A 54,793-nucleotide genomic window follows, 5' to 3' on the forward strand; every position below is an offset into this window, starting at 1 on the left:
CAGGCGCGCTCGACGCTCGCTCAAGCCGAGGCGACGCTGGTGAGCGCGCAGGACGACTCCAGCTCCACCACCGCGCAGCTCGACGCAGACGCCGCGACCGTCACCAGCGACAAGGCCGCAGTCGCCTCGGCGAAGACCGCGCTGGCCGAGGCGACGTTGCGCTCGCCGATCACCGGCGTGGTCGCCGAGGTCAACGTGACCAAGGGCGACCAGTCCGCCGGATCCGGCGCCAGCTCGTCCGCGAGCACCGGCGCCGGATCGTCGTCAGGCTCGGGCAGCACGTCACGATCCTCGACCGGCGGCACCGGCACCGGCAGCGGCACGGGCACGGGCACGACGTCCACCACGAGCACCTCCTCCGCCAGCGGCGACTTCGTCGTGATCGGGACGAACAGCTGGCGAGCCACCGTCGACGTCGACGACACCGAGGTCGGCTTGGTGAAGAAGGGCCAGCAGGCGCAGCTCATCACCGACAACGTCACCGGCACCGCCTTCGGCGTCGTGTCGTCGGTCTCCGTCCTGTCGTCGAGCTCGTCCGGCGCGGCGTCGTACCCGGTGACGATCGACATCACCGGATCGCCAGCCGGGCTGCACGACGGCGCCGCGGCGACGGTGTCGATCATCTACCAGCAGGTCGCAAACGCCTTGACCGTGCCGTCGCTGGCGATCCACACCAAGAACGGCGCGTTCTACGTGACGGTCTCGAAGGGCGGCCAGAAGGTCGAGCAGGCGGTGAAGACTGGGATCACCTCGGGCGTCACCACGCAGATCACGTCCGGCCTGTCATCCGGTGACGAGGTTTACGTAGACGTGCCGGCCGCGGTCGGGACGCGCACGGGCACGGGCACCGGACGCGGGACCGGCGGGTACCCGGGAGGCTTCGGCGGTGGCTTCGGCGGCGGGACCGGCGGCGGCGGTGGGTTCGGCGGCACCGGCGGCACGGGGACCGGCGGCACGGGGACCGGCCGATGACGACCAGCGCCACCGAGGCGACCGCGGAGGCGGAGCCGTCCAATGAGCCGGCGCCGATCATCGCGCTGCGCGAGGTCCGGAAGGTCTACCGCAGCGGCAGCCTCGAGGTCGAGGCGCTGCGGGGCGTCACCCTGGACATCGCGATGGGGGAGTATGTCGCGATCACCGGGCCGTCGGGCTCCGGCAAGTCGACGCTGATGCACATTCTCGGCTGTCTCGATGTCGCGTCGAGCGGGTCCTACCACCTCGCCGGCGAGGACGTCAGCGACATGGACGAGATCGACCTGGCCGAGGTCCGCAACCAGCGCATCGGCTTCGTCTTCCAGCAGTTCCACCTATTGCCCTCGCTGACCGCTTTACGGAACGTGGAGTTGCCGCTGGTGTACGCGGGGGTGCCCCGTGAGGAGCGGCGCGCCCGGGCCGCCGAGGCGTTGGCGCGCGTCGGCCTGGACGACCGGCTAGACCACCGGCCGGGCGAGCTGTCCGGCGGCCAGCAGCAGCGCGTCGCAGTCGCCCGGGCGCTGGTCACGGAACCCGCGATGATCCTGGCCGACGAGCCGACGGGCAACCTGGACTCCCGGGCGAGCGCCGAGGCGCTCGGCTTGCTCGACGAGTTGTGCGCCGCCGGCCGGACGATCGTGCTGATCACCCACGATCGCGACGTCGCGGTCCGCGCGCAACGGATGGTCCGGGTGCTGGACGGGCTCATCCAGGTCGAGTTCGAGGGCGCCGCGTGAACTGGGCGGAGACCGTGCGCACCGCGCTGCAGGCGGTCCGCTCGCACCGGATGCGCTCCGGCCTCACTGTGCTCGGCATCCTGATCGGCATCGCGACGGTCGTGCTGTCGGTGGGCCTCGGCGAGGGCACGAAATCCTCGGTCAGCAACCAGATCAGCGCGCTGGGCAGCAACCTGCTCATCGTGTCGCCGGGCAGCACCACGAGCTCCTCAGGCGTGCGCGGCGGGTTCGGCTCGGCGTCGACGCTGACGGTCTCGGACAGCACAGCGCTGTCGAACGCGTCCGCGGCGCCGGACGTCCGGGCCGTGGCGCCGACGCAGAGCACGTCGCTGGAGATCGACAATGGCGGCACCAACTGGACGACCTCGGTTGTCGGCACGACCTCGAGCTGGCTGTCGGTGCGCGCCCGCACGCTGTCGAGCGGCCGCTTCCTGACCGCGAAGGATCAGGCCGACAGTGCGACGAACATCGTGCTCGGCCCGGACACTGCTGACGAGCTGTTCGGCGCGCGGCTCGACCCGGTGGGCCAGTCGGTCACGATCAACGGCATCTCGTTCACCGTGGTCGGCGTGCTGAAGTCGGCCGGGTCCGACTCGTCGAGCAACCTCGACGACACCGCGCTCGTGCCCCTGTCGACCGAGACGCAGCGGCTGTCGTCGAGCTCGTCGCGCAGCGCGCTGTCGGACATCTTCGTGGCGGCGAAGTCGGGCGGCACGATCTCGGCCGCGTACCAGGAGATCGACGCGATCCTGCTGGCCCGGCACTCGATCACGATCGCGTCAAGCGCGGACTTCACGATCACCAGCCAGCAGTCGCTGCTGTCGACGGCGACCTCGGTGAGCAGCACGCTCACGATCCTCCTCGGCGGGATCGCGGCGCTGTCGCTGCTCGTGGGCGGCATCGGCGTCATGAACATCATGCTGGTGTCGGTGTCCGAGCGGACCCGCGAGATCGGGTTGCGCAAGGCGCTCGGCGCCACGCCCGCGCTCATCCGGCGGCAATTCCTCGTCGAGGCCTCGACGCTCGGACTCGTCGGGGGCGCCGCGGGTGCTGCGTTGGGCATCGCCGGCGCGGTGATCCTGCCGCACTTCATCGCCAACGACATCACGGTGTCCGGGGCGGCTGTCGGCGGGGCGCTCGTGGTCGCCGTCGCCATCGGCCTCATCTTCGGCGTGTATCCCGCCGGCCGCGCCGCCCGGCTCGCGCCCATCGACGCCTTGCGCAGCGAATGACCGACCGTCCCCTTCTCGAACTCCAGTCCCAGCAACGAAGGATCGCCATGCGCCAGCATCTTCCGTCCCGCCACGTCGTCCTCCTCGGCGTCGCCTGCGCCGCCGCCGTGGCGACCCTCGCGGCCTGCAGCGGCTCGTCCGGCGGCAGCGGGTCGTCAGCCGCGACATCCCCGGCGGCCGGCGCGGCCACCTCGCCGGTGGCCGGATCCGGCGGCGGGACGGGGAATGGGTCGGGCAGCGGGTTCGGCGGCGCACGCTCTGCCGCGGCCGGCGTGATCGCGGCGAAGAACGGCTCGACGTTGCAGGTGCAGAACACCTCGGCGCAGACCGCGGTCACGTACTCGGCCAAGACGGCGTTCACGGCCCAGCAGACCAGTTCGCTGTCCGCGGTCAAGCCCGGCGTCTGCGTCGTGGCAACCAGCGCGTCGACGACCCCGGCTGGCTCGACCCCGTCGGCGGCGACCCGGGGCGCGGCCCGTTCGATCACCGCGACCACGGTGCGGGTGCTGGCCGCTGCCAACGGGACGTGTGCGGGCTTCGGCGGCGGTGGCTTCGGCGGCGCTGGTGACGCCCGCTCCGGCGGTGGTGGATTCCCGAGCGGCGCCCGACCCTCCGGCTTCCCGTCCGGCGCCCGGCCCTCAGGGGGTCGTGCGGCCTTCGGCGGCTTCGGCGATATCGTCACTGGCAAGGTTGCCTCGGTGTCCGGCGACACGATCACGGTGACAGCGACCGATCGCCGCGGCGCGAGTTCGTCCAGCGCCACGACGACCACCGACACGGTGACCGTCACGGCGAAGACCGCGTACACCGCGACGGTCAAGGCCACGAGCGCCGCCGCGACAGTCGGCAAGTGCGCAGTCGTCCAAGGGTCGGCCGACTCGAGCGGCGCGGTGACGGCGACCGCCATCGCGCTCAGCGACAAGACGAACGGCACCTGCAACGCCTTCGGCCGGGCAGGTCGCTGATGGCGGACGTGGTCGCGGCGCGCGCCGCTCGCCGACGCGCCCGCCGCAAGCGGTTGATCATCATCGTCGTGGCCGCGGCCGTCGTGCTCGGCGGCGCCGGCACGGCCTGGGCGATGAGCGGCTCGAGCGGGCCGGCGTACCGCCTGGCCACGGTGAGCCGGGCGAGCGTCCAGCAGACTGTCGACGCCGACGGCTCGCTCGCTGCGCGTGACACGGCCGCGCTGAGCTTCGGGGCGTCGGGGACCGTCAACTCCGTCCGGGTCGCGGTCGGCGATCATGTGACGGCCGGCCAGACGCTCGCCACGATCAGCACGTCCGACCTCACCGCAGCAAAGACGTCGGCGCAAACCACCCTCGAGCGCGCCCGGCAAACGCTCGCCGACGACGAGGCGGCGCAGGCGGCCGGCACGAGTTCGTCATCCGCAGATTCGTCATCTGCAAATTCGTCATCGTCGGGCGCGAGTGGTTTCACGGCCACGACCACCGCCGTCCGCCTGACGAGCGCGCTGACGCCCGCCTCGCCGCGCCCGACGCCCACCAGCGGCGGCACCGCCTCGCCGCGCCCGACGCCCACCAGCGGCGGCACCGGCTCGAGCGGCGGCACCGGCTCGAGCGGCGGCACCGGCTCGAGCGGCGGCACCGGCTCGAGCGGCGGCACGTCAGTCGCGAAGGCGCAACGCCAGGTGGTCACCGCTCAGTCGGCGCTGGACAAGGCCATCGACGCCGAGAAGGGCGACGTCGCGACCCTGGTCGCCAACTGCGCCACCGGGTCGGACACCGTGACGACGACCGCAGTGGCCGGTGCCACTCACACCATCGCCGGATCCGTCGGCTCGCAGGACTCGGTCGTCACGCTTGCCGGCCCGGACGCCAGCGGCGCGCAGCACGTCGACGCCGGCGGCCAGTACTCCTTCGCCGGCCTGACCGAGGGCGCGACGTACCACGTGCAGATTGCGCGCACCGACATCGGCGACGGCGCCGCCTGCGCCCGGTCGGCAACGGCCGTCGCGAGCGATCAGCAGGCGGTCGACAGCGCTCGGTCGGCGCTCGACAACGCTTTGTCGGCTCTGACCAAGGCGATCGGATCGCTGAGCAGCGGCAGCACGAGCACCGGCACCGGCAGCAAGAGCGGCACGGGGACCGGCACTGGCAGCAAGAGCGGCACGGGGACCGGCACCGGCAGCGGCAGCTCCAGCACGCGGTCCAGCAGCTCGGGGTCGAGCACCGGCTCGGGGTCGTCTGCCGGCTCGTCCGGCGTGACCGTCACCGCCGAGCAGATCGCCGCCGACCAGAAGTCGATCGACGCGGCAAAGGCCGCCCTCGCCGTCGCCCAGCACAACATGCGGCTGGCGACCCTGACGTCGCCCATCTCGGGCACGGTGGCCGCACTCGACGTCGCCAAGGGCGACTCCGTCAACGGCTCGACCGCGGTCACCGTCACCGGGTCGGGCACGCTGTCGGTGACGGTCGACGTCGGCATCGCCGACATCGACGCGGTGAAGGTCGGCCAGAGCGCGCAGATCATGGTCGACGGCCGCTCTGCCGCCGTGCCGGGCAAGGTCAGCCTGATCGGCTTGACGAACGCCTCGAGCAGCACGGGATCCTCGGCGGCCTACGCGGTGACCGTCGGTCTCGACCACGCCGATCCCCGCCTCTACGACGGGATGGGCGCCAGCGTCGCCATCGACGTCGGCGCGGTGAGCGGCGCGGTGACGGTGCCCATCTCGGCCGTCCACTCGCTCGGCGCCCGGCACTTCGTCGACCTCGTCCAGGGCGGCAAGGCCGAGACGACGCTGGTCACGACCGGCGTGCAGGGCGCCGACCGGGTGCAGGTCACGGCCGGCCTCAAGGTCGGCCAGCAGGTCGTGATCGCGGACCTCAACGCGGCGTTGCCGTCGTCCGGCTCGACGACGAGCGGCCGGACGACCCTGGGTGGTCTCAACGGCGGCTTCGGCGGTGGAAGCCGGACGGGCGGCTTCGGCGGCGGCGGGTTCGGCCGGACCGGCGGTCGCTGAGCGGCGGAGGCCTGGGCCGGACTCGTGACCCGGCGGGCGGCTCGGTCAGTGGCGGCTCGCGGCCAGCTCGCGCAGGCGCGGCCACGTCGCCTCGAAGCCCGAGTGCAGGCGCAGCCCGGCAACGTCTTCCAGCGGCCACCACGACACAGCGATGCTCTCGCCGTTGACCGGCCGCACAGCGAGTTCCGGCGCGCCCCGCGCGATGATCGTGGTGTAGCGCCAGCCGCCGTGCTCGTCGACGAGCTCGCTGATCGGCGTCACGGCCGCCGGGTCCAGCGAGGTCTCCTCGGTGGCCTCGCGCAGCGCCGCGGCGATGGGATCCTCGTGGCTGTCGCGGGCCCCGCCCGGCACCGCCCAGCTGTCGCCTTCGTGCGTCCAGGCAGCGCGGTGCTGCAACAGCACCCGCATGCCGTCAGTGACCAGCAGGCCAGCCGCGCCGAACAGGCCCCAGTGGCGATGGCCGAGGGAGCAGACCACCCAGCCGTTGCCGTCGCCGACCATCACGTCCCACCGATCGGATAACCGCCGCCGCCCCGCGTGCGGGACGAGTACGAGTATGGACGTCGGCCCGCCAGGTCGCCTCTCGGCGGAAGGCCGCTCGTGGCGGCGAATGTGGGACCGGGGGCCATGGATCGGGCCGACGTCGATTTCCACGTTACCCGCTGTGCGCGTGAGATTGCCGACGGCGACCGATCATCTGCACGCGGTTTGTCCGCCGTACGCTGCACGTATGGCGCAGCGGACATCGGCGGAGCGGGCGGCATGACGTCCGACGACCAGCCGCGGCCGCACCGACCCGCCCGGTACGCCGACCTCACCGAACTGATCGACGCCGCCGGCGGGGAGTCCATCGGCTCTCGCGCGGAGATGGCCGCGGCGACCGCGGAGGTCGTCGTGCGCGCTGGCCGGACCCCGGGCGACGGCGCCCGGTTCGTCGGCCTCGCCGACCGAGTCGGCCTGGACACCCTCGCCGCGCTGTGGCGCGACGCCGACCCGGTGAGCCTGCCCGGCGCGCTATGGGCGCTGTACCTGCTGCGGCAGTGGTGCCACACCTCCGGCGACGAAGTGGCCCGCCTGTGGCGCCTAGGCGAACCGCTCGCACCCGCCGAAGCTGCCGTGGCCGGCGTCGCCGACTATGCCGACGTCGCGGCGATCCGCGACGCCGCCGACGCCGTGCTTGCCGGCGTGTACCAGGGCGACCTCGCCGTCGCGCTCGAGCGGGCGGCGGCGTTCTTCCGGGTCGTCGCCACTGGCCGGCGGGCCCTGTCGCCCGCCGAGTCGACGACGGTCGGCGACACGCTGACAGCGGACGATTCGGCACTGGCCGACGAGGCGGCGCTGGCGGCACTGGACGCCAGCGGCCGCGCGGACGCTGCCGACGCGCTCTGGGCCGAGCGCAACGAGCGCGTCGCCGCCGCGCTGTCTGCCGCGGCCGCGAAGTGGCGGCAGGGCACGCTGCGTTGACCACCCTGCGATAACACCCTGCATTGACCACTCGGCGGACTGCGCCTCGCCGCGGCGCCGGATAGCACACAGCTCCGACACCGGACCCCGCGTCGTGCACAGCGCGGCCGACCGTCCACATCTTCGATCCAGAACCGCCGCGCCCGCTGGTTCTCGGCGACCGTCGTCGGCATGACCATCCCGACGACACAACGCATCTCCGGCCCGGCCGAGCTCGTGCAGGCCATTCCTTATCTGCTCGGCTTCCATCCCACACGAAGCCTTGTGCTCGTCGGCCTGGACGCCGGCGTGCTCGTCGTGACCGCGCGACTCGACCTGCCGGACGTGCTGGGCTCCGACGCGGTGCGAGACACCGTCGGCGCGATGGCGGCCGGCGGCGCCTCGACGCTGGTTGCCGCGGTGTATGACGACGCGCCGGGGCTGCCCGCGTCGCTCGACTCGGTGACCGCGGCCGCCCGGATACTCGCCCTGCTGGACGTCATCGCCGCCGCAGCGGAGCGGCACGGCTGCGATCTGCTCGACGCGCTCTGCGTCGCGCACGGCCGCTGGCGGTCGGCGATGTGCGCCGGTGCCGATTGCTGCCCGGCCGACGGCGAGCCGCTGCCTGACGCTCCTTCCGCCTTCGCCGCCGCCGCGACAGTCGCCGGGGTTGTCGCGCTGCCTGACCGGCAGTCGCTCGCGCGCTCGCTCGAGCCGGCGCCGTTGCTGGAGCGCAGCGCGCTGTTGCCGGCGATCGCCGAGGCCGAACGGGCGGCGCTCGCGGCTGGCCTCGGCGGCCAGGGCGCGCAGCACGGCCGGTCGGCGAAGCGGGCGATCTTCGCCGCCGCCCGAGCGGCGGACACGCCCGGCTGGGCCGGGCTGGCGGCGGCACAAGTGGCGCGTTTCGCAGTCAGCCTCGCCGACAACTCGATGCGCGACGCGGTGTGGGCGGCCGTGGACCACGGCCGGCTCGACGGCCGGCCCCTGTGGCGGGAGCTTGCCCGCCGGGCGCCCGCGCCATACGACGCTCCGCCGCTGCTGCTGTTCGGCTGGGCCTCCTGGCGCGCGGGGGACGGGGCCCTCGCGGGCATCGCGGCCGAGCGGGCGGTCGCCAGCGACCCGAGCTACTCCGCGGCCGACCTGCTGCTCGGCGCATTGTCGTGCGGGGTCAACCCGAACAGGCTTCCCCGGCTGCGCTCGCACGGCCGTGGCCGAGCGTCAGCCGACGGCCCTGGTCGAGCCTCAGCCGACGGCCGTGGTTGAGCTGCGGTGGCGCCGCGATCGGTCTGCCGGGGCTTCGAGCTATAGCGGCGCGGCGCTCGGCGTCACTGGACGGGGCAGCTCGGAAAGCCCGGTCAACGCGTCATCGACCGCGGCGGCGCACGCGCGTCCCTCGGCGATGGCCCAGACCACCAGCGAGGCGCCGCGGGTCGCGTCGCCGCAGGCGAAGACGTTGTCGGCGGTGCTGCGCCAGCCGTCGTCGATGCGCACCGTGCCGCGGCCGGGCACCTGGTCCGCGCCGAGCGCGTCGAGCAGCTGCGGAACATCGGTGCCGACGAAGCCCGCAGCGATGAGCACGAGGTCGGCGGGCAGCTGCTCCCGCGAACCCGGCATCGAACGGAATTCGCGCCGGCCACCTACGCGGACAATCTCCACCTGCTCGACGACCACACCGCGCACCTGCCCGTCGTCGTCGCCAACGAAAGAGACGACTTCGCGGGCCCACGCTTCGTGGACGCCCTCGTCGTGCGCCGGCGAGGATCCTCGCGTGCTCGGCGCCGACGGCCACACCGGGTTGATCAGCCCGATCCGCGCGGCCGGGCGCGGATTGTGATCCAGCACGGTCACCGACCGCGCTCCTTGCCGGTTAGCGGTGCCGAGGCAGTCGGCGGCGGTGTCGCCGCCGCCGATGATCACGACATGCTTGTCCGAGGCGTCGATCGCGGGCGAAGCGATGTCGCCGGCCTGCACGCGGTTGCCGAGCGGCAGATAGTCCATCGCCTGGTGCACGCCGGCGAGATCGCCGCCCGGATTGGTCAGCTGCCGCGGCGCCAGCGCGCCGACCGCGAGCACGACGGCGTCGAAGTCCTCGCGCAGCCGGCCGACGTCCGCCGGGCCGATGTCAGTGCTGACGCGGAAGACGGTGCCCTCGGCGGTCATCTGCTCGACGCGTCGGTCGATGATGTCCTTGGGCATCTTGAAGTCCGGGATGCCGTAACGAAGCAGGCCGCCGATCCGGTCGTCGCGCTCGAACACCGTGACAGCGTGGCCGGCGCGGCTCAGCTGCTGGGCGGCCGCGAGCCCGGCGGGCCCCGATCCGACGACGGCCACCCGGGCACCGCTGCGCTCGGCCGGCGGCTGCGGGGTGACCGAGCCGGTCTCGAAGGCCTTTTCGACGATCGAGATCTCGACCTGTTTGATGGTCACCGGGTCGGTGTTGAGGGCCAGCACGCAGGCGGCCTCGCAGGGCGCCGGGCAGATCCAGCCGGTGAATTCCGGGAAGTTGTTGGTCGCGTGCAGCCGCTCGCTCGCGCTCGCCCAGTCGCCGCGCGCGACGAACTCGTTCCATTCCGGGATGAGATTGCCGAGCGGACAGCCGCTGTGGCAGAACGCGACGCCGCAGTCCATGCAGCGGGCGGCCTGCTCGCTGACCGTCTCGTCCTTCGCGCGCAGGTAGATCGGCTGCCAGTCGCGCACCCGCTCGCCGGCGGGACGTTTCGGCGTGTCCACACGCGCGTGCTTCAGAAAGCCCTGCGGGTCGTAAGCCACCGGCGTCCTCTCGGCTCGAGCCCGGCGGCAGCCGGACGGTCGTGCGCGTGCGACGCGCGGTCGTGGTCACGAACTGCGGCGGAAGGGGGTGTCGACGCGGACGGCGAGGCGGCGGTGACTCGCGACGGCGACAGTTTACGTCGGAGCGCGGAGCGCATTGTCCGCCCGGGTGTTCGGGCCACTCGGACGCCGCTGGGCGACGATGATGGCGCCGGCGCGGCTTCAGGCGACGAGCACGAACACGTGATCTGCGATGTGCTGGTCGAACGCCACGCGGGAGTCGTCGTCGAGGGTGACCTCGACGCCCAGCGGCGCGGCGGCGACCCGCACCTCGCGACCTGGGCGCAGTCCGGCCACATCCAGCCGGTGCATGAGCGCGGCGTCGTTCTGCAGCTGTTCGCTGATGCGGTCGACCACGACGCTGCCGACCGCGTCGACGGCAGCGGTGCTCAGGCTCACCAGCGCCCCGCCGGGAGTGGTGCCGAACGGCAGGCCGAGCTGGTCGAGGCCGGGAATCGGATTGCCGTGCGGGCAAACGAGCGGCTTGTCCAGCAGCGCGAGAATCCGGCGCTCGACCTTCTCGCTCATCACGTGCTCCCACCGGCACGCCTCGATGTGCAGGTCTTCCCACTCCAGGCCGATCACGTCGGCCAGCAGCCGCTCGGCCAACCGGTGCTTGCGCATCACGCCGATCGCCTCGCGCCGGCCGGCGTCGGTGAGCTCGAGATGACGGTCGTCGGCGACGTGCAGCAGCCCGTCGCGTTCCATCCGGGCGACGGTCTGGCTCACGGTGGGCCCGCTCTGGCCGAGCCGCTCGGCGATTCGGGCGCGCAGCGCGACCACGCCCTCTTCCTCCAACTCGAACACCGTGCGCAAGTACATCTCAGTGGTGTCGATCAGATCGCTGTGGTGGCTCATCGACACCTCCCTGGCTCGCGGCGCGACCCTGCGGGGCACGTTCGCGCCACCATCCTATTCCGCGCGGAGCCCGAGCCATGCCGGGCCGACGCCCGAGCCGGACCGGACCGACCGAACAAATTCGGAGGCTCAGGCCTCGAGGTAGTCGCGCAGCACTTGCGAGCGGGACGGGTGCCGAAGCTTGGCCATCGTCTCTCGCTCGATCTGCCGGATCCGCTCGCGAGACAGCTTGAACGCGCGACCGATCTCGTCGAGCGTCTTCGGCTGGCCGCCGTCCAGGCCGTACCGCATGCGCACGACCTCCGCCTCGCGGGCGTCCAGCGTGTTCAACACGTCCTGCAACTGGGCGCGCATGAGGCCGCCCTCGACGACGGTCTCGGCCGCCGAGGTGGCGCGCTCGTCGGCGATGAAATCGCCGAGCGAGGCGTCGTCGTCCGCACCCACGGTCTGGTCCAGGCTGACCAGGTCGCGGGAGAGGTCGATGAGCTCGCGGACGCGCTCTTCGGTGATGTCCAGCTCGTGCGCCAGCTCGGCGTGGTTGGCCTCCCGGCCCAACGCCTGGTTCATCTCGCGGCGGATGCGCTGCAGCTTGTTGACCTGCTCGACGAGGTGCACGGGGAGCCGGATCGTGCGCGATTGGTCGGCCATCGCGCGGCTGATCGCCTGCCGGATCCACCACGTGGCGTAGGTGGAGAACTTGAAGCCCTTGGTGTAATCGAACTTCTCGACCGCCCGGATCAGACCCAGGTTGCCCTCCTGGATCAGGTCCAGAAACGGCATGCCGTGGCCGGTGTAGCGCTTGGCCAGCGAGACGACCAGCCGGAGGTTCGCGCGCAGCAGATGGTCCTTGGCCCGCTCGCCGTCGAGCACGACAGCGCGCATGTCCCGCTTGCGGGCGGCGGTGAAGGTGTTCGGCGCGGTCAGCAGGTGGCCGGCGTAGAGCCCGGCCTCGATGCGCTTGGCGAGCTCGACCTCGTCGGCGGCGGTCAGCAGCGCAACCTTGCCGATCTCGTTGAGGTAGACGCGCACCAGATCGGCCGACGCCGCGACCTCGTCGAGGTCACGCAGTTCGGGCGTGGGCGGCGACGCGACGATCTCCTGGTGCTGGCTGTCGTCGACATCCGCCGGCGGCGACGCGGTGGTAGCAGTAGCGGCCGGCCGGGCGGACTTGGCACGGGCCGTTTTCGCGCGGGCGCGTGGGGCGGGCGCCGTGCCGGCCTGCTCGTCGACCTCGACCGCACCGGCGGTCGCCGACGTGCGGGCGCTGCGGTGGCCGCGGGCGACCCGCGACTCAGACGACGCGCGCGACGCGGTCGCACCACGGCGGGCAGCCGACGGAGCCGGTGCGTTGCGAGACATTGTCACTGGTTACAAACCACCTTGGGAGCAACTGAGTTGCGATCTATCGGACCTGTCCAGATACGTATTCGTGCCGAACGGGCTCGCGGTTTCGTGATTCCGGTTTCGTAGTAGACAACGTGTCGAACGGCCCAAAATGTTCCCGGACTCGGAGTAGCCGGACGGGTCGCAGATGGCGCTCACAGCTCGAGCGAGACGGTGAATGGCCCGTCGTTGATCAGCCCCACCTGCATGTCGGCACCGAATATGCCGGTGTGCACTGGCGTGTTCAGTGTACGCAGCTCGTCGACAAATGCCGCGACGACCGGCTCGGCGAGCCGCCCGGGCGCGGCGGCCGACCAGCTCGGCCGACGCCCTTTGCGGGTGTCGCCGTAGAGCGTGAACTGGCTCACCACGAGGATCGACGCGCCCGGCACGTCGGCCACGCTGCGCTCGTCGCGAAGCGCCCGCAGCGCATGCGTCTTGCGCGCCAACGCCGCCGCCTGCGCCGGGCCGTCGCCGTGGGTGACGCCGATGAGCGCGAGCAGGCCCGGGCCTATCCGCGCAACCTCTTCACCGCCCACCTTGACCCATGCTTCGGCGACGCGCTGCACCAGCACCCTCATCGGTCCGGCCCCCTCCGTCTGTCTTCCTCGTCGGTCTGGCATTCCGGCAAACCGTGCACCGCGTCGACGGGCGGCCGGCGAGCGCGGACCGCGGGCGACGCCCGCTGCGCGGGTGGCAACGGGGAGCCGAACACGTGTCGATCTTGACAGTCCGCGGACGAGCTTTTGCCGACATTCGGTGCCACGATGGGACACATGCGCCGCCCACCTGAATCGGAGCCGGTGCTCATCACCTCGGCCCCGGAGAGCGGCGACGACGAGTTCGACCGTCGCAAGCGCAAGTACGCGATCATGATGTCCTTGCGCGCGGTGTGCGTGATCGCCGCCGCCGCCACCTATCGCGTCTCGATCTTGTTGGCGCTGGCTTTTGTCGTGGGCGGGATGGTGCTGCCGTGGTGCGCGGTCATCATCGCGAACGACCGGCCGGCCAAGCGGCGGCCCGCGCAAGTGCCTTTTCATCCCGAGCTGCTGCGCGAGCGGGCGCTGCCGGCCGGCGACGACGACCGCACTGTGGACGGCTGACCGCTCGACGTTCGTTTCGGGCACAATCGACGACGTGTCAGACACTCAGGTCCTGGAGTCGCCGAGCACGTCGGAGACCGACACCGGTCCCGACATGTTCCATTACGTCCGCAAGAACAAGATCGCCGAGAGCGCGGTGATGGGCACCTTCGTCGAGGCCCTGTGCGGCGAGGTGTTCCCGGTGACCAAGACGCCCAAGCCCGGCTCGCCGGTGTGCCCGGCCTGCAAGGAGATCTACGAGAGCCTGCGGTCCTGAATCGCGGCCGTCCGGTCGGCGCCGGGATTTTGCGCTGAGGGGGTGAACACCTGCCAGTTGCGCGGGTCCAGCACCCGCGGCGGCCGGGCCTTCGCCGGTTTGCGCTGCTCGACGGCGGCGTTGAATTCGGCCCCCAGCAACACGCCGAAGGCGAGGACGAAGAAGAACAACAGCGCGGCGATCGGCGCGGCCAGCGCGCTGTAGGCGTGGTTGTGGTCCAGGACGAAGCTGATGTAGCCCCGCAGACCCGCCGACCCCGCCAAGAAGACGAGCAATGCGAGCAGCGCGCCCGGCAGGCCCCGATGCCAGGGCAGCCGCCGCGGCGGCGCCAGTTTGTAGAACGTCGTCAGGCCGAGCAGCAGGAACAGCACCAGGACGGGGTAGTAGCCGGCTTCGATCACCGCGCTCACCGTCGCGCGTTGGGATCGCGGCGCGGCACGGCGCAGCAGGTCCGGCCCGAGCACCAGCATCGGCAGCAGGAACACGCCCAGCACGACGGCCCCGAGGAACAGCCAGAGCGCCAGCAGCCGGCTGCGCACCGGACCCCGCAGGTCGCGCTGGTCGTACGCGATCGCGATGGTGTTGACGAAGGTCGCGGTCGCCGACGAGCCGGCCCACAGCGCGAGCACGAAGCCGATGCTGACGATGTCGGCGCGGTCGCCATTGAGCACTTCGCGCAGGGTCGGGCGGATGACGTTCTGCATAACCTGGTTGCTGAAGGCGTGGCGCAGCGCGTCTTCGATCTTCGTCTCGGTGCGGTTGACAGTGCCCGCGCCGAACAGCCGCGACATGTAGCCGAGGCTCGCGATCAGCGCGAGGAACAGCGACGGCAGGCTGAGCAGCTGCCAGAACGCGGCCTCCGCGGACAGCCCCAGCACCCGGTGCTTCCAGGCCATGATCAGCGCGCGCTTGAGCAGCCCCGGCGTCACGCGCGCCGCGCCCAGCACGCGCCGGAATAGGGGCATGGGCTCCAGTGTCCCAGCGGGCGGTCCCGGCGGCGTCCTGCGCGCTGCGCCCGGCGTGCCGAGGAGCGAGCCGTCGGCCGCCCCGACTAGGTTCGACCCCGGTGCCTGTGCTTCGTTGCGCGGGCGCCGCAGCGCGTCCGGGCGGACGCATCCGCCGGCACGCGAGAAGGGTCCGACCTCTGTGGCAGCGCCTCGCGAGATCGTCGCGCCGCGCCTGCGCGGGTGGCAGGCGGACGCCCTCGCCCGCTACCGCGCCGCCCGCAGCCGCGACTTCCTGGTCACCGCGACGCCCGGGTCGGGCAAAACCACGTTCGCGCTGACGCTGGCCGGCATGCTCGTCGCCGAGCGCGTGGTCGACCGGGTCATCGTCGTCTGCCCGACCGACCACCTCCGCACGCAGTGGGCGAACGCGGCCGCCGCAGCGGGCCTGCCGCTGGACCCGACGCTGAGCAACGCGGTCGGCCCGGTGCGCCCGGACCTGCGCGGCTACGTGACGACGTACGCCCAGGTCGCCGCCAAACCCGCGCTGCACGCGGCGCGGGCGAGCGCCAAACGCACGCTGGTGGTCCTGGACGAGGTCCATCACGCCGGCGACGGGCTGTCCTGGGGCGACGCGGTCGCCTCGGCGTTCGAGCTGGCCGCCCGCCGGGTGTGCCTCACCGGCACGCCGTTTCGCACCCGCGCAGAGGAGCGGATCCCGTTCGTCCGCTACGAGGCCGAGCCGGACGGCGGGTTGCGCAGCGTCGCCGACTTCGGCTACGGCTACCGCGAGGCGCTGCGCGACGGGGTGGTCCGGCCGGTGGTGTTCGCGGCGTACACGGGCACGTCGCGCTGGCGCAACAGCGCCGGCGAGGTGATCGCCGCATCGCTGACCGAGACCAGCACCCGCAGCATCGAGGCGACCGCGTGGCGCACCGCGCTCAGCCCGCGCGGGAAGTGGGTGCCGCACGTCATCGCGGCGATGGACGGCCGGATCACGCATCTGCGCGCGCACGGCATGCCCGACGCCGCCGGGCTCGTGCTCGCCAGCGACCAGGACGACGCCCGGGCCTACGCCGCGATCACCGAGCAGGTGACGGGGGAGGCGCCGGTCGTGATCGTCTCCGACGACCCGAAGGCGAGCGCGAAGATCGACGCGTTTGCGAGCGGCGACCAGCGGATAGCGGTGTGCGTGCGGATGGTGTCCGAAGGCGTCGACATCCCGCGCGCGGCGTGCCTCGCCTGGATGACGTCCTACCGGACGCCGCTGTTCTTCGCCCAAGGCGTCGGCCGGGTCGTACGCGCCCGCCGGCCGGGCGAGTCGGCCACCGTCTTCCTGCCGGCTGTGCGCCCGCTGCTGACGCTCGCGGCGGAGTTGGAGCAGGAGCGCGACCACGTCATCCCGCCGCCGTCGCAGGAGTCCGAGACGCTGCTCGACGCCGAGCCCGTGGAGCCGGCCGAGCGAGCGGCGGACCGGACGGAGCTCGTCGACGCCGACGCCGCCTTCGCCCACGTGCTGCACGGCGGCCGAGCGGTCGTCGCGACGCCGTTGAGCGCGGACGACGAGGACTACCTCGGCCTGCCCGGCATCCTGTCGCCGGAGCAGACGGCCGCCGTGCTTGCCCGCCGGGATTCCGACGCCCGGCGACGCGCGGTCGACGCCGGCGCACAGCCGGCGCCCGAGCCGTCCGCCGAGGCTGTGGCGTGGCGTGCCGGGGCGGAGCTGCGTCGCGAGGTCAATCGGCTCGTCGCCGTGCTCGCCGCACGCACCGGAGCGCCGCACGGACGATTGCACGCGGAATTGCGCCGCGCGGTCCCGGGACCGGTGTCCGCCGCCGCCGGGGCGGATGTGCTCGAGCGGCGGCGTGACCACCTGATGGCGCTGCTCGGCGGCTAGTGTCGGATGTGGCCTGCGCGCCCGTTCGCCCCGTTCGCCGTCCGCGACGGCGTGCTCGGGCGTGGGCTATTTCACGCGACGGGGTTTCGGGAATCCGGGTCGGGGTAGTACTGGTTACACCAGCTGTCGGGTAAATCCCGTCACAGGTGTTGCAAGAAGGTTTCGTCTGGCGAGTGTCGTCACCGCGACCGTCGATTAGATGGTTACCTGGGGAAGCAACAAAGAACGGGTAGCGACAAGTTGCCCCGCCAGCTGAGAGAGGTGCTGACGTGTCCACGACGATGTCACTGACACCGCTGACCGCTACCGACCGCTGCGACCGGTGTGGCGCGCAGGCGTACGTCCGCGCGACCATGGAATCCGGGTTCGATCTCCTGCTCTGCGCCCACCACTTTCACGACAACGAGATCCGGCTGCGCGAGATCGCGGTGTCGATCCAGGACGAGTCCGAGCGGCTCGCGGTCGTGCCGGCCACGGCGGCGCTCGAGGAGCGCTGAACGCATACCGCAACGCGTATGGCCCCTGCCCTTCTGGGCGGGGGCCGTTTCGTCTGCGGGCTCTCGGGTGCTCGGGTGCTCGCTGTCGGCTGGTCGCCGCGCCCGACACAGCCCCCGTCGCCGAGACGACGAGGGCGGTGCCGAAACACAGGAAGTCTGGCTGCTCAACCCTCCCGCGCCAACGAAGTACCCCGGACGGACGTGCGCTAATTGCCCGGGGCAACGCGGACGCTCGCATCGGTCAGCTGACGACCACGACGAGCCGGCCGGTGACATGGCCGGCCTGACTGGCGCTGTGCGCCGCAGCCTAGGCCAACGAGGCACCTGGGAGACGGCGGTCAGATGCGCCGGCTGATCGCCGAAATCTGCTGCCGACTGATTGCGACCGCTCGCGGCGCCAGCAGGTCGAGCTGCTCAGCGGCAATCGCCAGCTGCACAAAGATGTCCGCGGTCCCACTGTTCTTGCCCGGCACCCCGCGCAGCGCCGCGGTGAGGTCGATCGAGATGTGGATGCCGTCGATTCCGAAACTCACCTGACAGGGCGCCGCCGGATCCTCGCGCAGAGCTCCGTCGATCGCGATGAACTGGCGATACGCCACGGTCAGGTGATCTGCGCTCACCACTGCCGAGCCGCGGAGCAGGCGCACCGCGCGCGAGACCTGGTTGCGTCCGGGGATCCGCAGGTCCGTAGCCGACGCGCGAATCCGCACGCGTTGGGCATACACGATCGTTCCAGCGGCTGCGCCGAGCTCGGCGAGCGGATCTGGCCGACGACGGAACACGGCCGCGAGACTATCGCCGGCTCGGCCGTCCGGCCTTCACCCCGTTCGATCGGCTGGTGGATCTTGGTAGGCGGCCAAACGGGGTGACAAGACGGGCCGAGGACGTGCCGATGCTCAGTCCAGGTAGTCGCGCAGGACTTGCGAGCGGGACGGGTGGCGCAACTTCGACATCGTCTTCGACTCGATCTGCCGGATCCGCTCGCGCGTGACGCCATAGACCTGGCCGATTTCGTCGAGCGTGCGCGGCTGGCCGTCGGTGAGGCCGAAGCGCAGCTTCACCACGCCCGCCTCTCGCTCGGACAGCGTCTGCAACACCGACTGCAGCTGGTCCTGCAGCAGGGTGAACGACACGGCGTCCACGGCGACGATCGCCTCGGAGTCCTCGATGAAGTCGCCGAGCTGGCTGTCGCCTTCGTCGCCGATCGTCTGGTCGAGGCTGATCGGCTCGCGCGCGTACTGCTGGATCTCCAGCACCTTGTCCGGCGTGATGTCCATTTCTTTCGCGAGCTCTTCGGGAGTTGGCTCGCGGCCGAGGTCCTGCAACAGCTCGCGCTGGATGCGGCCGAGCTTGTTGATCACCTCGACCATGTGCACCGGGATGCGGATCGTGCGCGCCTGGTCGGCCATCGCCCGGGTGATCGCCTGCCGGATCCACCAGGTGGCGTAGGTGGAGAACTTGTAGCCCTTGGTGTAGTCGAACTTCTCGACCGCGCGGATCAGACCCAGGTTGCCTTCCTGGATGAGATCCAGGAACGCCATGCCCCGGCCGGTGTAACGCTTCGCCAGCGACACGACCAGCCGCAGGTTCGCCTCGAGCAGGTGGTTCTTGGCGCGCTCGCCGTCGCGGACGATCCAGCGCAGGTCGCGGCGCATCTGCAGGACGAGCTTCTCGCCGGACTCTTCGGCCTGCCGGATGCGCTCGGCGGCGTAGAGACCGGCCTCGATCCGTTTGGCGAGGTCGACCTCTTCTTCGGCGTTGAGCAGCGCGACCTTGCCGATCTGCTTGAGGTAGGCGCGCACCGAGTCCGCGGACGCCGTCATCTCGGCGTCCTTGCGGGCCTGCCGCAGCGCCTCGGACTCCTCTTCGTCGTCCCAGGTGAACTCGGTGCTCTCGCCGGCGGCGTCGGCTGCGGCGCCCTCGACGGCGTTCTCGTCGACCTCGTCGACAACGGCGTCCGCAGCGGCGTCGGCGGGCAGTTGCGCGGTGTCGATCGGGTCGACCGGCGCGTCTCCGGCGGTCTTCGGCGCCGCGGTCTTCGGCGCCGCGGTCTTTTCGGGGGCGGCGCTCTTGGCGCTCTTCGCGGCCGGCTTGGCCTTCGTCACGGTCGCGGTCGCGCGCTTGGTGGCGCTGGCCGCCGGGACGGAACGGGAGGTGACGGACGCGCTGTCGGCGCTGAGCACGGACTCAGAAGACCGCTTCGTTGAAGCCACGGGTTGCCTTTCACCACGAGAGAGCGCGGACGAATGCCCAAGACGCTGTTGTCGACGCCCCGGGGGAGACGCGACTGGTGCGGGGCATCCGGCAGTCTGTTGGTTGGCTCATCGGTCGAGTCCAGATCGTGCGCAGGCCCTCGGACCATATTGTACTGCGACCGAGGCGGCGACCCGATCGATGCGCGGGGCAGCCGGACTGTCCGTGCGACACGATCGCCTGCCGCAGCAATCGCCCGACGCCGCGTACGACACGGCTATTCGCCCAGCCGCTCGACCGCTGCGATCGCCGCGCCGACGATGCCTGCCTCGTTCAGCAGCTGCGCCGGCACGACCCGGGTCTTCAGCTCAAGCAGCGGCACCCACTTCTCGGCGTTCTTGCTGACCCCGCCGCCGACCACGAACAGATCTGGGCTGAACAGCCGTTCGACGTGCTGCATGTAGCGGTTCACCCGCTGCGACCACTTGCGATAGGACATGCCGTGCTCGTCGCGCACGGATGCCGCGGCGCGCCGCTCGGCGTCGTAGCCGTCGAGCTCCAGATGGCCCAGTTCGGTGTTTGGCACGAGCACGCCGTTCATCAGCAGCGCGCTGCCGATCCCGGTGCCGAACGTCAGCAGAATGACGACGCCGTCAACGCCCTTGGCGGCGCCGAACCGGGCCTCGGCGATCCCGGCGGCGTCCGCGTCGTTCAGCACGATGACCTCGCTGCCCTCGCCGACAGCGTCGGTGAAGGTCTTGTCCGCGTCCGTGCCGACCCACGTCGGGTCGACGTTCGCGGCCGACTGCGCGACCCCGTGCTTGATCACCGCCGGGAAGGTCGCGCCGATCAGGCCGCGCCAGTCGGCCCCGCGGACGAGCTGCACCACGACCTCGCCGACCGCCTCGGGCGTTGCCGGCCTCGGCGTTACGATCCGCGCGCGTTCGGTGAGCAGGGTGCCGGTGGCCGTGTCGACCAGCGCGCCCTTGATGCCGGTGCCGCCGATGTCGACACCGAACGCCTGACCCGCGCTGCTGCCCGACGTCATGCTGTCTCCTCGTCCAACACCGGCGGCGCAGGGGTGTCTGCTCGCACGCGGACCCTATCCCGTCGAGATCAGCGCCGGTCATGCTGCGATGGGCACATGATGGAATCACCGGCGGCATCGGCGGCCGAACTGGGCGACCTGTGCCGCGAGCTGGCGCTCGGCGCCGCCGCACTCGTCCGCGCCGCCCGCCGCGACGGCATAGCGGTCGACGCCAAGAGCACGGCGACCGACCTCGTCACCGACGTCGACAGGGCGAGCGAGCGCTGGCTGTCCGAGGAGCTCGCGCGGCGCCGGCCGGGCGACGCGATCCTGGCCGAGGAGGGCGGCGCCCTTGGCGCCCCTGGCGTGCGCGGCGGCACGCGCTGGCTGCTCGATCCGATCGACGGGACGGTCAACTTCGTGCTCGGCATCCCGCACTACGCGGTGTCGGTCGCCGTCGAGGTGGACGGGGCGGTGGTCGCCGGCGCGGTCGCGAACCCAGCCTCCGGCGAGACGTTCACGGCCGTCTCCGGTTCCGGCGCGTACCTGGACGGCGTCCGGCTGGGGGCGCGCCGAGACGTGTCGCTGGCACGGGCGGTGCTCGGCACCGGGTTCGGCTACGACGCGGCGCTGCGCCGCCGTCAGGTCGCCGTCGTCGCGCCGCTGCTGCCGCAAGTGGGCGACATCCGCCGGCTGGGCTCGGCGGCGCTCGACCTGTGCTTCCTCGCCGCGGGCCGTTTGGACGGCTATTTCGAGGCCGGTCTGCACGAGTGGGACCACGCGGCCGGCGGGCTCATCGCGGTGGAAGCCGGCTGCGCGATCAGCGGGTTGCGCGGCCGCCCGCCGTCCGGCCGGCTTTACGCTGCGGCCGCCCCGGCGCTGGCCGGCGAGCTGTTCGCCGTTTTGGCGGCGCTGGGCGCGGACGACGTCGGCGCCTGACTCAGCAGGTTTGGCGAGCACGTCTGAGCGAGCACGTCTGAGCGAGCACGTCTGAGTGGGCAGGTCTTGATCAGCAGGTCTTCGCGGGCGTCGGCGGGCCGGAAACCAGATGCGCCTTCTTCAGCGCGGCCGCCACGGACGCTGCCGACGCCACCCCGCGATAGGCCTGGCCCAGTGACACGACCACGGTCGCCGACGACGTGGTCTGCGGCACAAGCGTCGCGCCGGGGAAGTAATACTCCAGCAGCGTCGCCGCCGGTTTCTGCGCCGCGGAATAGCGGATCTGTCCGACCGTCTTGATCTTGTTGAACAACTTCTTCTTGTCGTTGACGGCTGGCTTGGGCACGAGGAACCCCGCGGTTTCCAGCGCGGTGCGCGCCTTGCCCGCGATGCCGGTGCGATTGGTTGAGTTCAAGACCTCGACGGTGACGGACTTCGCCGCCGGCAGCTGCGCGGCCGGTGCAACCGACGGCGTCGGGCACGACGAATGCGTCGGCTTGGCCTCGGTCGCGCCGCTGCTTCGGTTGAGCACGCGCCACCACACCAGGGCGGTGAGCAGCAGCAGCGCGACCAACGCGATGACCGCCGGCAGCGGGCGTCGCGTCACGGTGCTCGCCACGGGCTGCGACCTCCTGACGTCGGGGTGGGCGAATCGTAGCCGCCGAGACGCCGGGGATGGCGTTGCCGACCCCGTCGCCGGGCCGAAACATCGCCGAGGTAGGTTTCCGCGGCCCGGTGGTTCGGCCGCACGACGTGTCGACCCTCCGGAACGCCCGCAAACAGGTGAGAGTCCCGAGCGCGGGCGGGCACAAAAGAGCACCCTCGAACGTTGCAGCGCGAGACGACCCGGAAATCGCGCCGAGATCGATCACGAGAACACCGTGGGATGAGCCCACAGAGGAGTTGACCACCGCATGGCGACTGACTACGACGCCCCCCGCCGCGGAGACGTCGATGAGCTGAACGAGGATTCGATCGAGGAGCTGAAGGCGCGCCGCGCCGAGGCGCAGTCGGGCTCGATCGACGTGGACGAGACCGAGCTGGCCGAATCGCTCGAACTTCCCGGCGCCGACCTGTCCAGCATGTCGGGCGAGGAATTGACCGTCCGCGTGCTGCCCAAGCAGAGCGACGAGTTCACCTGTTCGTCGTGCTTCCTGGTGCACCACCGCAGCCGACTGGCCCGCGAGCGCAACGGCCAGCCGATCTGCCGCGACTGCGCCTGATCTCGGGCGACTGACCTACAGTCCGGACGTGAGGCTGACGCCGCCGTCGACCACCAACGTCTGGCCGGTGATCCACGCGGCGTCGGCGGAGGCGAGGAATGCCGCTGCCGCGCTGATGTCCTCTGGCACCCCGAGCCGGCCGAGGGGGTAGCCGGCCGCCGCGCCGGCCTCGTCTGCCTCGTACAGCGCGGCGGCGAACTTCGTCTTCACCACCGCCGGCGCTATCGCGTTCACCCGGACCTTCGGCGCCAGCTCGCCGGCGAGCTGCACCGTCAAGCCGATCAGCGCCGCCTTGCTCACGCCGTAGTACGCGATGCCCGGCGCCGGCGCGATGCCGGCGACCGAGGCCATGTTGACCACCGCGCCCGGCCGTCGATCACCCAGGCCGGCGGCGAGCGCACGGCGTGTCCAGGCCAGCGCCGACAGGACGTTCACATCCATGATCTTGCGGGCAATCGCTTCGTCCAGCTCGGTGAGCAGACCATAGGCGGGATTGATGCCGGTGTTGTTGATCAGCACGTCCAGCCCGCCGAGCTCGCGCACCGCGGTGTCGACAGCGTCCTGCTGGTGCTCTGGGTCGTCGGCCCGGCCGGCGACGGTGAGCACGCCGTGCTCGCCGATCTCGGCCACGGCCGCGGCGAGGCCGGCTGGCTTGCGTGCGGTGATGAGCACCTGCGCGCCCTCGTCGCGCAAGCGGCGCGCGATCGCCAGGCCGATGCCGCGGCTGGCGCCGGTGACCAGCGCGACCTGGCCGGCGAACCGGCGGCCGTGCTCAGGAGAGCTCATGGCCCGGCAACCGCGTGACTCGACACCGCATGACTCGACAACCTAGCGGGCGGCGCGCAGCGCCCCGACGAGCCGGTCCGGGTGGCGGGTGCTGACCACCCAGTACGGCGTCGGGTCGTCCTCGTCGTCGATCCAGACCTGGACGCCCGGCCCGATCCACGGCCGGATCGAGACGTGCGCGGCCGGGTCGCCCTCTCGGCCGACCACGCGCCGCAGGGTCGGCCCGTCCAGGCCGATCGAGCCGGTGACGTAGCGCAGCGGAAGGTGCGCCCCGCGCACGCGCAGCTCGCCTTCGACGACCTCGACCCTGGCCCGGCCCAGCCACCACACGATGAGGACCGAGGCGGGCAGCAGGGTGCTGTACGGGATCCAGTCGGTGAGCGGAAGGCCGCCGATGTGGAATTCCGCCGCCAACACGGTCGCCACGCCGAGCGCGACCAGGTACCACCACCACGGTGTGCGCAGCGTCTCCCGGTAGACGTCCACGGCGCCGTCAATCTGACGGCCGTCGCTGCCCGCGTCCATGCGGCCGAGGGTAGCCTCAGCGCACGTGACCACAGCCCCCAGCGCGCCTGACGCTCAGCCGATCCGGGTGCTTGTGCGCCGCGCCGATCCGGACGTGCCGTTGCCGGCCTACGCGCTGCCTGGCGACGCGGGCGCCGACATCCACGCCGCGGCAGACCTCACGCTCGAGCCGGGCGAGCGGGCGGTGCTGCCGACCGGCATCGAGATCGCCCTGCCCGACGGCTACGCCGCCTTCGTCCACCCCCGGTCCGGACTCGCCGCGCGCGCCGGCCTCGGCCTGGTGAACGCTCCCGGCACGATCGACGCCGGGTACCGCGGGGAGATCAAGGTCGTCGTCATCAACCACGACGTCCGCGCGCCGCTGCGGCTGGCCCGGGGCGAGCGGATCGCCCAACTGGTCGTCCAACGCGTGGAGCAGGCGCAGTTTGTGGAGGTGGACGAGCTGCCCGCCTCCGTCCGCGGCCGCGGCGGGCACGGCTCGACCGGCGGCGCCGCCGCGCTCAGCGGCCAATCGAGTGCCGCGGCGCTTGCCGGACAGCTGCCGGACGGGCCGCGCTGATGCCGGGCCGACGCAGGCAGAAGCGGACCGACCGCTCCAAGCTCGACGCCACGCCGCCCTGGGAGACCCGGGCGCGGGAGGAGATCGCGGCGACTACCGGTCCGTTCGACGAGCGCGACGCCCCCGATGACGACGTGGAACGGGTGGACCTCGGCGCGCTGCGGGTGCCGGTCGTCGAAGGTTGCGACGTGCGCCTCGACCTGGACGAGAACCAGCAGGTGATGTCCGCGACGCTCGCGACGGCGGAGGGCACCATGCAGCTCGGCGTGTTCGCGGCGCCGCGCAACGAGGGCATCTGGGACGACGTGCGCGCCGAGATCGCCGAGTCGATGGCCGGCCCGCGCCGCACCAATGCCACGGAGCGCGACGGCCCGTTCGGCGTCGAGCTGCACGGCACGCTGCCTGCCGACGGCGGCGGCACGGTGCCGGTGCGGTTCCTCGGCGTCGACGGGCCGCGCTGGTTCCTGCGGGCGCTGCTCGCCGGACCCGTCGCGACCGACGCGGGCAAGGCCGCGCTGCTGGAGGACGCGCTGCGCCAGGTCGTCGTGGTCCGCGGCGGCGAGCCGCTGCCGGTGCGCGAGCCGGTCCCGCTGCGCCTGCCCGAGGGCATCGAACTGCCCGAGACCTCGTAATCGCCTTATCCTTGGTCTCGTGGGACATCGCCTCTCGCTCCTCTCCCGGCTGACGGCCAGCGCGCAGCGTCTGGACGCCGTCGAGCTGCAGGACGATGTCGTCACCCGTCGATGCACGCCGACCAGCGAGGTCTGCCGCGGCACGGCCACCCAGGTCGTCGGCCGGCTGCGCGAGATCGTCTACACGCCGAGCGAGACGGTCCCGACCCTCGTCGCCGAGTTGTTCGACGGCTCGGCTGCGATCGACCTCGTCTGGCTGGGCCGCCGCCGGATCCCCGGCGTCGAGCCGGGCCGGCGGCTGGTGGCCCGTGGCCGGATCGGCGAGCACAACGGCCGGCACGCGATCTACAACCCGTACTACGAGCTGTTGCCACCGATTGCATGACTGCCTCCGAACAGGATCGACGCGAACAGGATCGGCGCGACCAGGATCGACGCGCGCAGCTCAAGGAGAGCTACCGCAAACAACTCGTCGCCGGCATCGGCGGGTGGTCCGGCGCGCTGATCGCCGCGATCCCGACGGCGGTGTTCGTCGTGGTGAACGTGACCACGTCGCTGCGTCCGGCGATCGCCGCCGCGGTCGGTTCGGCGCTGCTGCTCACCGCCTATCGCTTCGTGCGCAAGCAGCCGGTCCAGCAGGCGCTGTCCGGGCTGTTCGGGGTGGTGATCGCCGCGGTCATCGCCGCCCGCACCGGGCAGGCGCGCGGCTACTTCCTCGTCGGCATCTGGACGAGCTTCGCCTACGCCGTGCCGTTCGCGGTGTCGGTGGTGCTGCGGCGTCCGCTCGTCGGCGTCCTGTGGGAGTTCCTCGACCCGACGCCCGCGCCGGGCGCCGCTGAGGCGGCTGACCGGCGCGCCGACGACGCGGCGGGAGAGCCGGTCCCGACCGCGACGGACCAGCAGTTGGACGCTCCGGAGGCGCCGCCGTGGCACAAGCGCCGGCCGCTGCTGCTCGCCTACACCTGGGCGACGCTGGCCGGCGTCGTCGTCTTCCTCGCCCGCGGCTTCGTGCAGCTGGCGCTCTACGGCGCGAACGCGACCGGCTGGCTCGCCTTCGCCCGGATCGCGATGGGCTATCCGCTGTTCATCGCCGCCGTCGGCTTCGCGTTCCTGGTGGTCACCCGAGCCCGCCGAGCAGGCAACCCCGGCGTTGGTGCCTGAGCTGGTCGCGAAAACGGCCCGAAACGCGACCAGCTCAGGCGCCAAGGCAGGGGTCAGGTCGGGAGGACGGCGCGGCGCAGCGCTTGCTCGGCGTCGGGCAGGCAGACGAACAGCAGCTCGTCGCCGCCTTCGAGCGGCTCCTCCGGCGTCGGGGTGATCACCCGCCGGCCCCGGACGATGCCGACGAGCGCCGCCTCCTTGGGCAGGTTCAGCTCGCGCACCGGCCGGCCGGAGCAGGCCGCGTCGTCGGGCAGGGTGAGCTCGACGAGGTTGGCCTGGCCCTCGCGGAAGCCGAACAGCCGCACGATGTCGCCGACCTCGACGGCCTCCTCGACGAGCGCGGCGAGCACCCGGGGCGTGGACACCGCGACGTCGACCCCCCAGGCCTCGGTGAACAGCCACTCGTTGGCCGGATGGTTGATCCGGGCCACCACGCGGCGCACCGCGAACTCGGTCTTGGCCAGCAGCGACACGACGAGATTGGCCTTGTCGTCGCCGGTGGCGCCCACCACGACGTCGCAGTTCTCCAGGTGGGCGTCCTCGAGGTTCGCCACCTCGCAGGCGTCGCCGACCAGCCACTCGGCGCCCTTGATGCGGTCCGGCAGGATCTTGGCGGGGTCCTTGTCGATGAGCAGCACCTCATGCTGCTTGCTCAGCAGCTCCCGGGCGATGGACCGGCCAACCGCCCCGGCGCCGGCGATGGCGACCCGCATCAGCGGCCGGCCTCGGGCCCGGCGGACGCGAGGTCGGTCAGCGTGCCGCGCTCGGCGTCGGCGCTGAGCATGTGCAGGGTGTCGCCGGACTGGATGACGGTGGAGGGCACCGGCAGTTGGCCCTTGCCGAACCGCGTGAACAGCGCCGCGCGGGCGCCGCTTGCCGCCTCGAATTCGGCGATGGACCGGCCGACCCAGCCCTCGTGCGGCGACACCGCCAGCATCGCGATCTCGCCGCTCGGATCGCGCCACGCCTCGGCCGTCGTCTCGCCGAGCACGGCCTTGAGCAGCCGCGACGCCGTCCACGGCACGGTGGCGACGGTGGGGATGCCCAACCGCTCGTAGACCTCGGCGCGTTTGGGGTCGTAGATGCGGGCGACGACTCGCGAGACGCCGAACGTCTCGCGCGCCACCCGCGCGGCGATGATGTTCGAGTTGTCGCCGCTGCTGACCGCGGCGAACGCGCCGGCCTGCTCGATGCCGGCCTCGACGAGGGTGTCGCGGTCGAAGCCGACGCCAGCCACCTGGCGGCCGGGGAAGTCGTCGCCGAGCCGACGGAATGCGAGCGGCTCCTGGTCGATGACCGAAAGGGTGTGGTCGAGCGGAGCCAGCGCCAACGACAGCGCGGCGCCCACCCGGCCGCAACCCATGATGACGATGTGCACGCCGCGAGCTTGGCATGCGCGCGGCCGCAAGCGCGAAAGCGGGTCCAGCGCACGTATTGTGCGGGTCGTGGCCGTCCTTCCGCGCGTGCTGAAGCGCCTGATCATCGGCCGGCCGATGAGTTCCGAGAGCGCTGGGCACACGTTGCTGGCCAAGCGCCTCGCGCTGCCGATCTTCGCGAGCGACGCGCTGTCGAGCGTGGCCTACGCCACGCAGGAGATCATGCTGGTGCTCACCGTCGGCGGCACGGCCTTCCTCTACCTCGCGCCGTGGGTGGCGGGCGCCGTCGTCGTGCTGATGGCCGCGGTCGTCGCGTCCTACCGCCAGCTGGTGCGCGCGTATCCGACCGGCGGCGGCGACTACGAGGTCGCCACGAAGAACATCGGCCGCTCGGCCGGCGTCGTGGTCGCGAGCGCGCTGCTTGTCGACTACGTCATGACGGTCGCGGTGTCCGTGTCGTCCGGGGTGGACAACATCATCTCGGCGGCGCCGTCGCTGCACGGCGCCCGGGTCGAGATGGCGGTCGTGTTCGTCGTGGTGCTGGCGGCGGTGAATCTGCGCGGCCTGCGCGAGGCGGGCCTCGCCTTCGCCGCGCCCACCTACCTGTTCGCGACCGGCGTGTTCATCATGATCGGCACCGGGCTATACCGGACGATCGCCGGCGACGCCCCCGTCGCCGAGAGCGCGAAATACCACATCGAGACCCAGCACGGGTACGGGTCGCTGACCTTCCTGGCGCTGATGTTCTTCACCCTGCGCGCGTTCTCCTCCGGCTGCACCGCGCTGACCGGCGTCGAGGCGATCGCGAACGGCGTGCCGGCGTTCAAGCCGCCGAAGGCCCGCAACGCGCAGAAGACGCTGGTGGCGATGGGCCTGATCGCGGTGACGATGTTCATCGGGCTGACGGCGCTCGCGCTGATCGCGAAGGTGCGCATCACCGACCCGACGTCCTCGAGCTGCCACTTCACGAACATCGCGAAATCGGTGTGCGAGCACCAGCCGCAGCGCACCGTCATCGCGCAGGTGGCCAGCGCGGTGTTCGGCGGCCCGCATTCGGTCGGCTTCTTCTTCATCCAGGCGACCACCGCGCTGATCCTCGTGCTCGCCGCGAACACCGCCTTCAACGGCTTCCCGCTGCTCGGCTCGATCCTGGCGCGGGACAAGAACCTGCCCGCCCAGCTGAACAACCGCGGGGACCGGCTGGCCTACAGCAACGGCATCATGATGCTCGCGGTGGTCGCCGGCTTCCTGATCTGGATCTACCACGCCGACGTCACCCGGCTGATCCAGCTCTACATCATCGGCGTCTTCACCTCCTTCACCTTGGGCCAGTCGGGCATGGTCCGGCACTGGAACCGGGCCATGCGCACGGAGCGCGACCCGAAGGAACGGCGCCGGATTCGCAGCTCGCGCATGATCAACGCCTTCGGCGCGACGCTCGCCGGGGTCGTCCTCGTGATCGTCGTGATCACCAAGTTCGACAAGGGCGCGTACCTGGTGATCATCGCCATGCCGATCCTGTACGCGGCGATGCGCGGCATCAACAAGCACTACACCCGGGTCGCCAGCGAGCTGGCCACCGAGGACACCGGGCTCACGCTGCCATCGCGCTACCACTCCGTGGTACTCGTCTCGAAGGTGCACAAGCCGACGTTGCGGGCGTTGGCGTTCGCGAAGGCGACCCGGCCGGACACCCTCACCGCGCTCACCGTGAGCGTCAACGACGAGGACACCCGGGCGCTGCTCGCCGAGTGGGAGCGGCACGACCTGCCGGTGCGGCTGACGGTGTTGGAGTCGCCCTATCGCGAGGTCACCCGGCCGCTGATCGACTATTTCCGCAAGCTGCGCGCGGACCGTCCGCGCGATGTGGTCAACGTGTTCATCCCGGAGTACGTCGTGGGCCACTGGTGGGAACAGCTGCTGCACAACCAGTCGGCGCTGCGGCTGAAGGGGCGGCTGCTGTTCCAACCGGGCGTGATGGTGACCAGCGTGCCGTGGCTGCTGGACTCCTCCGCCAGCGTCACCCAGCGCTCGGAGCGGCGCGACGGCAAGGACGTCTCGCCCGCGGCCAACCCGTCGTCGGTCGCGATCAACGACGAGGCCACTCCGATCCGCAGTGCCTAGCCGTCCGCACGCCCGCCGCCGCCGAGTTGTGCTCGCTTGGTCGGGCGTCGGCCCGACGACGCGCGGACAACTTGTGGTGGGGGCAGGGACGGCGGCCCACAGTGGTTGACGGGCCGCTGCTCGGGGCCGAGCTCGAACTGGACGTGGGCGCGCCCGCGGCCGGCGGGGCCTGCGTGGCGCGCGAGCCCGGCGGCCGGGTCGTGTTCGTCCGGCACGCGCTGCCTGGGGAGCGGGTGCGCGCGCTCGTCACCGAGGACCGCGGCGGCTCGTTCTGCCGGGCCGACGCCGTCGAGGTGCTGCGCGCCTCCGCGGACCGCGTGCCGCAGCCGTGCCCGCACGCCCGGGCCGGCGGCTGCGGGGGCTGCGACTGGCAGCACGCGACCGGCCCGGCCCAGCGGGAGCTGAAGGCGACGGTGATCCGCGAGCAGTTTGCGCGCATCGGGAGCCTGCGGCTGGACGACCAGCTGTTCGGCGGGGTCGAGGAGCTGCCCGGCGGGCTGCTCGGCTGGCGCACCCGCGTGGCCTACGCCGTCGACGGCGCCGGCCGGCTCGGCCTTCGCCGGCACCACTCGCACGAGGTGGAGCGGCTCGAGCGCTGCCCGCTCGGCGCGCCCGGGGTGGGCGACGCGCCGGCGCTGGGGGACACCTGGCCGGGGCGCTCCGGCCTCGAGCTCGCGCGCGGCGACGAGCCGGCCGTCGCCGTGCTCGGCCACACGCCCGGAGGCGGCCGGCCGGGTCAGGTGTCGCGGGCACGGGGCGCCCGCCGGCCGGCCCGCGGCCGGCGGCCGCCGGACCGGGTGCAGCTGATCGACGGCCCGTCGGCGTTGCGACACGCGGCGCTCGGCCGAAGCTTCCAGGTTGCCGCCGCCGGCTTCTGGCAGGTGCATCCGGCCGCCGCCGAGACCCTCGCCACGGCCCTGCTGGCCGCCGTGGAACCGCGGCCGGGGGAGACGGCGCTCGACCTGTACGCCGGCGCCGGGCTGCTGACCGCGGCGCTCGCCGAGGCCGTCGGCCGCGACGGCAGCGTGCTGGGGATCGAGGCCGACCCGCAAGCAGTGGCCGACGCCGCGGCGAACCTGCGCGACCTGCCCTGGGCGACGGTGCGTCGCGGCCGGGTCGGCACCGGCTCGGGCGGCGAGCTGTGGCCGGCGCACGTCGACCTGGTCGTGCTCGACCCGCCGCGCACGGGCGCCGGGCCCGACGTCATGCGGCGGATCGCGGCGACGCGCCCGCGCGCGATCGGCTACGTCTCCTGCGACGCGGGCACCCTCGCCCGCGATGTCGCCGCACTGCGCGAGGCGGGCTGGACGCTCGCCGCCCTGCGCGCGTTCGACGCGTTTCCGATGACCCAGCACGTCGAATGCCTGGCCACCCTGCGCCCCGCGCCCGGCGGGTGAGCCGCGCGCGAGGCGTCCTGCGCCGTAACATCGTCGCTGTGACTCGAGTGCTCGATGGCGTCGGCGGGCCGGCCGACCTGCGCGAACTCGGCCCTGAAGACCTCGCCGCGCTGGCGACCGAGATCCGCGATGTGCTCGTGCAGACGGTCGCGCGCACCGGCGGCCACCTCGGCCCAAACCTCGGCGCGGTCGAGCTCACCATCGCGCTGCACCGGGTCTTCGACTCGCCGACTGAGCCGATCCTCTGGGACGTCGGCCACCAGGCGTACGTCCACAAGATGCTCACCGGCCGCGCCGGGCAGATGGCCTCGCTGCGGCAGGCCGGCGGGCTGTCCGGCTATCCCAGCCGCGAGGAGAGCGAACACGACTGGATCGAGAACTCGCACGCCTCGACCGCGCTGTCCTACGCCGACGGGCTGGCGAAGGCGCACGCGGTGCGCGGCGACCGCCGCCCGGTGGTCGCGGTCGTCGGCGACGGCGCCCTGACCGGCGGCATGTGCTGGGAGGCGCTGAACAACATCGCGGCCGCCGACCGACCGGTCATCGTCGTGGTCAACGACAACGGACGCTCCTACTCACCGACTGCGGGCGGGCTCGCCGAGCATCTCGCGGGCCTTCGGCTCAAGCCCGGGTATGAGAAGGTGCTCGGCCACGTGAAGGGCACCCTCGGCCGCACGCCCGTCGTCGGCCCACCTCTCTACGACGCGCTGCACGGCGTCAAGCGCGGGTTGAAGGACATGCTGCAGCCGCAGGGCATGTTCGAAGACCTCGGCCTGAAGTACTTCGGCCCGATCGACGGCCACGACATCGCCGCCCTGGAGACCGCGTTCCGGCTCGCCCGCGGCTTCGACGGGCCGGTGATCGTGCACTGCGCCACCCGCAAGGGCTATGGCTACCCGCCGGCCGAGAACGACGAGGCCGACCAGATGCACCAGTCGCGCGGCTTCGACCCGGCCACCGGCCTCGCCCGGGCCAGCAGCGCGCTCACCTGGACCTCGGTGTTCGGCCGGGAGCTCGCCGAGCTCGGCGAGCGGCGCGACGACATCGTCGCCATCACCGCCGCGATGTGCGAGCCGACCGGCCTCGGCGAGTTCGGCCGCCGGTTCCCCGAGCGCTGCTACGACGTCGGCATCGCCGAACAGCACGCAATGACCTCGGCGGCCGGGCTGGCCGCTGGCGGCCTGCACCCGGTGGTCGCCATCTACGCCACCTTCCTCAATCGCGCCTTCGATCAGCTGCTGATGGACGTCGCGCTGCACCGGCTGCCGGTCACCGTCGTGCTCGACCGCGCAGGCGTCACCGGCGAGGACGGGCCGAGCCACAACGGCATGTGGGATCTCGCGCTGCTCGGCATGGTGCCCGGCCTGCGGCTCGCGGCGCCGCGCGACGCGGCCACGCTGCGCGAGCTGTTCGCCGAAGCTGTCGACGTCTGCGACGGCCCGACCGTCCTGCGCTTCCCGAAGACGCCGCTCGGCGGCCCGGTGCCGGCCAGCCGCCGCGTCGGCGAGGTGGATGTGCTCAGCGAGCCCGATCCGGCCGCGCCGGTCGACGTGCTCGTCGTGGCCGTCGGCGCGCTGGCCGCCGACACCCTGGAGGCGTGCGCTGCCGTGCGCCGCGCCGGCTACACCACGCGCGTCGTCGCGCCGCGCTGGGTGACCCCGCTCGACCCGGCGCTCGTCGAGCTTGCCCGCGGCGCCGCGCTCGTCGTCACCGTCGAGGACGGCGTGGTGGTCGGCGGCGTCGGCTCGCGGGTCGCCCAAATGCTGCGCGACGCGGGCGTCGACGTTGCGACACGCGAGATCGGGATACCGGTACGGTTTCTGCAGCACGGCACCGTGGCGCAGGTGCGGGCAGCCGTCGGGCTGACCGTCCAGGACATTGGTCGACGCATCGTGGAATGGGCGGCCCTGGTGTCGCGGGCAACGGCGCCCGGCGACGACGCGGACGTCTCCGCGGGCCGCGCGATGGGCGGCGCCGACCGGCGACTGGCCGGCGACTGAGCAGCGGACTGACCGGGAAACGGGGAGGCGTCAGGTGCGAATCCTGGTCGTGGAGGACGAAGTGCAGCTTGCCGAGGCGGTGGCCCGCGGGCTGCGCCGCGAGGGCATGGCGGTCGACGTCGCCACCGACGGCGACGAGGGCTATCGCAAAGCGGCGCTCACCCGGTACGACGTCGTCGTGCTCGACCGCGACCTGCCGGGCATGTCCGGCGACGACATCTGCCGCCGGCTGACCGACGAGGGCGTGCTGACCCGCGTCATGATGCTGACTGCGAGCGGCACCGTCGAGGACAAGGTGACCGGCCTGGCGCTCGGCGCCGACGACTACCTCGCCAAGCCGTTCGCGTTCGCCGAGCTGGTCGCCCGGGTGCGCGCGCTCGGCAGGCGCACGACGCCTGCTGCGCCGCCGGTGCTGAGCGCGGGCGACGTGGAGCTCGACTCCTCGAAGCGGACGGTCACCCGCGGCGGTGAGCTGGTCGACCTGACCCGCAAGGAGTTCGGCGTGCTGGAGACGTTGCTGACCGCCGCGGGGGCGGTCGTCAGCAGCGAGGAGTTGTTGGATCGCGTGTGGGACGAGAACGCCGACCCGTTCACCACCACGGTCCGGGTCACGATGATGACGCTGCGCCGCAAGCTGGGCGAGCCGCCGATCATCGACACCGTCGTCGGCTCGGGGTATCGCATCGACCCGTCCGTTCTCTCCGGGGGCAGCGAGGGCGCCGGGTCGATCCCGTGAGGTTCTTCCGCCCGACGCTGCGCGTGCGCATGGCGTTGCTTTATGGCGGTCTAGTCCTGCTGGTCGGCGTCTCGCTGCTGTTCACCTGCGTGATCCTGCTCGACCGAGCCATTGCGCACCTGCCCGTGTACGACACGACCCACGGGCCGCTCACCATCACCGACTCGAACGGCCATCGCCTCCAGGTCGCGAACTCCCTGGGCGACGCCCAGAGCAACGCCACCAGCTACCTGCTGCACACCGGGTTGATCTACTTCGCGATCATCGCCGTCGTCGGCACCACCGCGGGCTACCTGCTCGCGAAGCAGGCGTTGCGACCGATCGCCAAGCTGACGCAGACCGCCCGCGCGCTGTCCACCGAGACCCTCGACCAACGGATCAACCTCGGCGGCCCGGACGACGAGCTGCGCGAGCTGGCAGACACCTTCGACGACATGCTGGCCCGGCTCGACGCCGCCTTCGACAGCCAGCGGCTGTTCGTCGCCAACGCCAGCCACGAGCTGCGCACGCCGCTGTCGGTGATCCGCACCGAGCTCGAGGTCACCCTCAGCGACCCGGACGCCGACCGCGAGGAGCTGCGCAGGATGGGCGCGGTCGTCGCCGCGGCCACCGAACGCGCGCAGCGGCTGGTCAACTCGCTGCTGACCCTCGCCCGGCTGCAGGCCGTCGGGGGCGGCGAGCTCGAGGTGAACGAGCCCGTCGACCTCGCCCGCCTCGTGCCCTCGACGCTGCACGCCGTGGCCGCCGAGGCCGAGGCGAAGGGCGTCCGGATCGAGACTGAGGTCGAATCTGCGGTGACCACCGGGGATCCGCGGCTGCTCGAGCGGCTGATCGGGAACCTGGTCGAAAACGCCATCCGGCACAACGTCCCCGGCGGCTGGCTGCGCGTGACCACCGGCCACACCCCGGACAAGGTCTGGTTGCACGTGGCCAATGGCGGCGCGGTGATCCAGACCGACGTGAACACTTTGTTCGAGCCGTTCCGCCGCGGCGGCCGGGTGCGCACGGCCACCCGGGGCGCCGGGCTCGGCTTGGCGATCGTGCGGATGATCGTCGGCGCGCACCGCGGCAAGCTGCAGGCGGCCGCCCCACCCTTCGGCGGCCTCACCGTTCGGGTCGAGCTGCCCCGCGACCGCGACGAGCCGGCTCAGCGCGCCCACGCGGTCACGGCAGGTAGTACATCGGGTTTGGGATCTTGAACCGCTTCTCCGCGTAGCCGCCGACGAGGTCGCTGCGCTGGTCGCCGAAGTTGGCGACGATCGTGTACCCGAGTGATTCGATGTGCTTGCGGGTCAGGGACTTGTACTCGATCGTCGTGCAGGTCGGCGCGCAGGACGACAGCCATGGCCTGGTTTGGTCCTTCAGGAACAGCCTGCCCTTCGGCGCCGCGGGGAAGCCGACCTTGGTGAGGTTGCCCGCGGTCGCGGCGCGCAGCTTCGCCGCCCGGCCGGTGAGGAAGAACAGCGTGTACCCGCGCGCCCTCGCGTACTTCGCGAGCCTCGGCATGTGGAACACGGCCGGGAACGCGCGCGCTCGCACGAACTGGGCGCTCTTGGCCGGGCGGCGGACGAAGTTCGTGTCGATCTCGAAGTTGTAGGTGTTCAGCGAGGTGTCGTCGACATCGAGCACGATCGCCCTGCGGTGCGTGTGGCGCTGTCTCGCCGCGTTGAGATAGCGCTCGGCCCGTCTGACCAGGGCCGCCATTTGCTTCGCGTAGGCGCCGTTCGCAGCCGGCACGTGTCGAGCCGTGCCGTCCGGATTCCGGCCCGCGACGGTGTCGCCGTAGTAGGCCTTGATCGCCGCCTTGACCTGGTCGATGTTCTGGATCTGGTTGGCCCGGGTGGGGTGCTTCGGCGGTGCTGGGACGGCGCGTGGCGCCGCGTGCGCTGACGCAGTATGCGGTGACGCCGCGTGCGCTGACGCCGTGTGCGCTGACGCCGGTCGCGAGCGCGCCGGACGTTGTGCGCCGGCCGATCCGGGCGTCGCCAGGACGAGGGTGACGACCGCGGATAGCGCCGCGGCGCCCAGGCTGGCCAACGCGGTGGGCGACCGCAACGTGCGAAGCACGGACATGACGACGGCTTTCAGTGGCGGGGCGGGAACCTGCACCCTCTCAGGTCGGCGCGCCGGCCGACGAGCTCGGCACGCCGGGGTTGCCCCACAACATTGGTTGCTCTACGGTAACCGTTACCGATGAGCAACCAAGCACAGGCGAGCGAGGCGTTCGACGCGTTGGGCGATCCGATGCGCCGCCGGATCCTCGAGTGCCTGCGCGACGGTCCGTGCCCGGTGGGCGAGGTGGCGCAGCGGCTGCCGATCGGGCGGCCGGCGGTCAGCAAGCACCTGCGGGTGTTGGAGGGCGCGGGGCTCGTGGAGCACGCCACGAAGGGGACGCGCAACCTCTACGCCCTCGCGCCGGATGGGCTGGCTGGGGTGCAGCAATGGCTGGTGGGGACGTGGGGCGACGTGCTCACGTCCTTCGCCCGATACGTCGAAGCAGAGGAGAGCTGATGTCCGAGGTCGCACCTGTTCGCCGCGAGGTGATGGTCGCCGTCGACGCGGCGCGGGCCTTCGCGCTGTTCACCGACCGGATCGGCGCCTGGTGGCCGGTGGACCGGCTCAGCGTGCTGACCGGCGAGGTCGCGTTCGAAGGCGACGAACTCGTCGAACGGCTCGGCGACCGGTCGGCCGTCTGGGCCGAGGTCCGGGAATGGGATCCGCCGCGCCGGGTGCGGCTGAACTGGCACCCCGGCGGGTCGGCCGACTCGGGCACCGACGTGGAGATCACCTTCATCGAGCAGGACGGCCAGACGCTCGTGCGACTCGCGCACAGCGGATGGGAGCGGCACGCCGATCCGGCGGCAGCGGCGGAGGAGTACGGGCATGGCTGGCCGCTCGTGCTGGACGAGTACGCCGGAGAGGTCGCGCGCGCGGAGGCGCCCGATCGCTGGTTCGCGCTGGTGCACCGGCCCGGCCCGGCGATGCCGGCCGGCGAATCGATCTTCGCCCAGCCGGCCTTCGCCGAGCACCTCGCGTTCATCGCTCGCCTCGCCGAGCGCGGGCTGCTCGTCGCAGCCGGGCCGATGCTGGACGAGAACGGCGCCGGCATGACGGTGGTGCGGGTGCGTCCCGAGCACGGCGAGGTGGACGTCGAGGCGCTCGCCCGCACCGACGACCAATGCGTGGCGCAGGGCTTCCTCACCGTGACGGCTCGTCCGTGGCAGGTCGTCCTGACCGGCTGATAAAACAATACGATGCGATGGCAGACGAACTCGTCGACTCAGACGCCTCAGGGACCGACCCGATCGTCCTCTGCGGCTGGATCGCCGAACACCGATCCGAACTCTGCGGTCGCCACGCCAACGAACTCGACCGGCACTTCCGCATGAGGCCGCCCTTTGCGCAGCTAACGCTGTTCCCTCGTGCGGTCGCCATCGGCGCTCTGTCGGCAGGAGCCGCCGGCGGCATCGTCGGGCTGGTGATCGGACTGTTCACTTACCCGCCGACAGCGCCGTTCGCTGTCTTCGAGCTCGGATTTCCGGCCACGATCGTAGGGGCTGTTTGTGGACTCGTGATCGGATCGATTCTTGTTGCCATTCGACGATCCGGCCGTCCACGCCGACCCTGAAGGCATTCTCTCCTGGTTTCGTGTTGCTCGTTTTCGCCGCAATTTTGGACGTCACGGGACCAGGAGAAGCGAGGGTGCGCGCGGCTGGTGGCGCGATCAGCGGTCAGGCGTGCGGCGTCAGGGCGGCGGCGAGCGGGCCGGCGGTGAGCTCCACCTGCCACGGACGCGCGCCGAGTTCGGCCAGCCGGTCGCGCACCGCCTCCTCGGTGGCCGGCGCGGGCGGCTCCCAGCAGATCCGACGCACGACGTCGGAGGCGACGAGGTTCTGCGCGAGCACGGCGTGCTGCTCGGCCAGCGCGGCGACCGCCTCGCGGGCGGCGGCCAGCCGGGCAGCCGCCGCAGGATCGCGTTCGCGCCAGCGCGACGGCGCCGGCATGCCGTCCCCGTTGCCGGCGGTGATCGGCGGCAGCTCGCTTTCCGGCAGCTCCTGCGCCGTGCGCACCGCGCCGAACCAGCGGTCCAGCCGGCGGCGCTGACGCGGCCCGCCGAACACCGGCAGACCGGCGAGATCGCGCGGCCGCGCCGGATTCGACTTCGCCGCGTCGATGATGGCCGCGTCCGGCAGCACCCGGCCCGGCGCGATGTCCTGCTCGGCGGCGTAGGCGTCCCGGGCCGTCCACAGCGACTTGACGATCGCGATCTGCCGCCGGTTGCGCAGCGCGTGGATGCCCGACGTTCGCCGCCACGGGTCTGCGCGCGGCGGGTTCGGCGGCGCGACGCGGACCGCTTCGAACTCTTGCCTGGCCCAGTCCAGCTTGCCGGCTCGCTCGAGCTCGTCGGCGAGCAGGTCGCGCAGCTCGACGAGCAGCTCGACGTCCAGCGCTGCGTAGGCCAGCCAGTCCTGCGGCAGCGGACGCGTCGACCAGTCTGCCGCCGAGTGCCCTTTCTCCAGCCGGACGCCGAGGTGCTGTTCGACCATGGTGCCGAGCGCAACTCGCTCGACGCCCAGCAGCCGGCCGGCGAGCTCGGTGTCGAACAGCGCGCTCGGGGCCATGCCGACCTCGGCCAGACAGGGCAGGTCCTGGTTGGCCGCGTGCAGCACCCATTCGACGCCGTCCAGCGCCGCGCCGAGCTCGCCGAGGTCGGGCAGCGCGATCGGGTCGACCAGCGCGGTGCCGGCGCCGGCGCGGCGCAGCTGCACCAGGTAGGCGCGCTGGCTGTACCGGTAGCCCGACGCGCGTTCGGCGTCCACCGCGACCGGGCCGGTCGCCGCGCGCAAGGCCGTGACGAACTCGGCCAGCTGCGCGGCCTCGGTGAGTGCCGCCGGGATGCCGTCGCGCGGCTCGCGCAGCACCGGCACGTCGGCCCCGCTGTCGGCAACCCTGTCGGCGTCAGCCCCGGCCGCGTCAGCCCCGGCCTCGTCGACCGGGTCGACCGGGTCGGGGGCAGCGTCGGTCACGGTCCGGTCGAGGACAGGATCGTGACGCCTTCAGGTGGCAGGCCGGCGGCTGTGCACAGCAGGTCCAGGTAGGCCTGCAGGTGCGGGGTGAGATCAGCGTCGTCGGCCGTCCAGGAGGCGCGCAGTTCGAACTCGACGTCGGTCTGCGGGCCGTGCAGGTCGCCAAAACGCGTTGACGTCTTCTGGGTGACCGTGCCGCCGGCGGCACGGTAGGCGGCGCCGCGTTCGTCGAGCGCGGACCGCAGCCAGCTCCACCCGACGGTCGGCAGCATCGGATCGACCCCGATCGACTCGTCGAGGGTGGCCGAGACGAACGCGACCAGGCGCAGCACGCCGTGCCAGGCCTCGTGCCCGTCGGGATCGTGCAGCAGCACCAGCCGCCCGGTCGCGCCGTCCAGGGCGTCGTGCGCGCCGAGCACGTCGGCGCTGACCGCATAGCTGTACGGCGCGAGGCGTTGCGGCGCGCGCAGCGGCTCGAGGCGGACCTCGCGTCGGACCGGCGCGTCGAGCAGGCTCTGCACGGCGCGCCGGAAGACGTCCGGCCCCGGCCCGGCCTCGCTCGGCGTCGGAGGGGGCGGCGTGAAGTCGCCGGTGGTCACGCTGTTCATCATCCGGCGCAGCGTCAGGCTGCGCGACGGGCTGGCGCAGGCCGGCCGATCTCGGCGAACAGGGGAGCGTCCAGCAGCAGGGCGGTGCCGCACTCCACGCACGCGCGGTCGGGGCAGCGGTCGCCGTGCCCGTCCGGGCATGGCGGAGCCTCGGCGAGACAGTCCCGCTCGCAGGCGGGGCAGTACAGCAGGGAGAGCTCGGTGGTCACGGCGCGGCTCCTTTCTCGCATGCGGTGCCAACGTCGCACGAGGGCCTGACAATCTCAGTCAGGCGCGCCGAACACGCGTGCGACGATGGAGGCGATGACGACCCCTGCCACCCACGGCGCAACCGCCGCCGGCCCTGCCGACAGCCCCACTGGCGGGCCGGCCCGTGGCCCTGCCGGCGCTTCGCTGCTCGTGCGCGCCGCGACCGGCCGGCCAGGCCCCTACCCGCCGGTGTGGTTCATGCGTCAGGCCGGCCGCTCGCTGCCGGAGTACCGCGCGCTGCGCGAGGGCAGCTCCATGCTCGACGCGTGCCGCACGCCCGATCTGATCACCGAGATCACCTTGCAGCCGGTGCGCCGGCATGGGGTCGACGCGGCCATCTTCTTCTCCGACATCGTGGTGCCGCTGGTCGCCACCGGCGTCGGCGTGGACATCGTGCCCGGCGTCGGGCCGGTCGTCGACGAGCCGATCCGCGACCGGGCCGCGGTCGAGCGGCTCCGGCCGCTGACGCCCGACGACGTCCCGTACATCACCGAGGCGGTTCGCACGCTGACGCGCGAGCTTGGCTCGACCCCGTTGATCGGCTTCGCCGGCGCGCCGTTCACCCTGGCGAGCTATCTCGTCGAAGGAGGTCCGTCGCGCGACCATGCGCGCACCAAAGCGCTGATGCACGACGACCCGTCGTTGTGGCACGCGCTGCTGGAGCGGATCGGCGGAATTGCCCGGACATACCTCGCCGTGCAGATCGACGCGGGGGCGTCGGCCGTGCAGCTGTTCGACTCGTGGGCCGGCGCGCTGTCGCTCGCCGACTACACCGAGTTTGTGCTGCCGCACAGCCGTGCCGTGCTCGAGCCGCTTGCCGGCTCGGTGCCGCGCATCCACTTCGGCGTGGGCACCGGCGAGCTGCTCGTCGCGATGCGCGGCGCGGGCGCGGATGTCGTGGGCGTCGACTGGCGGGTGTCGTTGGACGAAGCGGCGCGCCGCCTCGGCCCGGGCGCGATCGTGCAGGGCAACCTCGACCCGGCGCTGCTGTCGGCGAGCTGGCCGGTGGTGGAGCGCGCGGTGCGCCGCGTCGTCGCACAGGGCCGCGCCGCAGACGGGCACATCTTCAACCTCGGCCACGGCGTGCCGCCGGACACCGACCCCGAGGTGCTGACCCGGATCGTCGAGCTCGTCCACTCGCTGGCATGAGTTCGGCCCGGCTGGTGGTCGTCGGCGGCGGCATCTCCGGGCTGGCCGCGGCCTGGCAGGCTGCCGCCGCGGGGCTGTCGGTGACCGTCCTGGAAGGCTCGTCGCGGGTCGGCGGCAAGCTGGCTGTCGAGCAGGTCGCCGGCGTCTCGGTCGACGTCGGCGCCGAGGCCCTGCTGACCACCCGGCCAGAGGGCGTCGCGCTGCTCGCCGACGCCGGCCTGGCCGAGCAGCGGATCAGCCCGCTGACGACCGCGGCGCAGGTCCGCGCCGGCGGCGCCACCCATCCGCTGCCGGCCCGCACGATGATGGGCATCCCGTCCGACGCCGACGCGCTGCGGGCGTCAGGCGCCGTGTCGGCCCAGGCCGTCGCCGCCGTCGCCGCCGAGCCCGAGCTGCCGCCGCTGCCGTCGCTCGTCGACGACGTCTCGGTCGGCCGGCTGGTGCGCGAGCGGCTCGGCGCGGAGATCGCCGACCGGCTCGTCGAGCCGTTGCTCGGCGGCGTCTACTCCGGCCGGGTGGACGAGCTGTCGCTGCGGGCCACCGTGCCGCGGCTGGCCGAGCGCCTGGCGGCCGGCGGATCGCTGGTCGAGGCGGCCGCCGCGGCGGCCGGCGCGGGCACCCGGCCTTCGGCCGGCCCGATCTTCACCTCGTTGCGCGGCGGACTCGGCCGGCTGCCCAACGCGTTGGTCGCCGCCGGCGCCTTCGACGTGCGTCTTGGCGTCACCGCGCGGGCGTTGCGGCGCACCCCGACCGGCTTCGCGCTCGACTGCGGGCCAGCGCCGGACCCGGAGCTGATCGAGGCCGACGCCGTCATCGTGGCGTTGCCGCCGGCCAAGGCCGCCCGGTTGCTGCGCGAGGTCGCGCCGTCCGCCGCTGCCGAGCTCGCCGGCATCGAGACCGCGAACATGGCGATCGTGTCCTTCGCGTTCGCGGGCGTGACTGCGCCCGCCGGCAGCGGGCTGCTCGTCGGCGCGGGGGAGCGGCTGGCGACCAAGGCCATCACGCTGTCGTCGCAGAAGTGGCCGTTGGACACCGAGCTGCTGATGTTGCGCGCGTCGGTCGGCCGGGCCGGCGAGTCGCAGGCGCTGCGCTTCGACGACGCGGACCTCATCGAGCTGGTGCGCCGCGAGCTGCGACCGTTGCTGGGCGTCGACGCGCAGCCGGTGGACGCCCGGGTGACGCGCTGGGGCGGCGGCTTGCCGCAGTACGGAGTCGGCCACCTCGAGCGGATCGCCCGCGTGCGCGCCGCCGTCGCCGCGGTGCCGGGCCTGGCGGTGTGCGGGGCGGCGTTCGACGGGGTCGGCGTGCCGGCGTGCGTCGCGGCGGCCCGCGCGGCGGTTGAGCGCGTGCTCGCAGCCGCTCCGGCAGGAGGACAATGAGCGGATGGTCGACGGGAAGACTGCGCGCGAGCTGAACAACGTCATCCGCTACACCGCCTGGTCGGTGTTCAAGGCGGTCCGGCCGTTGGGCGAGGACCGGTCCGCTTTGGCCGACGAGGTCGGGCAGTTGTTCGACGAGCTCGCCGCGAAGGACGTCGTCGTGCGCGGGAGCTACGACCTTTCCGCTCTGCGGGCCGACGCCGACCTGATGGTGTGGTGGCACGCGTCGACGGCAGACGAGCTGCAGGAGGCCTACTCGCGTTTTCGCCGCACCGCGCTCGGCGGCCACCTGGAGCCGGTGTGGTCGAACATGGCGCTGCACCGCCCGGCCGAGTTCAACAAGAGCCACGTGCCGGCGTTCCTCGCCGACGAGCAGCCGCGCGCGTACGTCTGCGTCTACCCGTTCGTGCGGTCCTACGAGTGGTACCTGCTGCCGGACGCCGAACGTCGGGCGATGCTTGCCGAGCACGGCCAGATGGCGCGCGACTACGCCGACGTGCGCGCGAACACGGTGTCGTCGTTCGCGCTCGGCGACTACGAGTGGCTGCTGGCGTTCGAGGCCGACGAGCTGCACCGGATCGTCGACCTCATGCGGCATCTGCGCGGCTCGACGGCGCGGCGGCACGTCCGGGAAGAGGTGCCGTTCTACACCGGCCGGCGCCGCTCGGTCGCCGAACTCGTCGACGCCCTGCCGTAGCCCGCGGGGCGTAGCGCGCGGGGCCGGTCAGCCAGCGGGTCAGCTGGCGGGCTCGTCCTCGAAGACCATCGAGATCGAGTTGATGCAGTAGCGCAGGTCGGTCGGGGTGCCGTAGCCCTCGCCGGAGAACACGTGGCCGAGGTGGCTGTGGCAGTTGGCGCACAGCACCTCGGTGCGCGACATGCCCCAGGCGCGGTCGGTGCGTTCGATCACCCGTTCGCCCGCGAGCGGGGTGAAGAAGCTGGGCCAGCCGCAGTGCGAGTCGAACTTGTGCTCGCTGCGGAACAGCTCCGCGCCGCACGCTCGGCAGCGGTACACGCCGACGCGGTGGTTGTCGGTGTACTCGCCGGTGAACGCCCGCTCGGTGCCGGCCTCGCGCAGCACCTCATACTCCTCGGGCGTGAGTTCGGCGCGCCATTCCTCGTCGGTCTTCGCGACGGGCGCGGGCGGCAGATCCTTGGTCGACTTCATGCCACGACGGTACCCACGGTTTAGAAGGTTTGGACGATGCCGATCGCGCCGTAGATCAGCGCCAGGGTGACGCCGATCAGGATCAGCCACACGACCACCTTGGCCGCCGTCCGGCGCGGGCCGCTGAGCCGGCTCAGGCCGGCGCCGAACGCCGCGAGGTTCTGCAGCTCGCCCTCGGCGGAGTTCGGGTTGGCCGTGCGGCCCCACGCGCCGTCGATGTAGGGCGCGCGGCCTGGCCCGTCGTCGTCGCCGGGGCCGTCGATGCGCTCGTCGATCCGCACGCAGGTCAGCCTAAACCTCGGGTCGAGGACGTCAGCCGGCCGAGCGGGACGCGCGCGAGGCCGTGAGCGGCGCCTCCGGCGCCACGTTCTCGGCGTCGTTGACCGCGGCCAGCACCGGGGAGTGCGCGAGGACGAAGACACCCGCGCCGACGGCGACGGCGCCGAGCGTCGCGCCGAACAGCCATGCGCCGGTGCGGGTGATCTCGCCGAACACCAGGACGCCCCACAGGATCGACACGAGCGGGTCCATCAAGGTGAAGCCGGGCTGCGCGGCCAGCAGCGGCCCGACGTGCAGCGCCCACTGGACGAGCACCAGTCCCAGCACGCCGAAGCTGATCGCCGTGTACGTCTGCCAGGTCGTCAGCACGCCGACGAGGCCGTGCTTTTCGCCCTGCGCGATCGTCTCCTTGATCAATGTCGCGGTCAGCCCGAAGCTCGTGCCGGCCGCCGCGCCCAGACACGCCGTGCGCCACAACGTCCGCCCGCGCTGCGCGACAACCACCAGCGCGGCGATCGTCGCCGCCGTGCTGCCGCCCGCGGCCGCGTACAGGAAGTGCGAGACGTTGGTCTCGTCGCCCGGGCGGGGGTTCAGGAACGCGACGAGCGCGATCATGCCGGCCGTCATCGTGAGGATGCCGGTCCACTCGGGCCGGCCGAGCGGCGAGGCGAACACCCGCGAGGCGACGAGCAGCGTCAGCGGCACCTCGAGGGTGATGATCGGCTCGACGGCGGACAGCTGCCCCAACCCCAGCGCGATCGCCTGCAGCACGAACGACGACACCAGCCCGCCGAAGCCGATCAGCCAGGTGGGCCGGTGGACGAGATCCCACAGCAGGCGCAGCCCGAACGACTGGTCCGGGCCGGCCTCCAGCCCGGCCTTGCGCTGCATGACGTTCGCCAGGGCGTTGCCCATGGCCGCCAGCGCGGCGAGGACGTAGCTGAGCAGGGTCTGCCACATCAGTTCGAGCGCGCCTGCCGGACGAGCGTTCGGCCGAAGTCTTTGGTCAGCGCGAGCCCGCGGTGAGCGTCGTCGAGCACGTCGGCGAACGCCGAGACGAAGCGGTCGACCTCGCGCTCGCCGATGATCAACGGCGGGATCAGCTTGATCACCTCGATGTGGTCGCCGGACACCTGGGTGAGGATCCGGTGCCGGTGGAACAGCCCGTGCACGACGGTCTGCGCGAACAGGCCCTTGCGGGCGAGCTGCAGAGCCGTCCAGTGGGCGCGCAGCTTGCGGTCTTGCGGCTTGCGGAACTCGATGCCGATCATCAGCCCGCGGCCCCGGACGTCGCCGATCAGCTCGTACCGCTCGGCGAGCGCCGCCAGCCGGGTGCGCAGCTCGTCGCCGATGCGGCCGGCGTTGGCCACCACCTCGTCGCGGTCCATGACGTGCATGGTCGCCAGTCCAGCGGCCATCGCCTGGTTGTTCGAGCCGAACGTCGAGTCGTGCACGAGCACGCGGTCCATCGACGAGTAGACCTTCTTGAACACCGCGTCCGAGCCGAGCGTGGCGCCAACCGGCACGTACCCGCCGGACAGCGCCTTCGCGACCGCGACGAGATCAGGTTTGACGCCGTCGTGGTCGTAGGCGAAGAAGTCGCCGGTGCGGCCCATGCCGCACTGCACCTCGTCAGCGATCAGCAGGGCGCCGTGCCGGCGCAGCAGGTCGTGCGCCGCGGCGAGGTAGCCGGGCGGCGCCACGGCGACGCCTTTGCCCTGGATCGGCTCGACGAGCAGGGCGGCCACGCCGCCGCGGCGCAGCTCGCGCTCCAGCGCGGCCAGGTCGCCCAGCGGCACCGCGGTGTCCGGCAGCAGCGGCCCGAAGCCCTTGCGGAAGGAGTCCGCGCCGTTGACCGACAGCGAGCCGGCGGTCAGGCCGTGAAAGGCGTGCGCGCAGTAGAGGATCCGCTTGCGCTTCGTGGCGTAGCGCGCGAACTTCAACGCCGCCTCGACGGCCTCGGTGCCGCTGTTGCTGAAGTAGACGCGCTCGAGGTGCGGCGCCTTCGCGAGCAGTTGCTCGGCTAGCGGGCCGGCGAGCGGCGGCGCGTCGAACTGGGTGAGGTCGGCCAGGCCCATGTCGACGACGTCGTGGATCGCCTGCCGTACCTCCGGATGGTGCCGGCCGAGGGCGAAGACGCCGAAGCCGGACAGCATGTCCAGGTAGTCCTGGCCGTCGGCGTCGTAGAGGTAGGCGCCGTCCGCGCGCGTGTAGACCTTGTCGAAGCCGATCGCGTGCAGCATGCGGGGGAGCTGGGGGTTGAGATGGTCGCGGTGCAGCTCGTAGCGCTGCGCGCCCTTGACGCGCAGGACCTCCGCCAGGTCGAATCGCTCGCCCATCCGCAACCTCCTGGCCCCTCGTCGTCCGACGTGATGCACGCTAATGGATCGCAGGGCCCGGCAGCCGCTGCCCCGAGGTCTGGAACTGTGTCTGATATACCGATGCCCGGGGAGGTTACTTAGCTTGGCTAACTTGTCGCACGCGCCTGCGGAGGCCGTTCCGGCCGACCGCCCCGCCGTGCTGCGCGACCGCCCCGCCGTGCTGCGCGACACGGCTGCCCGCTCGGCGGCGCAGGCCGTGGCGGAGAACTTCCCGGTGGCGCTTCGGCTGCTGCCGCGCGGGCCGCGCGGCCAACTCGCCCGCGTCTACGCCTTCGCCCGGTTCGTCGACGACGTGGGCGACGAGGCGCCGGGCGACCGGCGTGCCCTGCTCGCTGACATCGCCGCCGACCTGCGCGCCGCCGAGGCCGAGGGCGCCGCGAGGGCCGAGGGCGCCGCGAAGGCCGAGGGCGCCGCCGGCGCCGGCCCGCAGCTGGCGCCGGTGGTCGGGCTGGCCCCGGTACTGGCCGCCGGCGTGCCGGTCCAGCCCTTCCTCGACCTCGTCGCGGCCAACCTGCAGGACCAGGACGTCGTCCGATACGCCACCTTCGACGATCTGCTCGGCTACTGCGCGCTGTCGGCCGCGCCGGTGGGCCGGATCGTGCTCCACCTGGCCGGGGCGGCGACGCCGGCGAACGTCGCCGACTCCGACGCGGTCTGCGCCGCCCTGCAGGTCCTGGAGCACTGCCAGGACGTCGGCGAGGACGCCCGCGCCGGCCGGATCTACCTGCCCGCGGCCGAACTGCGCGCCGCCGGCGTCGCCGAGGCCGCGTTGCGCGGACGGGTCACCGGGCGCCCCCTGCGCCGGGTCGTCGCCCGCCAGGTCGACCGCGCGCACGGCCAGCTGCTCGACGGCCGCGGGCTCGTCGCCCGGCTGTCGGGGTGGTCGCGCGTGGCCGTCGCCGGTTATCTGGCCGGCGGCCTCGCGACCGTCGACGCCCTGCGCGCAGCCGAGCACGGCGTGCTCGAGGAGGACGTGCGGCCGGCGAAGGGGCGCACGGCGATCCACGCGCTGCGGCTGATCGGAGCCCGCCATGGACGCTGAGCCCATGGCCGTCGAGGCCGCCTACGCGACCTGCGAGCGCATCACTCGCGAGCAGGCGCGCAACTTCGCCTGGGGCATCCGGCTGCTGCCCGAGCCGAAGCGACGCGCGCTGTCCGCCGTCTACGCGATGGCGCGACGCGTCGACGACATCGGCGACGGCACGTTGCCGGCTGAGGACAAGCTGCGGCTGCTCGCCGACGCGCGCGAGGTCGCGCTCGCGCCTGGCGACCATCTCGATGACGAGGTGGCCGTCGCGCTGGCCGACGCCGCCGGCCGGTTCCCGATCCCGCTGGCGGCGTTCGGCGAGCTCGTCGACGGCTGCGAAATGGACGTCGCCGGCGTCAGCTACGACACGCTCGAGGACCTGGTGCGCTACTGCCGCAATGTCGCTGGCTCGATCGGCCGGCTCTCGTTGGGCGTCTTCGCGCCGCCACTGTCGACGGCGGGCTTCGCCGACGCCGCCCGGCTGGCCGACGAGCTAGGCGTCGCGCTGCAGCTGACGAACATCTTGCGCGACATCCGGGAAGACCTCGGCAACGGCCGGCAGTACCTGCCGAAAGAGGATCTCGCGCTGTTCAATTGCGAACTCCGTACCCTGCCGGATGGCACGTTGGACCCGCAGAACGGCGCGCTTGCCGAGGTGATCCGGTTCGAGGCGGCGCGGGCCTGGGGTCGCTACGACGAAGGGCTCCGGCTGCTGGCCGTGCTGGACCGGCGCAGCGCGGCCTGCTGCGCCGCGATGGCCGGCATCTATCGCGAGCTGCTGAACCGGATCGCGGCCGACCCCTCGCGGGTCATGCGCGAGCGGACCTCGCTGCCGACGCGGGACAAGCTGCGCGTCGCCGTCGGCGCGCTGGCCGGGCAGAGCCGTCGTGGCTGAGCCCACGGTGGTCGTGGTCGGCGGCGGGCTCGCCGGCATCGCCGCAGCGCTGCGCGCGGCCGACCGAGGGTGTGCGGTGACGCTGCTCGAAAGCCGGCCGCGGCTCGGCGGCGCGGCGTTCTCGTTCCGGCGCGGGGAGCTGACCGTGGACAACGGCCAGCACGTGTTCCTGCGCTGCTGCGCGGCATACCGGTGGTTCCTCGACCGCGTCGGCGGCACCGAGCTCACCACGCTGCAGGACCGGCTCGACATCCCGGTGCTGGCACCGGGAGGCCGCTCGGGCCGGCTGCGGCGCACCTCGGGCGTGCCTGCGCCGGCGCACCTGACCGCCGCGCTGGCCGGTTACCGGCTGCTCAGCGTCGCCGACCGGGCGCGCGCGGTCCGCGGCGCGGTGGCGCTGCGGCTGCTCAACCCGGCCGACCCCTCGCTCGACCGCCGGACGTTGGGGGAGTACCTGCGCCGGCACGGCCAGAACGACGCGACCATCGCCGCGCTGTGGGGCATCGTCGCCACCGCCACACTCAACCTCGGCCCGGACGACGCGTCGCTCGCGCTCGCCGCCAAGGTGTTCCGCACCGGGCTGCTGGACTCCGCCGCCGCGGCCGACATCGGACACGCCACCGCGCCGCTCGGCGAGCTGCACTCCGTCGCGGCGGGCGCCGCGCTCGCCGGCGCCGGGGTGGCCGTCACGCTGGGCGCGCGGGTGGAGACGGTCGGCGGCGGACCGGTCGTGCGCTTCCGCGCCGACGGCAGCGTCCGGGAGGTGCGCCCGGACGCGGTGGTGCTGGCGGTCCCGCCGCGTGAGCTGTTCGCGCTCGCCCCCGCCCTCTCGGGCACCGCCGCCGCGCCGGCGCGTCAGCTGCAGACGGCGCCGATCGTCAACGTGCACGTCGTCTACGACCGGCCGGTGACCGACCTGCCGTTCGCCGCGGGCGTGGGGACGCCGGTGCAGTGGGTGTTCGACCGCACCGAGTCCTCCGGACTGCGCCGCTCGCGCCCGGGCGGCCAGTACCTCGCCGTCACCGTGTCGGCGGCCGACGACCTCATCGACGTGCCCGCCCGCGCCATCGTCGACCGATTCGTCGCCGCGCTCGCCGAGCTGTTCCCGCGGGCGCGGCGGGCCGAGGTGCTGGACGCGTTCGTCACCCGCGAGCGGCACGCCACGTTCCGGCAGGCCGCCGGCACCGCGCCGCTTCGGCCCGGCCCGGATTCCGGGCTGCCCGGCGTCGCGCTCGCCGGGGCGTGGACGGCGACCGGCTGGCCGGACACCATGGAGAGCGCGGTCCGCAGCGGCGTGGCAGCGGCGCAGCACATCCTCGGCGTGGCATCCTCCGACCTCGTGGAGTTCGCGGCGTGAGCAACCCCACGATGAGCGAGATGTCGACTGTGCCGGCGATCGTCGCCCGCGCCCGCGGCCTCGTCGAGCCGGCGTTGCGCGCCGCTGTCGGCGCGCTCGGCGACGAGCAGATGCGCCTCGTCGCCGGTTACCAGCTCGGCTGGTGGGAAGCCGACGGCACGCCGGTGTCCGGCGGCGGGGGCAAGGCGATCCGGCCGGCGCTGGCGATCCTGTCCGCCGAGGCGGCCGGTGACCCGGCGGCCGGCGTGCCGGGGGCCGTCGCGGTCGAGCTCGTGCACAACTTCTCGTTGTTGCACGACGACATCATGGACCGCGACGTCGAGCGTCGGCACCGACCGACGGGGTGGGTCGTGTTCGGCGAAGGGCAGGCGATCCTTGCCGGGAACGCCATGCTCACCGCCGCGATCGAGGTCCTGCTCCGCGACGGCGCGCGCTCGCGCTCGAGTCTGCCGCTGCTGATGAGCACCGTGCAGGAGCTGATCAGCGGCCAGTCGCGCGACCTCGCGCTGGAGCGCCGCCAGGACGCGACAGTCGATGACGTCGTGCGGATGGAGCACGGCAAGACCGCGGCGCTGATCTCATGCTCTGCGGCGATCGGCGCGCAGGCCGCGGGGGCCGCGCACGACGTCGTCGACGCCCTCGCCGAGTACGGCCAGCTGGTCGGTCTCGCCTTCCAGCTCGTGGACGACGTCCTCGGCATCACCGGGGACCCAGCCGTCACCGGCAAGTCGGCGTCGTCGGATCTGCGCGCTGGAAAGCGCAGCGCGCCGGTGGTGGCCGCCTTGTCCGCCGGTGGCGACTCGGCCGGACGGCTCGCCGAACTGCTGGCCGGCGGTCCGCTGCAGAGCGAGGAACAAATCGCGCTGGGCGTGCGCTTGATCGAAGATGCCGGGGGCATCCGCTGGGCCAACGCCGAAGCTGAGCGATTGTTGGATGCCGCGGCGAAGGTCTTACGTGCCGCCGATCTCCCGGAGGACGCGAGTGCGCAGTTCGAGCGGATGTCGGCGTATTTGGTGCGGCGGGCCCGGTAGCGTTGTCCGGCCTTGAGTTGAGGGGAGCAGCGTGACCACCGCCAGCAAGCGCGACGGCGACGTCGAATTCGTTGACGACGTCGCGGACGCCGTGGCCCGGGCGCAGCAGCACCTGCGTGATCGGCAGGCGCCCGCCGGATGGTGGAAGGGCGAACTGCGGACCAACGTCACCATGGACGCCGAGGACCTTCTGCTGCGGCAGTTCCTCGGCATCGTGCAAGACGACGAGCTCGACCAGGCCGCACGGTGGATCCGTTCCCAGCAGCGCGCCGACGGGACGTGGGCCAACTTCGAGGGTGGTCCGGGGAATCTGTCGACGACCGTGGAGGCCTATGCCGCGCTTCGGCTGGCCGGCGACGAGCCCGACGAGCCCCACATGCGGGCCGCCCGCGAGTTCGTCCTCGCCGGCGGCGGTCTCGAAGCGAGCCGCGTGTTCACCCGTATCTGGCTCGCGCTGTTCGGCGAGTGGTCGTGGGACGACCTGCCCTCGATGCCGCCGGAGCTCGTGCTGCTGCCGTCCTGGGCGCCGCTGAACAAGTACGACTGGGCGTGCTGGGCCCGTCAGACGGTAGTGCCGATCACTGTCGTCGCGACGATGCGCCCGGTCCGGCCGTTGCCATTCCGGCTGACCGAGCTCCGCGCCGGCACGGGCGAGCAGCGCCGCGGCGGCCTGATCGCGCAGGGCTTCCACATGGTCGACAAGGCGCTCAAGCTTTATGACCGCTCGCCGATCCAGCCCGGTCGGGAGTTCGCGCTGCGCCAGGCCGCCGAGTGGATCATCGCCCGGCAGGAGGACGACGGCGGATGGGGCGGCATCCAACCGCCGTGGGTGTATTCGATTCTCGCGTTGCACCTGCTCGGCTATTCACTCGAGCATCCGGTGCTCGCGGCGGCGGTCAACGGCCTCGACATGTTCCTCGTCCACGAGACCACACCAGACGGTATGGTCCGGCGCCTCGAGGCCTGCCAGTCGCCGGTGTGGGACACCTGCCTGACCGTCATCGCGCTGCTCGACTCGGGCATGGCCGCCGACGACCCCGCTGTCGTCTCGGCCGTCGACTGGCTGCTCGGCGAGGAGATCCGGGTCAGCGGCGACTGGGCGGTGCGCAGGCCGGGCCTCGAGCCAGCCGGCTGGGCCTTCGAGTTCGCCAACGACGGTTACCCGGACACCGACGACACCGCCGAGGTCGTTCTCGCGTTGCATCGGGTCGAGCACGCGCTGCCGCACGTCAAGCCGGCGATGGATCGCGGAATCGCATGGGTGGTCGGAATGCAGTCACGCGACGGCGGGTGGGGCGCCTTCGACGCCGACAACACCCGCCGGCTCGTCGAAAAGGTGCCGTTCAGCGATTTCGGCGCGGTCATCGACCCGCCGTCGGCCGACGTCACCGCGCACGTCGTCGAGATGCTCGGACACCGCGGACTCGCCGACGGCCGGCCCACCCGTCGCGGGGTGCGCTGGCTGCTCGACGCCCAGGAGCCGGACGGCGCGTGGTTCGGCCGCTGGGGCGCGAACTACGTCTACGGCACCGGCGCCGCCGTGCCGGCCCTGGTGGCGGCCGGCGTGGCACCCGACGACCCGGCGATCACCCGCGCGATCGCCTGGCTGGCCGAGCACCAGAATGCCGACGGCGGCTGGGGCGAGGACCTGCGCTCCTACACCGACGACGCCTGGCGCGGCCGGGGCGACTCGACCGCGTCGCAGACCGCATGGGCGCTGCTCGCGCTGCTGGCCGCCGACCCGGACCACCCGGCGGTGGAACGCGGCGTGGCCTGGCTGGTCGCCCAGCAGCGCGCCGACGGCGGCTGGGACGAGGACCTGTACACCGGCACCGGCTTCCCCGGCGACTTCTACATCAACTACGAGATGTACCGCCTCGCGTTCCCGCTCAGCGCGCTCGGGCGCTGGCTCGACTACCAGGACGCGGGCCCCGGATGAGCGTCGACCTGCTTGTCGTCACCGCGCTGCGCAGCGAGTACCAGGCGCTGCGCGGCCGGGTGCCCGAGGCGCGGCTGGCCCGGTGCGGCATGGGTCCGGTGAAGGTCGCGCGGTGGCTGCCTGAACTGGCGCGCGACCTGCCGGCAGTGCTGGTCGTCGCGGGCGTGGCCGGGGGCCTCGACCCCTCGCTGCGGCCAGGCGACGTCGTGGTCGCCAGCGAAGTGCGCGACGCCGCCGGCCGTATCACCCTGCGCGAGACCGCGCCGCTGGTCGCCGAGCTGCGCGCCCGCGGCCTGCGGGTGCAGACCGGTCCCATCCTCAGCCGGGACACCATCGTGGGCGGCCCGGACGAGCGCGAGCGGCTGGCCGCCACCGGCGCGCTGGCCGTGGACATGGAGTCGGCCGCGATCGTGCGGGCGGCGCACGAGCACCGTTCGGACACCCCGCGGCCGATCGCGGTGGTTCGGGTGATCGTCGACACCGCGATGACGCCGTTGGTGCGGCCGGCCACTGTCACGGCCGGAATCAGGGCGCTGCGCAACCTCGCCCGCACCGGACCGGCGCTGCGCCGATGGGCCGAGCTGGCCGGGCCGCGCACGATCGTGCTCGCCGCGCCGCGCTCGTTCTGCGCCGGCGTCGACCGCGCGATCGACATCGTCGACGCGGCGCTCGAGCGCTACCCGCACCCGATCTACGTGCGGCGCCAGATCGTGCACAACGCGCACGTCGTCCGCGATCTCGAACAGCGCGGCGCCGTCTTCGTCGAGGAGCTCGACGAGGTGCCCGACGGCACCACGCTCGTCTTCTCCGCCCACGGGGTCGCGCCGGCCGTCCGGGCGGAGGCCGAGCGGCGCGGGCTCAAGGTCATCGACGCCACCTGCCCGCTCGTCGCGAAGGTGCACGCCGAGGCGCGCCGGTTCGCCACCCGCGGCGACACGGTCGTGCTGATCGGCCACGACGGCCACGACGAGACCGAAGGGACCCTCGGCGAGGTGCCCGGCAAGATCACCCTGGTCGAGACCCCGCAGGACGCCGAGCGCGTGGTCGCCGAGGATCCCGACCGGGTCGCGTTCCTGATGCAGACGACGCTCGCGATCGACGACGCCGCGGCCACGGTAGACGTGCTGCGCCGCCGATTCCCGCTGATCGCATCCTCGGCCACCGACGACATCTGCTACGCGACGACGAACCGCCAGGCTGCCGTGAAAGCCATCGCTGGCAACTCGGACGTCGTCATCGTCCTCGGTTCGGCGAACTCGTCGAACTCGCTGCGCCTGGCCGAGGTCGCAGCTCGCGCCGGCGCGCCCGCGCACCTCGTCGACGACGCCACGGCGTTGCTGCCAGAATGGCTCGTCGGCGCCCGGACGGTCGGTTTGACCGCGGGGGCTTCCGCACCGCCGCACCTCGTGGACGAGGTCATCGGCACGCTGCGGGCGTTGGGTCCCGTCGAGGTCGTCGAGCAGACGGTCGCGCGGGAAGAGATCACATTCACCCTCCCGAAGGAGGTCGCTCAGTAATGGCTGTTCCGATCAGGCAAGCCGTGCGTATCGGTTGGTACGCGATCAACCAGCGCTATATCAAGAAGCGGGACAAGTTCCCGCTCGTCGTCGAGCTCGAGCCGCTGTTCGCCTGCAACCTGGCGTGCAACGGCTGCGGCAAGATCCAGCACCCGCACGAGATACTGCGCCAGCGCATGCCGGTCGAGCAGGCCGTCGCCGCGGTCGAGGAGAGTGGCGCGCCGGTCGTCTCGATCGCCGGCGGCGAACCGTTCATGCACCCGCAGATCGACGTCATGATCAACGAGCTGACCAAGCGCAAGAAGTACGTCGTGCTCTGCACCAACGCCGAGCTCGTGCGCAAGCGGTTCGACCGCTTCGACCTCAAGCCGTCGCAGTACCTGTCGTTTGCGATCCACATCGACGGCCTGCGCGAGCGGCACGACGAGTCGGTGTCGAAGGAAGGGGTGTTCGACGAGGCGATCGAGGCGATCAAGTTCCTCAAGGACAAGGGCTTCCGGGTCACCACCAACTCGACGTTTTTCAACACCGACACGCCGCAGACGATCATTGACGTGCTGAATTACCTGAACGACGACATCAAGGTCGACAGCATGATGCTCTCGCCGGCCTATGCGTATGAGAAGGCGCCGGACCAGGACCACTTCCTGGGCGTCACCGAGACCCGCGAGCTGTTCAAGAAGGCGTTCGGCGACGGCAACCGCAAGCGCTGGCGGCTCAACCACTCGCCGCTGTTCCTCGACTTCCTCGAGGGCAAGCGGGAGTTCGCGTGCACCGCGTGGGGCATCCCGTCCTACTCGCTGCTCGGCTGGCAGAAGCCGTGCTACCTGATGTCCGACGGGTACGTGAAGACGTACAAGGAACTCGTCGAGACGACCGACTGGGACAAGTACGGCCGCGGCAGGGACGAGCGCTGCAACAACTGCATGGCGCACTGCGGCTACGAGCCGACCGCCGTCCTCGCGACGATGGGCTCGC

Annotated in this window: 57 protein-coding genes (2 of these 57 cut by a window edge); 35 read left to right on the forward strand and 22 right to left on the reverse strand. The window is 72.3% G+C overall.

The features are described from left to right. The 5 genes in view from ACFFBG_RS03140 to ACFFBG_RS03160 are tightly spaced (at most 47 nt apart) and all read left to right on the forward strand, a layout consistent with a single transcriptional unit that may run on beyond the window. Nucleotides 1-972, forward strand: partial view of an efflux RND transporter periplasmic adaptor subunit gene (locus ACFFBG_RS03140; protein ID WP_375476239.1) — the 3' portion only. 339 nt of this gene lie to the left of the window's left edge; only the last 972 of its 1,311 coding nucleotides appear in the window; its start codon lies beyond the left edge, outside the window; its stop codon occupies nt 970-972. Beyond that, entirely contained in the window at nt 969-1,709 is a 741-nt protein-coding gene (locus ACFFBG_RS03145; protein ID WP_375475492.1) for an ABC transporter ATP-binding protein, read from the forward strand. The genes ACFFBG_RS03140 and ACFFBG_RS03145 overlap by 4 nt, the downstream gene beginning before the upstream one ends. Beyond that, nucleotides 1,706-2,941 carry an ABC transporter permease gene (locus ACFFBG_RS03150; protein WP_375475494.1) on the forward strand — a complete coding sequence of 412 codons (1,236 nt, stop codon included), beginning with the start codon at nt 1,706-1,708 and terminating at the stop codon, nt 2,939-2,941. Before ACFFBG_RS03145 ends, ACFFBG_RS03150 begins: the two co-directional genes overlap by 4 nt. A gap of 47 nt (nt 2,942-2,988) precedes the next feature. Further along, nucleotides 2,989-3,906, forward strand: a complete 918-nt coding sequence (locus ACFFBG_RS03155; RefSeq protein ID WP_375475496.1) for a hypothetical protein — start codon at nt 2,989-2,991, stop codon at nt 3,904-3,906. Beyond that, complete coding sequence (locus tag ACFFBG_RS03160) at nt 3,906-5,921, forward strand: HlyD family efflux transporter periplasmic adaptor subunit (protein WP_375475497.1); 2,016 nt, start codon at nt 3,906-3,908, stop codon at nt 5,919-5,921. Before ACFFBG_RS03155 ends, ACFFBG_RS03160 begins: the two co-directional genes overlap by 1 nt. Before the next feature lie 45 nt (nt 5,922-5,966). On the opposite strand, the gene ACFFBG_RS03165 is transcribed toward ACFFBG_RS03160, so the two are convergent. Further along, nucleotides 5,967-6,422: an NUDIX domain-containing protein gene (locus ACFFBG_RS03165; protein WP_375476241.1), complete on the reverse strand. Its 456-nt coding sequence runs from the start codon at nt 6,420-6,422 to the stop codon at nt 5,967-5,969. Nucleotides 6,423-6,683: 261 nt separating this feature from the next. Here ACFFBG_RS03165 and ACFFBG_RS03170 point away from each other — a divergent pair, with 261 nt between their 5' ends. Both ACFFBG_RS03170 and ACFFBG_RS03175 read left to right on the forward strand, forming a co-directional pair. Next, entirely contained in the window at nt 6,684-7,385 is a 702-nt protein-coding gene (locus tag ACFFBG_RS03170) for a hypothetical protein (protein WP_375475499.1), read from the forward strand. A 171-nt stretch (nt 7,386-7,556) separates the two neighbouring features. Next, nucleotides 7,557-8,627 (forward strand): DUF4192 domain-containing protein, encoded by a 1,071-nt coding sequence (locus tag ACFFBG_RS03175; RefSeq protein ID WP_375475501.1) that lies wholly within the window; start codon nt 7,557-7,559, stop codon nt 8,625-8,627. Nucleotides 8,628-8,666: 39 nt separating this feature from the next. On the opposite strand, the gene ACFFBG_RS03180 is transcribed toward ACFFBG_RS03175, so the two are convergent. From ACFFBG_RS03180 to dtd, 4 genes are all read right to left on the reverse strand, one after another. Continuing rightward, the gene (locus ACFFBG_RS03180) at nt 8,667-10,133 is read right to left on the reverse strand and encodes a glutamate synthase subunit beta (RefSeq protein WP_375475503.1); all 1,467 of its coding nucleotides are present in this window, start codon (nt 10,131-10,133) and stop codon (nt 8,667-8,669) included. Nucleotides 10,134-10,355: 222 nt separating this feature from the next. Next, the gene (locus ACFFBG_RS03185) at nt 10,356-11,051 is read right to left on the reverse strand and encodes a metal-dependent transcriptional regulator (RefSeq protein ID WP_375475505.1); all 696 of its coding nucleotides are present in this window, start codon (nt 11,049-11,051) and stop codon (nt 10,356-10,358) included. A gap of 129 nt (nt 11,052-11,180) precedes the next feature. Continuing rightward, nucleotides 11,181-12,410 (reverse strand): RNA polymerase sigma factor SigB, encoded by a 1,230-nt coding sequence (sigB, locus tag ACFFBG_RS03190; RefSeq protein WP_375475507.1) that lies wholly within the window; start codon nt 12,408-12,410, stop codon nt 11,181-11,183. A 179-nt stretch (nt 12,411-12,589) separates the two neighbouring features. After that, on the reverse strand, nt 12,590-13,015 hold the full coding sequence (gene dtd, locus ACFFBG_RS03195; protein WP_375475509.1) for a D-aminoacyl-tRNA deacylase: 426 nt from the start codon (nt 13,013-13,015) through the stop codon (nt 12,590-12,592). Nucleotides 13,016-13,210: 195 nt separating this feature from the next. Between dtd and ACFFBG_RS03200 the strand changes: the two genes are divergently transcribed. Both ACFFBG_RS03200 and ACFFBG_RS03205 read left to right on the forward strand, forming a co-directional pair. After that, nucleotides 13,211-13,537: a DUF3099 domain-containing protein gene (locus ACFFBG_RS03200; protein ID WP_375475511.1), complete on the forward strand. Its 327-nt coding sequence runs from the start codon at nt 13,211-13,213 to the stop codon at nt 13,535-13,537. A 34-nt stretch (nt 13,538-13,571) separates the two neighbouring features. Further along, a complete protein-coding gene (locus ACFFBG_RS03205) occupies nt 13,572-13,793 on the forward strand; it encodes a DUF3039 domain-containing protein (RefSeq protein ID WP_375475513.1) in 222 nt (73 codons plus the stop codon). Here the strand turns inward: ACFFBG_RS03205 and ACFFBG_RS03210 are convergent. Next, nucleotides 13,772-14,758, reverse strand: coding sequence for a YihY/virulence factor BrkB family protein (locus ACFFBG_RS03210; protein WP_375475515.1), 987 nt, complete (start codon nt 14,756-14,758; stop codon nt 13,772-13,774). The two genes, ACFFBG_RS03205 and ACFFBG_RS03210, sit on opposite strands and share 22 nt — an antisense overlap. Nucleotides 14,759-14,939: 181 nt before the next feature. On the opposite strand from ACFFBG_RS03210, the gene ACFFBG_RS03215 reads away from it, so the two are divergent. Next, nucleotides 14,940-16,634: a DEAD/DEAH box helicase gene (locus ACFFBG_RS03215; protein WP_375475517.1), complete on the forward strand. Its 1,695-nt coding sequence runs from the start codon at nt 14,940-14,942 to the stop codon at nt 16,632-16,634. A 269-nt stretch (nt 16,635-16,903) separates the two neighbouring features. Then, the gene (locus tag ACFFBG_RS03220) at nt 16,904-17,131 is read left to right on the forward strand and encodes a hypothetical protein (RefSeq protein ID WP_375475519.1); all 228 of its coding nucleotides are present in this window, start codon (nt 16,904-16,906) and stop codon (nt 17,129-17,131) included. A 338-nt stretch (nt 17,132-17,469) separates the two neighbouring features. Here ACFFBG_RS03220 and ACFFBG_RS03225 read toward each other — a convergent pair whose 3' ends face one another. The 3 genes from ACFFBG_RS03225 to ppgK all read right to left on the reverse strand — a co-directional run bounded on the left by ACFFBG_RS03225 (nt 17,470) and on the right by ppgK (nt 20,372). After that, on the reverse strand, nt 17,470-17,913 hold the full coding sequence (locus tag ACFFBG_RS03225) for a hypothetical protein (protein WP_375475521.1): 444 nt from the start codon (nt 17,911-17,913) through the stop codon (nt 17,470-17,472). Nucleotides 17,914-18,027: 114 nt separating this feature from the next. Then, nucleotides 18,028-19,314: an RNA polymerase sigma factor gene (locus tag ACFFBG_RS03230; protein ID WP_375475523.1), complete on the reverse strand. Its 1,287-nt coding sequence runs from the start codon at nt 19,312-19,314 to the stop codon at nt 18,028-18,030. A 287-nt stretch (nt 19,315-19,601) separates the two neighbouring features. Beyond that, nucleotides 19,602-20,372, reverse strand: a complete 771-nt coding sequence (gene ppgK, locus ACFFBG_RS03235) for a polyphosphate--glucose phosphotransferase (protein ID WP_375475525.1) — start codon at nt 20,370-20,372, stop codon at nt 19,602-19,604. A gap of 99 nt (nt 20,373-20,471) precedes the next feature. Between ppgK and ACFFBG_RS03240 the strand changes: the two genes are divergently transcribed. Further along, complete coding sequence (locus ACFFBG_RS03240; RefSeq protein ID WP_375476243.1) at nt 20,472-21,290, forward strand: inositol monophosphatase family protein; 819 nt, start codon at nt 20,472-20,474, stop codon at nt 21,288-21,290. A gap of 70 nt (nt 21,291-21,360) precedes the next feature. Here ACFFBG_RS03240 and ACFFBG_RS03245 read toward each other — a convergent pair whose 3' ends face one another. Then, nucleotides 21,361-21,864 carry a LytR C-terminal domain-containing protein gene (locus ACFFBG_RS03245; RefSeq protein ID WP_375475527.1) on the reverse strand — a complete coding sequence of 168 codons (504 nt, stop codon included), beginning with the start codon at nt 21,862-21,864 and terminating at the stop codon, nt 21,361-21,363. Between the two features lie 340 nt (nt 21,865-22,204). Here ACFFBG_RS03245 and ACFFBG_RS03250 point away from each other — a divergent pair, with 340 nt between their 5' ends. Further along, the gene (locus ACFFBG_RS03250; RefSeq protein ID WP_375475529.1) at nt 22,205-22,513 is read left to right on the forward strand and encodes a DUF4193 domain-containing protein; all 309 of its coding nucleotides are present in this window, start codon (nt 22,205-22,207) and stop codon (nt 22,511-22,513) included. A gap of 15 nt (nt 22,514-22,528) precedes the next feature. On the opposite strand, the gene ACFFBG_RS03255 is transcribed toward ACFFBG_RS03250, so the two are convergent. Beyond that, on the reverse strand, nt 22,529-23,299 hold the full coding sequence (locus tag ACFFBG_RS03255; RefSeq protein ID WP_375475531.1) for an SDR family oxidoreductase: 771 nt from the start codon (nt 23,297-23,299) through the stop codon (nt 22,529-22,531). 42 nt (nt 23,300-23,341) lie between these two features. Beyond that, complete coding sequence (locus ACFFBG_RS03260) at nt 23,342-23,824, reverse strand: DUF3093 domain-containing protein (protein ID WP_375475533.1); 483 nt, start codon at nt 23,822-23,824, stop codon at nt 23,342-23,344. On the opposite strand from ACFFBG_RS03260, the gene dut reads away from it, so the two are divergent. Genes dut through ACFFBG_RS03280 form a run of 4 tightly spaced genes read left to right on the forward strand, consistent with a single transcriptional unit; the run spans nt 23,823 to nt 26,176 of the window. Beyond that, nucleotides 23,823-24,383, forward strand: coding sequence for a dUTP diphosphatase (gene dut / locus ACFFBG_RS03265; RefSeq protein WP_375475535.1), 561 nt, complete (start codon nt 23,823-23,825; stop codon nt 24,381-24,383). The two genes, ACFFBG_RS03260 and dut, sit on opposite strands and share 2 nt — an antisense overlap. Further along, nucleotides 24,383-25,015, forward strand: coding sequence for a DUF3710 domain-containing protein (locus ACFFBG_RS03270; protein WP_375475537.1), 633 nt, complete (start codon nt 24,383-24,385; stop codon nt 25,013-25,015). The genes dut and ACFFBG_RS03270 overlap by 1 nt, the downstream gene beginning before the upstream one ends. A gap of 19 nt (nt 25,016-25,034) precedes the next feature. Further along, on the forward strand, nt 25,035-25,400 hold the full coding sequence (locus ACFFBG_RS03275) for an OB-fold nucleic acid binding domain-containing protein (protein WP_375475539.1): 366 nt from the start codon (nt 25,035-25,037) through the stop codon (nt 25,398-25,400). Then, complete coding sequence (locus ACFFBG_RS03280; RefSeq protein WP_375475541.1) at nt 25,397-26,176, forward strand: DUF3159 domain-containing protein; 780 nt, start codon at nt 25,397-25,399, stop codon at nt 26,174-26,176. The genes ACFFBG_RS03275 and ACFFBG_RS03280 overlap by 4 nt, the downstream gene beginning before the upstream one ends. Nucleotides 26,177-26,229: 53 nt before the next feature. Here ACFFBG_RS03280 and ACFFBG_RS03285 read toward each other — a convergent pair whose 3' ends face one another. Both ACFFBG_RS03285 and ACFFBG_RS03290 read right to left on the reverse strand, forming a co-directional pair. Then, nucleotides 26,230-26,889 (reverse strand): potassium channel family protein, encoded by a 660-nt coding sequence (locus tag ACFFBG_RS03285; protein WP_375475543.1) that lies wholly within the window; start codon nt 26,887-26,889, stop codon nt 26,230-26,232. Beyond that, complete coding sequence (locus tag ACFFBG_RS03290; RefSeq protein WP_375475545.1) at nt 26,889-27,554, reverse strand: potassium channel family protein; 666 nt, start codon at nt 27,552-27,554, stop codon at nt 26,889-26,891. Before ACFFBG_RS03290 ends, ACFFBG_RS03285 begins: the two co-directional genes overlap by 1 nt. Nucleotides 27,555-27,669: 115 nt before the next feature. Here ACFFBG_RS03290 and ACFFBG_RS03295 point away from each other — a divergent pair, with 115 nt between their 5' ends. From ACFFBG_RS03295 to ACFFBG_RS03315, 5 genes are all read left to right on the forward strand, one after another. Beyond that, entirely contained in the window at nt 27,670-29,676 is a 2,007-nt protein-coding gene (locus ACFFBG_RS03295; protein ID WP_375476245.1) for an APC family permease, read from the forward strand. A 101-nt stretch (nt 29,677-29,777) separates the two neighbouring features. Further along, nucleotides 29,778-31,073, forward strand: a complete 1,296-nt coding sequence (locus tag ACFFBG_RS03300) for a class I SAM-dependent RNA methyltransferase (protein ID WP_375475547.1) — start codon at nt 29,778-29,780, stop codon at nt 31,071-31,073. 38 nt (nt 31,074-31,111) lie between these two features. Next, nucleotides 31,112-33,073, forward strand: coding sequence for a 1-deoxy-D-xylulose-5-phosphate synthase (dxs, locus tag ACFFBG_RS03305; protein WP_375475549.1), 1,962 nt, complete (start codon nt 31,112-31,114; stop codon nt 33,071-33,073). Between the two features lie 34 nt (nt 33,074-33,107). Next, entirely contained in the window at nt 33,108-33,809 is a 702-nt protein-coding gene (locus ACFFBG_RS03310; protein ID WP_375475551.1) for a response regulator transcription factor, read from the forward strand. A 29-nt stretch (nt 33,810-33,838) separates the two neighbouring features. After that, nucleotides 33,839-35,008 carry a sensor histidine kinase gene (locus tag ACFFBG_RS03315; RefSeq protein ID WP_375476247.1) on the forward strand — a complete coding sequence of 390 codons (1,170 nt, stop codon included), beginning with the start codon at nt 33,839-33,841 and terminating at the stop codon, nt 35,006-35,008. Here ACFFBG_RS03315 and ACFFBG_RS03320 read toward each other — a convergent pair. Continuing rightward, nucleotides 34,974-35,882, reverse strand: coding sequence for an HAD family acid phosphatase (locus ACFFBG_RS03320; protein WP_375475552.1), 909 nt, complete (start codon nt 35,880-35,882; stop codon nt 34,974-34,976). The genes ACFFBG_RS03315 and ACFFBG_RS03320 overlap by 35 nt on opposite strands. A gap of 120 nt (nt 35,883-36,002) precedes the next feature. Here ACFFBG_RS03320 and ACFFBG_RS03325 point away from each other — a divergent pair, with 120 nt between their 5' ends. The 3 genes from ACFFBG_RS03325 to ACFFBG_RS03335 are packed head-to-tail and all read left to right on the forward strand — an operon-like array spanning nt 36,003 to nt 37,437. After that, a complete protein-coding gene (locus ACFFBG_RS03325; protein WP_375475554.1) occupies nt 36,003-36,320 on the forward strand; it encodes an ArsR/SmtB family transcription factor in 318 nt (105 codons plus the stop codon). After that, complete coding sequence (locus tag ACFFBG_RS03330) at nt 36,320-37,051, forward strand: SRPBCC domain-containing protein (protein WP_375475556.1); 732 nt, start codon at nt 36,320-36,322, stop codon at nt 37,049-37,051. Before ACFFBG_RS03325 ends, ACFFBG_RS03330 begins: the two co-directional genes overlap by 1 nt. Before the next feature lie 17 nt (nt 37,052-37,068). Next, nucleotides 37,069-37,437 (forward strand): hypothetical protein, encoded by a 369-nt coding sequence (locus ACFFBG_RS03335; protein WP_375475558.1) that lies wholly within the window; start codon nt 37,069-37,071, stop codon nt 37,435-37,437. 103 nt (nt 37,438-37,540) lie between these two features. Here ACFFBG_RS03335 and ACFFBG_RS03340 read toward each other — a convergent pair whose 3' ends face one another. The 3 genes from ACFFBG_RS03340 to ACFFBG_RS03350 are packed head-to-tail and all read right to left on the reverse strand — an operon-like array spanning nt 37,541 to nt 39,653. Next, a complete protein-coding gene (locus ACFFBG_RS03340; RefSeq protein ID WP_375475560.1) occupies nt 37,541-38,836 on the reverse strand; it encodes an HRDC domain-containing protein in 1,296 nt (431 codons plus the stop codon). Beyond that, nucleotides 38,833-39,447: a DUF3000 domain-containing protein gene (locus ACFFBG_RS03345; RefSeq protein WP_375475562.1), complete on the reverse strand. Its 615-nt coding sequence runs from the start codon at nt 39,445-39,447 to the stop codon at nt 38,833-38,835. Before ACFFBG_RS03345 ends, ACFFBG_RS03340 begins: the two co-directional genes overlap by 4 nt. 11 nt (nt 39,448-39,458) lie before the next feature. Further along, on the reverse strand, nt 39,459-39,653 hold the full coding sequence (locus tag ACFFBG_RS03350; RefSeq protein WP_375475564.1) for a hypothetical protein: 195 nt from the start codon (nt 39,651-39,653) through the stop codon (nt 39,459-39,461). 94 nt (nt 39,654-39,747) lie between these two features. Here ACFFBG_RS03350 and hemE point away from each other — a divergent pair, with 94 nt between their 5' ends. Genes hemE through hemQ form a run of 3 tightly spaced genes read left to right on the forward strand, consistent with a single transcriptional unit; the run spans nt 39,748 to nt 42,918 of the window. Next, a complete protein-coding gene (gene hemE, locus ACFFBG_RS03355; RefSeq protein WP_375475566.1) occupies nt 39,748-40,842 on the forward strand; it encodes a uroporphyrinogen decarboxylase in 1,095 nt (364 codons plus the stop codon). Then, a complete protein-coding gene (gene hemG / locus ACFFBG_RS03360; protein ID WP_375475568.1) occupies nt 40,839-42,221 on the forward strand; it encodes a protoporphyrinogen oxidase in 1,383 nt (460 codons plus the stop codon). The genes hemE and hemG overlap by 4 nt, the downstream gene beginning before the upstream one ends. A 4-nt stretch (nt 42,222-42,225) precedes the next feature. Next, complete coding sequence (gene hemQ / locus ACFFBG_RS03365) at nt 42,226-42,918, forward strand: hydrogen peroxide-dependent heme synthase (protein ID WP_375475570.1); 693 nt, start codon at nt 42,226-42,228, stop codon at nt 42,916-42,918. 39 nt (nt 42,919-42,957) lie between these two features. Here hemQ and msrB read toward each other — a convergent pair whose 3' ends face one another. The 4 genes from msrB to ACFFBG_RS03385 are packed head-to-tail and all read right to left on the reverse strand — an operon-like array spanning nt 42,958 to nt 46,007. Further along, complete coding sequence (msrB, locus tag ACFFBG_RS03370) at nt 42,958-43,389, reverse strand: peptide-methionine (R)-S-oxide reductase MsrB (RefSeq protein ID WP_375475572.1); 432 nt, start codon at nt 43,387-43,389, stop codon at nt 42,958-42,960. Between the two features lie 20 nt (nt 43,390-43,409). Further along, the gene (locus ACFFBG_RS03375; RefSeq protein ID WP_375475574.1) at nt 43,410-43,670 is read right to left on the reverse strand and encodes a hypothetical protein; all 261 of its coding nucleotides are present in this window, start codon (nt 43,668-43,670) and stop codon (nt 43,410-43,412) included. 31 nt (nt 43,671-43,701) lie between these two features. Continuing rightward, complete coding sequence (locus ACFFBG_RS03380; RefSeq protein ID WP_375475576.1) at nt 43,702-44,628, reverse strand: DMT family transporter; 927 nt, start codon at nt 44,626-44,628, stop codon at nt 43,702-43,704. Next, the gene (locus tag ACFFBG_RS03385) at nt 44,628-46,007 is read right to left on the reverse strand and encodes an aspartate aminotransferase family protein (protein WP_375475578.1); all 1,380 of its coding nucleotides are present in this window, start codon (nt 46,005-46,007) and stop codon (nt 44,628-44,630) included. Before ACFFBG_RS03385 ends, ACFFBG_RS03380 begins: the two co-directional genes overlap by 1 nt. 133 nt (nt 46,008-46,140) lie before the next feature. Between ACFFBG_RS03385 and ACFFBG_RS03390 the strand changes: the two genes are divergently transcribed. The 7 genes in view from ACFFBG_RS03390 to hpnH are tightly spaced (at most 31 nt apart) and all read left to right on the forward strand, a layout consistent with a single transcriptional unit that may run on beyond the window. After that, nucleotides 46,141-47,091, forward strand: coding sequence for a squalene/phytoene synthase family protein (locus tag ACFFBG_RS03390; protein WP_375475580.1), 951 nt, complete (start codon nt 46,141-46,143; stop codon nt 47,089-47,091). Further along, on the forward strand, nt 47,081-47,971 hold the full coding sequence (locus ACFFBG_RS03395) for a phytoene/squalene synthase family protein (RefSeq protein WP_375475582.1): 891 nt from the start codon (nt 47,081-47,083) through the stop codon (nt 47,969-47,971). The genes ACFFBG_RS03390 and ACFFBG_RS03395 overlap by 11 nt, the downstream gene beginning before the upstream one ends. Further along, on the forward strand, nt 47,964-49,328 hold the full coding sequence (gene hpnE, locus ACFFBG_RS03400; RefSeq protein ID WP_375475584.1) for a hydroxysqualene dehydroxylase HpnE: 1,365 nt from the start codon (nt 47,964-47,966) through the stop codon (nt 49,326-49,328). The genes ACFFBG_RS03395 and hpnE overlap by 8 nt, the downstream gene beginning before the upstream one ends. 20 nt (nt 49,329-49,348) lie before the next feature. Beyond that, a complete protein-coding gene (locus ACFFBG_RS03405; RefSeq protein WP_375476249.1) occupies nt 49,349-50,359 on the forward strand; it encodes a polyprenyl synthetase family protein in 1,011 nt (336 codons plus the stop codon). Between the two features lie 31 nt (nt 50,360-50,390). Continuing rightward, nucleotides 50,391-52,298, forward strand: coding sequence for a squalene--hopene cyclase (gene shc, locus ACFFBG_RS03410; protein ID WP_375475586.1), 1,908 nt, complete (start codon nt 50,391-50,393; stop codon nt 52,296-52,298). Next, the gene (gene ispH, locus ACFFBG_RS03415) at nt 52,295-53,815 is read left to right on the forward strand and encodes a 4-hydroxy-3-methylbut-2-enyl diphosphate reductase (protein WP_375475588.1); all 1,521 of its coding nucleotides are present in this window, start codon (nt 52,295-52,297) and stop codon (nt 53,813-53,815) included. Before shc ends, ispH begins: the two co-directional genes overlap by 4 nt. Next, nucleotides 53,815-54,793 carry the 5' portion of an adenosyl-hopene transferase HpnH gene (gene hpnH, locus ACFFBG_RS03420; RefSeq protein WP_375475590.1) on the forward strand. Its footprint extends 38 nt past the window's final position, so the window shows 979 of its 1,017 coding nt (coding positions 1-979); the start codon lies at nt 53,815-53,817; the stop codon falls past the right edge of the window. Before ispH ends, hpnH begins: the two co-directional genes overlap by 1 nt.

This window comes from uncultured Jatrophihabitans sp., assembly GCF_964251945.1.
In the GTDB taxonomy this organism is placed as follows: domain Bacteria; phylum Actinomycetota; class Actinomycetes; order Mycobacteriales; family Jatrophihabitantaceae; genus Jatrophihabitans.

Bases quoted from the DNA above. Each gene is read 5' to 3' on its own strand.
- ACFFBG_RS03145 (WP_375475492.1), top strand. From the start codon at position 969: ATGACGACCAGCGCCACCGAGGCGACCGCGGAGGCGGAGCCGTCCAAT.
- ACFFBG_RS03155 (WP_375475496.1), top strand. From the start codon at position 2,989: ATGCGCCAGCATCTTCCGTCCCGCCACGTCGTCCTCCTCGGCGTCGCC.
- ACFFBG_RS03160 (WP_375475497.1), top strand. From the start codon at position 3,906: ATGGCGGACGTGGTCGCGGCGCGCGCCGCTCGCCGACGCGCCCGCCGC.
- ACFFBG_RS03165 (WP_375476241.1), bottom strand. From the start codon at position 6,422: ATGGTCGGCGACGGCAACGGCTGGGTGGTCTGCTCCCTCGGCCATCGC.
- ACFFBG_RS03170 (WP_375475499.1), top strand. From the start codon at position 6,684: ATGACGTCCGACGACCAGCCGCGGCCGCACCGACCCGCCCGGTACGCC.
- ACFFBG_RS03175 (WP_375475501.1), top strand. From the start codon at position 7,557: ATGACCATCCCGACGACACAACGCATCTCCGGCCCGGCCGAGCTCGTG.
- ACFFBG_RS03185 (WP_375475505.1), bottom strand. From the start codon at position 11,051: ATGAGCCACCACAGCGATCTGATCGACACCACTGAGATGTACTTGCGC.
- sigB (WP_375475507.1), bottom strand. From the start codon at position 12,410: ATGTCTCGCAACGCACCGGCTCCGTCGGCTGCCCGCCGTGGTGCGACC.
- dtd (WP_375475509.1), bottom strand. From the start codon at position 13,015: ATGAGGGTGCTGGTGCAGCGCGTCGCCGAAGCATGGGTCAAGGTGGGC.
- ACFFBG_RS03200 (WP_375475511.1), top strand. From the start codon at position 13,211: ATGCGCCGCCCACCTGAATCGGAGCCGGTGCTCATCACCTCGGCCCCG.
- ACFFBG_RS03210 (WP_375475515.1), bottom strand. From the start codon at position 14,758: ATGCCCCTATTCCGGCGCGTGCTGGGCGCGGCGCGCGTGACGCCGGGG.
- ppgK (WP_375475525.1), bottom strand. From the start codon at position 20,372: ATGACGTCGGGCAGCAGCGCGGGTCAGGCGTTCGGTGTCGACATCGGC.
- ACFFBG_RS03240 (WP_375476243.1), top strand. From the start codon at position 20,472: ATGGAATCACCGGCGGCATCGGCGGCCGAACTGGGCGACCTGTGCCGC.
- ACFFBG_RS03250 (WP_375475529.1), top strand. From the start codon at position 22,205: ATGGCGACTGACTACGACGCCCCCCGCCGCGGAGACGTCGATGAGCTG.
- ACFFBG_RS03255 (WP_375475531.1), bottom strand. From the start codon at position 23,299: ATGAGCTCTCCTGAGCACGGCCGCCGGTTCGCCGGCCAGGTCGCGCTG.
- dut (WP_375475535.1), top strand. From the start codon at position 23,823: ATGCGGCCGAGGGTAGCCTCAGCGCACGTGACCACAGCCCCCAGCGCG.
- ACFFBG_RS03260 (WP_375475533.1), bottom strand. From the start codon at position 23,824: ATGGACGCGGGCAGCGACGGCCGTCAGATTGACGGCGCCGTGGACGTC.
- ACFFBG_RS03270 (WP_375475537.1), top strand. From the start codon at position 24,383: ATGCCGGGCCGACGCAGGCAGAAGCGGACCGACCGCTCCAAGCTCGAC.
- ACFFBG_RS03280 (WP_375475541.1), top strand. From the start codon at position 25,397: ATGACTGCCTCCGAACAGGATCGACGCGAACAGGATCGGCGCGACCAG.
- ACFFBG_RS03285 (WP_375475543.1), bottom strand. From the start codon at position 26,889: ATGCGGGTCGCCATCGCCGGCGCCGGGGCGGTTGGCCGGTCCATCGCC.
- ACFFBG_RS03295 (WP_375476245.1), top strand. From the start codon at position 27,670: ATGAGTTCCGAGAGCGCTGGGCACACGTTGCTGGCCAAGCGCCTCGCG.
- ACFFBG_RS03315 (WP_375476247.1), top strand. From the start codon at position 33,839: ATGGCGTTGCTTTATGGCGGTCTAGTCCTGCTGGTCGGCGTCTCGCTG.
- ACFFBG_RS03320 (WP_375475552.1), bottom strand. From the start codon at position 35,882: ATGTCCGTGCTTCGCACGTTGCGGTCGCCCACCGCGTTGGCCAGCCTG.
- ACFFBG_RS03325 (WP_375475554.1), top strand. From the start codon at position 36,003: ATGAGCAACCAAGCACAGGCGAGCGAGGCGTTCGACGCGTTGGGCGAT.
- ACFFBG_RS03330 (WP_375475556.1), top strand. From the start codon at position 36,320: ATGTCCGAGGTCGCACCTGTTCGCCGCGAGGTGATGGTCGCCGTCGAC.
- ACFFBG_RS03335 (WP_375475558.1), top strand. From the start codon at position 37,069: ATGGCAGACGAACTCGTCGACTCAGACGCCTCAGGGACCGACCCGATC.
- ACFFBG_RS03345 (WP_375475562.1), bottom strand. From the start codon at position 39,447: ATGATGAACAGCGTGACCACCGGCGACTTCACGCCGCCCCCTCCGACG.
- hemE (WP_375475566.1), top strand. From the start codon at position 39,748: ATGACGACCCCTGCCACCCACGGCGCAACCGCCGCCGGCCCTGCCGAC.
- hemG (WP_375475568.1), top strand. From the start codon at position 40,839: ATGAGTTCGGCCCGGCTGGTGGTCGTCGGCGGCGGCATCTCCGGGCTG.
- hemQ (WP_375475570.1), top strand. From the start codon at position 42,226: ATGGTCGACGGGAAGACTGCGCGCGAGCTGAACAACGTCATCCGCTAC.
- msrB (WP_375475572.1), bottom strand. From the start codon at position 43,389: ATGAAGTCGACCAAGGATCTGCCGCCCGCGCCCGTCGCGAAGACCGAC.
- ACFFBG_RS03380 (WP_375475576.1), bottom strand. From the start codon at position 44,628: ATGTGGCAGACCCTGCTCAGCTACGTCCTCGCCGCGCTGGCGGCCATG.
- ACFFBG_RS03385 (WP_375475578.1), bottom strand. From the start codon at position 46,007: ATGGGCGAGCGATTCGACCTGGCGGAGGTCCTGCGCGTCAAGGGCGCG.
- ACFFBG_RS03395 (WP_375475582.1), top strand. From the start codon at position 47,081: ATGGACGCTGAGCCCATGGCCGTCGAGGCCGCCTACGCGACCTGCGAG.
- ACFFBG_RS03405 (WP_375476249.1), top strand. From the start codon at position 49,349: ATGTCGACTGTGCCGGCGATCGTCGCCCGCGCCCGCGGCCTCGTCGAG.
- ispH (WP_375475588.1), top strand. From the start codon at position 52,295: ATGAGCGTCGACCTGCTTGTCGTCACCGCGCTGCGCAGCGAGTACCAG.